Here is a 45,129-nt window from a genome sequence, read left to right on the forward strand (position 1 = left end):
ATGGCGCCCGCCTGAAGGACGCGCTGCAGCGCCTGGTGCCAGCCCCGCAAGCCAACGTCGCCGCGTTGCAGCTCTATCGGAAGTCGGTGGCCCAACGCCAGAAGGACCTGCTGGACACCTCCCTGCGTGGCCTGGAGACCTATGCCCTGACGGCCCGCTCGGCCACCAGCGAGGAAGCCGTGCTGCGCCAGCGCGAGGGCGATGCCATCCTCAAGTTCGTCGAGCGTGCACGGATGGCCCAGCCACGCGGCCAGGTCGTCCTGGCCAATGCGGCCAATGCCGGCGAGACGTTGCTCGAAGATGGCGACGTGATCAGCGTGCCCGAGACCAGCAACGTCGTACTGGTTGGCGGCGAGGTCATGGTGCCCAACGCGCTGGTCTTCGCCGAGGGCGAGGAGATCCTCAGCTACATCCGCCGCGCGGGTGGCTACACCCAGGGCGCGGACGAAGCCCGCGTGATCATCATCCGCCAGGATGGCACCGTCGTCGAGGCCCTCCCGTCGGCCAGCACCGTGCTGCGTGCCGGCGATGAACTGATGGTGCTGCCAAAGATCGAAACCAAGAACATCGAGGTCACGCGCGGCATCACGCAGATCATTTACCAGATCGCCGTTGCCGCGAAGGTCGTGTTCGGGCTATGACCGGCATGCGCCTGCTGCTCGCGGGTGACGCCGGCATTGCCTGGCCGGCGCTGGGCCGCTGGGTCGCATCCGCCTTCGTGCTGCCCGGCGGCCTGGCGGAACCGGGCAGCGCGATCATGGCCGACGCCGCCCTGCGGGCCCACCCGGCCGATCGGCTGTTGTACTTTGCCGGCGGGCCTGAGCACGCGCTGCGCGATGCCTCGCTCGGGGACCCGGCACAGGCGCTGACCGAATGGGCAGTGCGCGCTCGTGCTGTGCTGCGTGTCGTGCATGCCCACCCTGGGCGCTGCCTGCTGGTGGACATCGACGATGTCATGGGCCGCGCCGATGACCTGCTCGCCGGGGTGAGCGACTGGCTGGAGATCAATCCGCAGCCGGTGGAACCGCCGCCCACGGCAGCGCACGAGGTCGACGGGGAGGATGTGCTGTGGCGCATGGCGGCATCCGCCTGCGTGGCAGCACGGGCAGACATCGAGACCTTGGCGCAGGAATGGCTGGCGAGCTGCATTCCGGTGGGTCCGGCTCGGGCACCGACCAGCCCGATGGGCGCCGATGCAGCGCTGGTCAGGCTTCGCCAGCTGCACAATGACCTCGCCGAACACCATAGGGCGCGGCAGCAATTGCACGCCGAGCGCGATGCCCTGGCCCGGCAGCACGCAGAGCAAGCCCTCTGGGCGCAGTCGCTTGAGCACGACCTGCAGCGGCAGGAAGAAGCCGTGGCCTCACTCGACGGCGAGTTGGCCCGCCAGCGTGAGCAGCAGAGTGTGCGCGAGGCCGAAAACGAACGATTGCTGGCCGACCTCGTGCTGCATCGTGCGCAAATCGACCAATTGCTGGAACACAACGACGCGCTTGCCAAAGATGCGGCATCGGCACACGCGGTGGCTGAAGCGGCGAAGGCTGAGCACCTGGAAACCAAGGCTGCGGCAGCCGCTGCGGCAGCCCACGCAGCCGCAGAAGCTGAACGCATCGCCGCCGACGCCGCCCGAGCGGCGGCCGCGGCCACAGAAGCCAAGCTGGCGGCCGAGGGCGCCCTTGAAGACGCCGGCCATCGCCTGGCCACGGTCACGGACGAGTTGGATCAGGTTCGCCAGCGGCGCCAGGCCCTGGAGGGCGACCTGCAGTCGGTGCGCACAGCGCTGGCTGAAGCCCGCCTCGAACTCGGCGCGGTGCAGGCAGAGCGCGAAGAGCTCACGGCCCAACTGATCCAGGCTCACAGTGACGCCGCGGCGGCCCAGGCGCTGGCCAGCGAACCCGCCGCCTTGGGCAACACATGGCCGACCGGTAACGCTGGCTCAGCGCGCGCACCGGTCGTGGCGGGCGGCGTGTCGCTGGTCCGACTGCGCGACGAAGCGCCGCACCGCGAGGCTCACTTCCAGTTCACCGGCGTGCTCACGCCCAAGGGCCATCTACCGGAACTTGATGTGCGGCTGGTTGATCACCACGGCCGGCCTGGCATCGTCATCTTCGGCAATGCGGCGCAGCCGCCGTTCTCCGGCTGGCGCCAGACCGGCGATGAAGCGGGGCAGGGCTACATGCTGGTGGTGCCCAGCGACGGCGAAGGGCCACGCACACTGTCGCCGCTGCCGGCAGCCGACTGGGCTTTCCTCCGCAGCCTGGCTGACCTGCTGCTGCTGGCCAGCGAGGAACCCGAGTTCGGTCTTCGTCCGGCCTGGCGGCAGGTGGCGCAACGGCTATGCCTGCAGCTTGACAGCCTGCCACCGCGTCTGCGCTACGACAACCTGCGGGTGGTGACGAATGCAGACGGCAGCTGTGTCGTGCATCTGGAAGCGGTGACCTGGGGCTCGCGCCAACTGTCGGATGTGGACCTGCGCTGGCGCCCGGAGGGCGCAACAGGCCCCGACGCCGCCGGTTGCGCCTTGGCGTGGTTGCTGCCCGAGGACCCCGACGTCGTACCGCCACTGACACTTTGGCCTGAAGCGCCAGATGGCCGCTTGCAGGCGGCGTGGCCGCTGGCTGTCGGTGCCGGCTTCGGCGCGGCGGCCCGGCGCCGTTGGTGGGCTGCACAGCCGGAGGCCGACCGCCGGCTGCTGCTGGCCGTGTTGGACGCCCTGCCCGCCGCGGCAGCGTTCACCGATACGGCCCGCCAGGCGCGATGGCAGGCGGCGGCAATGGCCCTGCATGCCGAAGCCAGGAAGACGCTTCGCGCCCTGCGGCTGCGGTCAGCCCTGCGGCGCCGTTGAGGCCCGAATGCCGGAACGATCATGAACCCCTTGTTCGACACCCTGAAATCCTGGCTCGGGGGCCGCGCGGCCCGGGTGCTCCACGTCGGCGCCGGCAGCGGCGCCGTGCTGGACGCCTACCAGAGCCTGGGTTGCGCCCACGTCGTGCTGGCAGAGGGCGATCCCGACCTGGCGGCGGCCCTGTCCGTTCGGGCCGCCGCGATCCCGGGCGTCGAGGTCGACACGGCTGTGTTGGCCCCCGACGCGGGCGCACTGCTCTGGAATCGTTACAACCTTCGGGTCTTCAACGGCCCGCTCGACGCCAGCCCACTGGTCGCGCTGTACCCCCGCCTGCAGGCCCTGAGCACGCTGCCTGTCCAGGCCACCGGCTTCCCGGACTGGGTTCAAGCCCACCTGGCCATTGGCACGGATTCGCCCCAGGTGCTGGTGCTGGACGTGCCGGGACAGGAGCAGGCCCTGTTGGCCGCCCTGTCCGCCGAGGTGATGTGGCACTTTGACGCCGTGCTCGTCCGCGGATGCGGACGTCCGCCGACACCCGCCTGGAATCGGGCCGACGCGACGCATGCGCGCCTGTTGGGCCTGGGGTTCCGCCTCCAGACGGCGCCAGGCGATCAGGACCCCTTGTGGCCCGTTCACCTGTTCGCCCAGGATGTCGCGGAGCGCGAACGCGCAGCACAGCGTGACGAGATCGTCTCCCTGCGCGAGGCACTGGAACTGGCACGCCACCATGCTGAACAGCAGGCAGCCAGCCACGCCGCAGCCAGCCAGGAGCAGACCGCGGCAATGACTCGGGCCACCGAGGTGCAGCAAGTCCTGCAGCAGCAGCTGGAAGTGGCCTTGCGCGAACGCGACGAACAGACCCACTGGCACCAGGAAAACGCCCGGTGGGCGCAGGGCCTGAAAGCCGAGAACGAGGCGCTGAACGCCCAGTTGGCGGCCTTGCAGGAAGAACTCGTCGTGGTGCGTCGGCAGGCCGATGACCAGGCCGCCGTCCATGCCGCGGCCAGCCAGGAACACGCCGCTGCGCTGGACCAATCCACCGAGGCGCTGGCCCGAGCCACCGAGGTACAGCTGGCCCTGCAGCAGCAGTTGGAGGCAGCCCGGCGCGAACGTGACGAACAGGCCCATTGGCACCAGGAGAACGCCCAGCGGGCGCAAGGCCTGAGCGACGAGAAGGAGGCGCTGAACGCCCAGTTGGCGGCCTTGCAGGAAGAACTCGTCGTGGTGCGTCGGCAGGCCGATGACCAGGCCGCCGTCCATGCCGCGGCCAGCCAGGAACACACTGCGGCGCTGGCCCAGGCCGCCGAGGCGCAGCAGGCCCTGCAGCTGCAGTTGGAGGCAGCCCGGCGCGAACGTGACGAACAGGCCCATTGGCACCAGGAGAACGCCCAGCGGGCGCAAGGCCTGAGCGCCGAGAAGGAGGCGCTGAGCGCCCAGTTGGCGGCCTTGCAGGAAGCGCTCGACGCAGCGCACCGGCAGGCCGATGACCAGGCCGCCGTCCATGCCGCGGCCAGCCAGGAACACACTGCGGCGCTGGCCCAGGCCGCCGAGGCGCAGCAGGCCCTGCAGCTGCAGTTGGAGGCAGCCCAGCGCGAACGTGACGAACAGGCCCATTGGCACCAGGAGAACGCCCGGTGGGCGCAAGGCCTGAAAACTGAGAAAGAGGCGCTGAACGCCCAGTTGGCAGCCTTGCAGGAAGCGCTCGACGCAGCGCACCGGCAGGCCGATGACCAGGCCGCCGTCCATGCCGCGGCCAGCCAGGAACACACTGCGGCGCTGGCCCAGGCCGCCGAGGCGCAGCAGGCCCTGCAGCTGCAGTTGGAGGCAGCCCAGCGCGAACGTGACGAACAGGCCCATTGGCACCAGGAGAACGCCCGGTGGGCGCAAGGCCTGAAAACTGAGAAAGAGGCGCTGAACGCCCAGTTGGCAGCCTTGCAGGAAGCGCTCGACGCAACGCGCCGGCAGGCCGACGATCAGGCTGCCGCGCACGCCGCGGCCAACCAGGAACACGGCTCGGCGCTGGCCCAGGCCCAGGACCAGGCCCAGGCGACGCAACGGGCCTTGCAACAGCAGCTGGACGTTGCGCTACGCGAACGCGACGATCAGGCCCACTGGCACCAGGAGAACGCGAAGTGGGCGCAGGGCCTGAAGGCCGAGAAGGAGGCGCTGGAGCGCAGTCTGTCGGAGGCCCGGGCAGCGCAGGAAGCTCTGGCCAGCCGCCTGGCCGAGCGCGATGCACGCCAACGGCTGCTGGACGCGGAGATCCTGCGCGCCGAGGCCCAGCTCGACCTGATCAAGGACGTGCTGATCCGTGAAAAGAACTTCTAAGTTGCGGCGCAACCGACGATTGGGCGCCCTTCGACCCCAGCCGTCGGCGCCAAAACCAGCGCCCACCGACGCGCTGGAATCGGCTGGTCGGCCGCTGGAGCCGCGCTCGTCGCCGCCAGAACCGGCACCCAAGCCCGTGTCTTCCGCGATGGCTCAGTGGCTGATGGGCGACTGGCCCGCCCTGATGCGCCTGCGTCTGGAGGATTTCGACAGCCACCCGGAACGCGCACGCATTGCCCTGCTGGTTGCTTGTGCCCACCAACAGGGCGATCACCACGAGGCGGCCCGCCGATTCGCCCGTCAGGCCCTGGCCTGGGGCTGCTCGCCGGCCCTGATGGCCCGCCTGTTGATCTCCGGCACGCACAACACACTGGGCCGCATTGCGGCATTGCGTGAAGACTCACCCGGCATCGAGGCCCACTTCCGCGCTGCACTCACGGTCACCGGGGACCCACAGGCCCCCACCGCGGCGCATGCCCGCGCTGTGCGCGAAATGGCGCGCCTGGGTCTGCTGCCGCAAGCGGCCGCCCTGGTGGACGAGGCCACGCAGCAGATCGGGGCCGCTGGTCACGGCCAGACCCGCCCAGTGGCGCTGGAAGCCCAGGTGACCATGCTGCGCAGCGAGATAGAACTGCTGCAGCATGAACTCAGCTTGGCCCAGCAACGCGGGAACGCTCTGGGCGGGGCGATGTCCGCGGCGCCAGGCTCGGGCGTCGACCGCCAGGCGTCCACCGCCCAGCTGGGGCAGGACCTGTGGGTGCTGGAACGCAGTGGGGGCAAGCGTGGCGGCTTCTTCGTCGAGTTCGGCGCCACCGACGGTGTGCGCCTGAGCAACACGTGGCTGCTCGAGCAGCGCCACGGCTGGCATGGCATCTGCATCGAGCCGAACCCGCGCAGCTTCGCGCGGCTTCAGGCCAACCGCCAGTGCATCACCAGCAACCTCTGCATCGGCCCACATACCGGCGACAAGGTGCGCTTCGTGCTGGCCGAGGAATACGGCGGCCTCGTCGACGACATGGCGGCCGACATGCATGGCGAAAAGCGCGCCGCCTATGCGGCAGACCCGGCCAACCTGGTGGAGTTCGAAACCGTATCGCTGCACGACGCGCTGACCCGCCTGGGCGCACCGAGAGACATCGACTACCTCAGCATCGACACCGAAGGCAGCGAGTACGCCATCCTGCAGGCCTTTCCGTTCCACCAGTGGCGAATCCGCCTGATCACCGTGGAACACAACTTCAGCCCGATGCGCGACAAGATCCGCAACCTCCTGGAGCCGTTGGGCTATCGCCGCACCGAAGCCCAGTGGGACGACTGGTACGAACTGCATGAACCTGCCTGACCCCGCCCGCGCGCCTCTGCCCGACCCCGGCCTGTCGCGCCTGTTCGATGAAGCTGTCCAGGCCGTGCGGCTGGACCAACCGGCGCTGGCCGTGCAACTGCTGCGCCGCATCGGCCGCAGCGGCAAATGCATGGCGGGCAGCCAGGCCGCAGCACTGCGTGCACAGCTGCTGCAGCGTCTTGGCGTGCCCGACGACATGACGCCGGCCCCGCCGCTGGCCCCCGAAGCCCTGGGGGCCATGATGCCTACCCGCCAGACCGGCGGCGCCGGCGTCAGCGTGGTCAGCTGCTGCATGAACCGCACCGAAAACCTGCTGAAGGCCCTGCCCACGTGGCTGGCACTGCCGCAGGTCACCGAAGTGGTGATCGTCGACTGGAATTCCACCGAGCCCGTGGCCCCCGCCATCACCGAAGCCGGCCTGGCCGGCCCGCGCGTGCGGGTGCTGCGGGTGGAGGACGAACCGCGCTGGATCCTGTCGCTGGCCTTCAACATCGGCTTCCGCGCTGCCCGCGGCGAACGCATCGTCAAGGCCGATGCCGACATCACGCTCAAGCCCGACTTTCTGGCACGCAACCCGCTGCCGAAGGGCTGCTTCATCGCCGGCGACTGGCGCGAGGCTGCGCCCGGGCAGGAGCACATCAACGGCTTCTTCTACCTTCGCCGCGCCGACCTGCTGGCCATCGGTGGCTTCAACGAGTACATCACCACCTACGGCTGGGACGACGACGACATCTATGCGCGCATGGCGGGATCCGGCCTGCGCCGCATCGGCGTGGACGGTGAGTCGATCTACCACATCCCGCACGACGACGCGCAGCGCATGGCCGGCGCCGGTACTGGCGGGGCCGATCACGCCTGGGCCGAACTGAAGCGCGACACGGCCTACCGCATCCGCGTCAACCGCTGGCTGGCCTTCGTGATGCCGCCCTGGAACGCCGACCGCCAGTTCGCGCCGTTCGACGTGCTGGAGGACAGCCCCACGCTGGTGCGCCTGCGCCGGCGTGCACACGCGATGCCGCACCTGGTGCATGAGGACATTCGCACCGACGCGGAGCACTACGCGGCACTGGAGCGCGTCTCCTGGGTCTGCGGTCCGCTGGCCTATCACATGCCCCGCATGCGATTCAACGCCCTGCTGCAACGCAAGCGGTTGGCCGAAATCGGCGCCTTCGACGCGGCGGTGGCGGCCGCTGGCGGCCCCCCGCTGGAGCGCGGCCGCCGTCATACGCTGCTGGTGGAACTGGCGCCGGACTTTCCGGTGGAACGGGCGCGCGACCTCGGCGCCGCCTTTGGCCACGGCGCCTGGCCCGAAGACCTGGCCATCTGCGTCAATGGCGGCAGCAAACCCGCACGTGAAGCCTTTGTCGACGCCACGGCCTGCCGTGCCGCTTCGGTGGAGTACTGGATCCCCTACGACGGTCTGCGACGGCTGGAACCGGCCCCGACCGCTGAACTCGTCGCGGCCACCTGCGGCAATGGCAGCGGTGCCTTCGTGCAATTGCGCAGTGACCACTTCGACACCGTGCACGCTGGCCCGCCTCCCGGCGCCCCGGCAGTGCAGGTGAGGCGTCGGCAATTGGTGATCGACACCCAGCACGGCCTGGGAAACCGGCTCCGCGCCTTGGGTTCCGCTGCAGCTGTGGCAGAGGCCACGGGCCGTGAACTGGTGGTGCTGTGGACACCCGACCACCATTGCGACTGCCGTCTGGCCGACCTCTTCGAGACCACGCTGCCCGTGGTGGAGCATGCCGATGACCTGCCCGGCGATGTGCGTGACGCGCTGCGCCGCTACAACTACATGGAGATCGAGCCCGGCGCCCAGAAGGACGAACCCGTCGACACCGACCGCGACGAGCACATCCTCGTCCGCTCTGCCTTCGTGCTGCGCCACCCGGCTTCGCACTGGGAAGCGGAGAACCGGCTGCTGCAAGCACTGCGGCCATCGGAAGCCGTGCGCGCACTGGTGGATTCGGTGGAACTGCCGCAGCACAGCATCGGTGCACACGTGCGCATGGAGGCGGGCGCCGGCCTCGACCAGAACTCATGGGACAGCGCCGAGAACTGGAGCGCCGAAAGCCATGCCGCCATCCACCACTGGCGCGCCAAGAGCCACTACTCGGCCTTCATCCGCCGCATCGACGCGCTGCTGGCCGAGGGCCGCCACCAGCACCTCTTCCTGGCCACCGACCTGCCGGAGAACTACCGTGTGTTCCAGCAGGTCTACGGGGAGCGGCTGCGCTTCCTGCCCCGTACGCTGTACGACCGATCGGCGGCGCAGATCCGCTACGCGCTGGCCGACGCCCTGCTGCTCAGCCGCTGCACCTGGCTGCTGGGCAGCACCTGGAGCTCGTTCAGCGAGCTGGCCATGCGCCTGGCCACCGGGTTCGAGAAGGTGGAGATGAGCGGGACGGATTTCTGACCATGCACGGCCCGGCCATCGCCCGCGCGGAATCGGTGATCGAGGGGCTGCGCCTCGCGCCGGAGGACTATGCGCCCGTCGAGCCCTCGAGCGACGTGCGCATCCAGGGCGATGCCTCCAACCTCGTGCTCGCACGGCCCGGTCTGAAGGCGAGGCTCTCGGTCAACTTCGGCAGCGCGCGAGGATGCCGCGTGCTGCTGGGCACAGACCTTCAGGGCAGCCTGCAGATCGGCTTCTCGGGCGACGAGTCGCTGGTCGTCATCGGCGAGCGCTGCGTGCTGCACGAACTGCAGATCCGGTCGAAACAGGCAGGCGACTTCATCGCCATCGGCAACGGCGTCACGACGACGGCCAAGAACACCTGGATCTCCGGCGCCGGCGCCGGCGCCGGCCGGCCCTGGCTGATCATCGGCGACGACTGCATGTTCGCCTACGACATCGTCATCCGCAATAGTGACGCCCACCCCATCTACGCGATCGACGGTCCGCTCCAGCTCAACGAACCGGCCTCCGGTGTCTGCCTGGAGCCGCACGTCTGGGTCGGCGAGGATGTCAAAATCCTCAAGGATCTGACGATCGGCGCCGGTTCCATCGTGGCCATGGGCAGCATCGTGACCCGTGACATTCCTCGCGCGAGCGTTGCGCGTGGCATTCCTGCCGTGGCCACCCCGGCGCATGACCGCTACTGGGCCCGCAACGACCTGCCCCGATCCCGCGAACGGGCGCTCCACTTCCACCGCCGCTACCCGCCTTCATCGAACTGACACCCATGAGAATCTCGCACAAGCACAAGTTCATCTGGATCTCCAAGCCCAAGACGGGGTCGACGTCGGTGCGCAAGCTGCTGGATCGGTTCAGCAACGTCGTGTCCACCGACGAGCGTCCGCTGCATCACCACGCGACGGCGGATGAACTGCGGGCTGCATTTGCCGAGCGCGGCTGGAACTTCGACGACTACCAGGTCTTCATCTGCGACCGCAACCCGTGGGAGCTGATCGGGTCGGTCTGGAAGTACTCGAAGTTCAACCAGCAGCGCCGCCCCTTCTGGCACCCGCGCTACGACGCCTCGCTGCCGTTGCTGAGCTTCGGAGAATTCATGCGCTCGCCGAACGTTTGGCGCTGGGTGCAGGAACACCACGCACTGGATCGGTTCGCAGGGGCCCAGCCGTGGCCGGCCAACCTCCACGTCTACGACATCGGCTCCCAGGCACAAAGGCTGGTCGACGACCTGTCCCGCCATATCGGCAAGCCGATTGGGGAACTGCCCGTCGCCAATGCGTCCCAGTACGACCCGGCTGACCTGAAAGCCTTCGCCGAGGCCTTCGCCGATCCGAAGATCGACGCAGAGGTCCGGAAGGCCTTCAAGACGTCGATCGAACGCTTCGGTTACACCAACCCCTTCACGCCCGCCTGACGCGGGCCGGAGCGCCCCATGCTTGCTGTCCGCCTTGCCGTCTTCGTGGCCTCGGCCCTGGGCGCCGCGCATGCGGGTGCCGCCACCTACGCCATCGGCGGTAGCGGCCCGGCGGGATCGAAGGCGTATGCCACGCTGGCCGAGTTCTCGGCCGCTGTCACCTGCCTCGAGGCCGGGGACCGCGTGCTGATCGGCGGGGGCGTGGTGCACCAGGGCACGCTGCGGCTGTCGCCCTGCCAGCCCGACGCCCAGGGTACGGTGACGATCCAGGGCACGGCTGACGCCAAAGGGCGCATCCTGCCGGCCGTCGGCAGCCAGGCGCTGGGCCTCGACTGGGCACCGGCGCCCGCTGGCGAAGCCCTGGCGGTGCGGCGTGAAGGCGTGGCGCTGTTCGTGCTCGGCCCGCTGAAGGCGCCGGTGCTGCAGGTGGACGTGGACGGCCTCGACGGGGTTCCCGCGGCGGCCCCCGACCAGGGCGGTGCGCGCGCACCCCGGACCCTGCTGCTGTCGACGGTGCGCACGCAGCGCGAGGGATGCAACGCCTGGATGTGCCTGGGGTCGGACGACCCGGCCTGGGCGCGTCAGGTGCAGGCGATGGCCGGCGTGGCGGCCGAGCGCTGGCCCGAGCTGGTGCTGCGGAACTCGCCCTGGTCGTTCACGCGCCACCGCATCGCCGCGGTGGACGGCGCCCGCGGCGAGGTGCGCATCGCCGCGGCCGAAGGCAGCACCGGGGTGGCCGAGGACCGCGACTTCGTCGAACCCGGCTTCGGCGCGATGTTCGTGCACGGTGCCGGCACGATGGACCGCCCGGGCGAGTGGGTCTTCGACGAGGCAACGCGGCGCCTGTTCCTGGCCATGCCGGCCGGCACCGCGGCGGCTGACCTGGCCGGCCGGGTCCGCGTGGCGCTGGACCTTCCGGGGCGCGCGACGCTGCCGGCGCTGGCCTTCGAGACCGAGGGCCGGCGCACGGCGCCCGGCCTGACCCTGGTGCTGCGCGACCTGGAAATCGCCCAGGCCGCCGGCCCGGCGCTGCGCGTGCACGGCATCGGCCGTGTGGAGATCACGCGCAACCGGCTGCGGGACGCGGCGGAACACGGCGTCCATGTCAGCCAGGCCGAGCGCGTGGCCATCGTCGACAACCAGATCGAGGACACCGGCAACAACGGCATCCTGGTCACCGAGGCGCTGCAGCTCGAGGTGCGCGGCAACCGGATCCGCAACGCCGGCCGCATCGGCGTGCAGCCGGCACTGACGATGCAGTTCAACGGCCTGCGCGCCACCGGCTTCGTGCGCGCCGACATCCGCGAGAACGACATCGCCCACGTCGGCTTCGCCGGCATCATGCTCGGTGAGCGCGGCGCTTTTGACCGCGGCAGTGGCCTCGCCCCGCAGCTGGTGGTGGCCGGCAACACCGTGGCCCACTTCTGCCAGATGCTGAACGACTGCGGCGCGATCTACATCAACGGCGGCGGCAAGGGGCGCGACAAGCCCGACCCCGTGGACCCGGGCATCGAGAAGCGCGTCGTCAACAACCGCATCGCCGACCCCGAGCCGAACCTGCAGGGCCTGCCGGCCGGCCTGCCGCCGCGCGGCGAGCCCAAGAACCGCACCGGCGCCTGGGTACGCATGGTCGGCGCCGTGTACCTGGACCACGGGGCCAGTGGGTACGATGTGCGCGGCAACACCGTGGCCGGCGAGTACACGCCCTTCGGCTGGGCGATCTTCAACGGCGGCATCGAGAACGCCTGCACCCGCCAGGCCGTGACCCAGTGCAAGGCCGGCGCCAAGGCCTACCGCTGCTACACCGACGCACTGGCCCAGTGCAACCAGGTGCCTCCCAACCCGCCGCGACGGCCGCCTGCGACGAAGTGACCGCGCCCCTGCCCGCCCCCACCGACCTCACCGTCCTCGTCCTCGCCAGCACCTGGAACGCCGCCGCCCACGCGCGCACGCTGCATTCGGTGCAGCGCCTGCGCGACGGCACCGGTGCGCGCGTGCAGGCGCTGCTGCTGGAACTGCTGGAGCACGACCCCGCCGGCCTCGTCGACGGGCCGCTGCCGGCGCTGCCGGTGGCCTGGCAGGCCGCGCTGGCCTCCGCCGACCACGACTACGTCTGCGACCACGGGTGCACCGCGCGCGCGCTGCGCCGCGCCGTGCGCTCCTGCGCCGGGCACTGGGTCTGCCTGCTGCATGAAGGCGACGAGATCGGCTGGCGCGCCGACGCCACCACCGTGCTGGCGCGGCGCGATCTCGACGCACTGATCACGCTGCCCGCGGTGGGCGAACACGCGCTGGCCGCGCACCGCGCGCTGGCCACGCTGCCGCCGGCAGCGCGCGCCGTGGGCACGCTGGTGGCGCTGGCCGGTGCCTACTGCGGCGGCCTGGTCGTGCGCCGCGACTGGCTGGACGACGTGCTCGGCCACGTCGGCTACGACGCCGAGCCCGGCTATTCCGGCTACCTGGCCGAGGTGCTGACGCTGGCGGCGTTGCGCGGGCCGGCGCGCCTGGCCTTCACCGAGGCGCTGGCGGTCTTCCCCACCGAGCCGCATGGGCAGCGCCACCGCGACCGTGTGGGCCGCTACGTCTGGCCGGTGCTGCCGCTGCGCCGGCGCGACCTGCCGCAGGACACCGACCGCCGGCTGGAGCCGCGCAGCGAGGCCCTGTTCGACGCCCTGCTGGACCACCTGCGTGCGCTGGCGCTGAACGAGCCGGCGGCGCAGCGCCCGCGCACGCCCAGCGCGCAGGCCGAGCGCCTGCGCCGCGACAGCGGTCGCCCCACCGGCGCCATGCTGGCGCTGCTGGACTGGGCGGTGGCGCAGTGGTGCCGCCAGTGGGAACGCCCGCTGCCCGCCGCGCTGCAGGCGCAGGACCCGCTGCTGCCCTGGCGCCCGGCGCCGTTGCCGCCGCCGGCGGCGCTGCCCGCGCCGCAGGTGTCGCTGATCACCTCGGCCTTCCGCGGCGAGGCGGTGGCCTTCTCCTTCCTGGACAACCTGCTGCGCCTGGACGGCTTCGAGGCGCGCGCCGAGGCCATCGTCGTCTGCCCGCAGCCCAACCTGGCGCAGGATCTGGTCCTCGGCCACTTCGCGCTGGTCACGCCGCAGGTCCGGCTGGAGGCGCTGGACGCCGACCCCGGCATCTACGGCTGCTGGAACCACGCCATCGGCCTGGCGCGCGGCCGCTATCTCAGCAACGCCAACCTCGACGACCGGCGCGACCGCCGCCAGCTCGCCCGTCTGGTGGACTGGCTGGAGGCCACCGGCGCCGACCTGGCCTCGGCCGCGGTGGCCATCACGCACGACGCGGCCGAGCTCACCACCTTCGCCGGCGACGTGCCGGCGCTGGCCGCGGCGCACGCGCTGGAGTGCTGGTTTGCCGGCGGCAGCGCCGGGCCGCGCGCGCTGGAGGACTTCTTCCTGCGCGACGCCGGCGGCGCCGTCACACAGTGCATGAACTTCCCGCACTGCATGCCGGTGTGGCGGCGCGACCTGCACGCGCGCTTCGCGCCCTTCGACGAGGCGGCGCACGGCACCTATGCCGACTTCGCGCTGTGGCTGCGCGCGGTGGCCGGCGGCGCGCGCGTGCTGCACGACCCGCAGCCGCTGGGCCTGTACCACGTGGACCCGGCGTCGCACAACCGCCGCCACGCCGACGCGCGCACCTGGGACGCCATCGTGCGGCCCTTCCTGCCGCCGGGCACCGTGGTGCATGCCCCGGTGCACGTGGCGCCGCGGCGGGCCGCGCGCACCGACGCGGGCACCGGCACGGGCGGCGCGCCCGGCAACGCCGCGCCCCGCTTCGACTTCGGCGCGCAGCTCGCCCAGCACTACGGCACCCACCGCAGCGGCTGGACCTACGTGCTGCAGGCGTTCGAGCCGTTCCACGCGGCTGACGCCGAGGTCGAGTGCCACACCTTCCTGGAGAAGCGCTTCGTCTGGGGCTCCGACCCCGGCGACGGCGGCTGCGGGCCGGTACGCCCGTTCACCCGGCCCTGGGTCGGCTTCCTGCACGTGCCGCCGGGCGTGCCCGGCTGGTTCCAGGCCGAACAGAGCCCGGCCCGCGTGCTGTCGCTGGACAGCTGGCGGCGCAGCCAGCGCGAGTGTCGGGGCTTGTTCGTGCTCAGCGACTACCACCGGCGCTGGCTCGAACAGACGCTGCGGCCGGCCTTCCCGATCAGCGTGCTGCTGCACCCGACAGAGTTCGTCGACGAGGCCTTCTCGATGGACCGCTACCTGGCCAACCCCGACAAGCGGCTGGTGCAGGTGGGCTGGTGGCTGCGCAAGCTGGCCGCGGTGAACCACCTGCAGGTGCCGGGCCTGAAGCCGACCCTGCTGGGCCGCGACTGGACGAAGAACATGATGCGCTACGCCGAGCGCCGCGTGCATGGCCTGACCACCGTGCCGCCGGTGGATCAGATCGGCTTTCTGGAGAACGACGAATACGACCGCCTGTTGGCGGAGAACCTCGTCTTCGTGGACTTCTACGACACCTCGGCCAACAACGCGGTGATCGAGTGCATTGCGCGCGCAACCCCCATCGTGGTCTGCCGGCACCCTGCCGTGGAGGAGTACGTGGGGGCCGACTATCCGCTGTACTTCGACCACCCTGCCGACATCCCGCGGCTGCTGGCCGACCACGGGCGCATTGCCGCGGCCCACGCCTGCCTGAAGGCCGCGGCCCTGCGTGACCGCCTGACCTTGCAGGCCTTTGCACGTGATTTCGCGGCCTCGGAGGTGGTGCGCCATGCCTGCACTTGAGCCGAGCCGCGTCCAGGCCCTGATGCGGCGCCTGTACCATTGTGATGAATCCATCGCCGCGCCCGCGGGTGCGACACCTGGCGGGCGCGACAGTCACGCTGCCGCGCCCGCCGATCCGCCGGACGGTTATGCCGCGTACCGCGCTGCAAGCCATCCGCCCACCGATCTGCACAGCGCCCCCCACCGCGAACGATGAGCACGTTGACCGCCCCCACCGCCGGCGACCCGGAACTGGCCGAATTCATCGACCGCATTGCCATCCCGCAGGCGTTCCTGCGCGACTTCTACGTCTTCGTCGCGCTGTTCACCGACCTGCTGGACCGCGCCGAGATCCCGTATTTCCTGCACTCCGGCACCGCGCTGGGCGCCGTGCGACATGCCGGCTTCATCCCCTGGGACGACGACTTCGACATCATGGTCGAGGGCTATTACGAGCAGGCCCTGGTCTCCCTGCTGCCCACGCTGAAGGCCCACGGCATCCTGCAGAACGACAAGCACCGGGGCAACGGCCACTACCAGTTCTACCTGCGGCACCCGAAGGTGCCCACGTCGGCCACCCGCTACTACTGCTTCGACATCTTCATCTCGCGCCGCGAACAGATGGACGGGCGCAGCGCACTGCACTACGCGCACCCCGACTTCCGCCGCTGGTTCGCAGACCGCCATTGCTTCGTCGACGACGTCTACCCCACGCATCGCGTGCCCTTCGGCCCGTTGCGGCTGCAGGCCATGCGCGACCCGACGGACTATTTCCGGCGCTCGCACTTCCGCACCGACGAGGCGACGCTGCGCATCCACATGGTGGACCAGGCCTGGCTCGATGAACGCATCCGCCACTTCCAGCAGCGCGGCCTGTACCCGATCCGGGACCGCGCGATCCTGGAGCATCGGCTGGCACTTGACATCGCCTACGACGGCCCGGACGCCTTCCGGCTCGCCGCACCGCTGGCCTGACCTGCCCATGACCACCGTCATCACCTACGGCACCTTCGACCTCTTCCACATCGGCCACCTGCGGCTGCTGCAGCGCCTGCGCGGCCTGGGTGACCGGCTGGTCGTGGGTGTGTCCACCGACGAGTTCAACGCGATCAAGGGCAAGAAGACGGTCGTGCCCTACGCGCACCGCGCCGACATCGTCGCCGCCATCCGCGAGGTCGACGCCGTCTTCCCGGAGCAGCGATGGGAGCAGAAGCGCGACGACATCGTTCGCGAACGCGCCGACATCTTTGCCATGGGCGACGACTGGGTCGGGCGCTTCGACGACCTGTCGGACCTGTGCAAGGTGGTCTATCTGCCGCGCACACGCGACGTGTCCACCACCGAGATCCGGCAAATGGTCAATGCGCTGCACCTGGACCGCGTGGCCGAACTGCAACGTGCAGTGCAGCACCTGCAGGACCTGGTGGCGCGCCTGTGACGGCCAGCGCGCCGCGCGTGCTCGTCTCCGGGAACTGCCTGACGGCGGGCCTGGCAGCCGCCCTGCTGCGCATGGGTGCAGCCAGCGAGACGCACGCTCTGCCGTTGACCGGCGAGACGCCCGACGCGCTGCGGGCCAAGCTCGACACGCTGGCGGCCAGCACCGACCTGTGGCTGCTCTCGCCCAACAACAAGGTCGGCCGCGCGGCGGCGCAGGCACACGGCAAGCGCGTGCAGTTGCTGCCGCTGATCCAGTTCGGTGCCTTCCAGCCCGACATCTGTTACGCCTGGCACCGCGGAACGCGCACGCTCACCTCACCGCACTACAACTCCGCCATCGTCGTCTGGGGCTGGCGCAACGGCCTGGACGCCGGCGCCACCGCGGCGCTGTTCCGCGCCGAGACCTTTGCCGCGCTGGGCTATTTCGACGCCTGGGCGCCTGGCCTCAAGGACCTTCAGCGCGCCTTCGCCGACGCCGGCCTGGCGCACCGGCTGGCCGACTGGTTCCTGGCAGTCAAGCGTGAAGGCTGCTTCATGCATTCCATCAACCACCCGCGCTTGGACGCCGTGGTGCACCTGGCGCGCGTGCTGGCCGAGGAGGCCGGGCTGCCGCTTCGGCGCGAGGTGCAGTCTGGCGAGATCCACGACGGGCTCAATGGCACGATCTGGCCGGTCTACCCTGAAATCGCCGAGCGCCTCGGCATCCATGGCGGCAGCTACGCCTGGAAGTACCTGACGCAGAACCGCTTCATCGACGGTGTCGAGGACTTCGTCGCCCAGGCCTTCGCCGGCTACTTGCGCCAGGGCCTCGGCCGTGAAGACCTGGAGATCACCTACCAGGATGCCTCGCCGATCGATCGAGCGCTGCGGCGCATCACCGCAATGGCCTGCCCATGAGCAACCCCTACGCGCAAGCCAAGGACCGTCAGTTCTGGTCACGCGCCATGAGCTGGCCCGCGGCCGGCCAGGTCGACCCGGTGTCGCATGCGATGCGCATCGGCCTCGACGAGCCGGTGGCCACGCTGGGAAGCTGCTTCGCGCAGCACATCGCGCGCCATCTGGCAAACAGCGGTGGGCACTACCTGGTCACGGAAGCGGCTCCGCCTTCGATGCCCGAGGCACAGGCGCGGGCGCGGCAGTACGGCGTCTTCAGCGCCCGCTTCGGCAACGTCTACACGGTACGCTAGGCAGTTCAGCTGTTCGACCGTGCCTTCGGCCGCTTCACGCCACAGGACGCGGCCTGGCAACGCACCGACGGCCGCTGGGTCGACCCTTTCCGTCCGCAGGTGGAGCCCGACGGTTTCGACACCCCGGCCGCCGTGACCGCGGCGCGCGACGAACACCTGGCCCACGTGCGCGCCATGTTCACGCAGGCCTGCTGGCTGGTGTTCACGCTCGGGCTCACCGAGGCCTGGCACAGCCTTGAGGACGGGGCCGTCTACCCCCTTGCACCAGGTGTTGCAGCGGGCGCCTTCGACCCACGGCGGCACGCCTTCATCAACTTCGGCGTCGACGAGGTTCGCGCCGACCTCGACGCCTTCATTTCCCGGCTGCGCAGCGTGAACCCGGCCTGCGGCGTGGTGCTCACCGTCTCGCCGGTGCCGCTGATCGCCACCTTCGAGGACCGCCAGGTCTGGACCGCCACCACCTACAGCAAGGCTGTGCTGCGCGTCGCCGCCGACGAGGCAGCGCAGCGCCACGAGCGGGTGCTGTACTTTCCCTCCTACGAGGTCATCACCTCGCCGGCAGCTCAGGGCCGCTACTGGGCCGACGACCTGCGACAGGTCACCGAGGCGGGCGTCGCGCACGTGATGCGGCTGTTCACGGCGCACGTGCTCGGGGGTGCCGGCGCGTCGACTTCGGCACTGCCCGCGATGGCCACGGCGCAGACCCGCGACGTGGTCTGCGACGAGGAGACGATCGCGCACTCGCTGCGCGCGCTCGACCCGCGCTAAGGCTCCATGGACCGCTACGAGAAGACCATCCTCTTTCACCTGCGTCACGGCCTGCAGGACTTCGCCGGCAAGGTGATCATCGACGTCGCGGGCCTGCCCACGCGGCTGAACACGCTGCTGCTGCAGGAAGGCGCCGCCGCGGTGCACGGCGTGAACCTGACGCCGCTGGAGGCCCAGTACAAGGGGCCGGTACCCCAGGGCTACCACCACCACGTGGCCGACGCACGCGCACTGCCCGACTCGCTGCCGCTGGCCGACGCCGTGATCGCCTGCAGCGCACTGGAGCACCTGCCCGACCTCACCGTCTGTCTGAAGGAGGCACTGCGCAAGCTCAGGCCCGGCGGGCTGATCGTGATGCATGGCGGTCCCTTGTGGCCCTGCCGGCTCGGCCATCACATCTGGCTGATCCTGGACGGCAAGCGCTACTGCTTCGGTGGCCCCGGCGATCCGTTGCCACCTTGGGGTCACCTGACCCACACCGAGGCGGAGATGCGCGATCACCTGACTGCGCAGGCTCTCCCTGGCACCCATGTCGACGCGATCCTGGATCAGGTCTACCACGGCCAGGGCAAGAACCGGCGGTCCTACACCCAGATCCGCCAGGACTTCGAGGCCGTGGGCCAGTTCTTCGTCGGCATGACCACCTATCGCTGGGGCACACCCGACCGCCGCCTGTTCGCCCGGGCGCGCGATCGCGGCCATGACTTCAGCGACGAGGACTTCATGACCTGGGAACTGGTGGCCATCCTCAAGCGGTTCTGAGCATCGCCCGGCCGGCGGGGCACCGGCAAGATCGATTGGTCCAAACCACTTTGTGACAAACTCGTGACCGACACAGGTGCCAGCCTGGTCGGGCCCAAAGCACCGGCGGTTCGTGGCATCTGGCTAAACCAGAGCCCCATGCCGCCAGCTTCTGAAGCCGATTCCACGCCCACCGTCCGCCCCCTTGCCGGCAAGGTCAACGCGCCGCAGCCCGGCTATGGCATCCACGGCAATCTGCACCCCGACCACACCGGCACGCTGCTGACGCTGCGGCTGAACGGCGAGCCCGTGGCCTCCACCGGCGCCGGGCGGCCCGGCTACTGGGACAACCGCCACGCCGGCAGCGGCTTCCTGTTCAAGGTGCAGGCGCTGTTCGATCACCTGGGCGACGGCGACATGCTCACCGTGACCGCCGGCGACACCCCTGTGCCCTGGGCCGACGGCAACCAGGTTCACGTGGTGGCCAACGGCCGCGCCAGCCGGGCCGGCGAACTGCTCGCCCGCATCGGCGAGGGCATGGCCTTCCAGAAGAACGGCCAACTCGGCCTGCGGCTGGACCGCAACGAGACCTTCTTCGCGCAGATCGACGCGCTGTTCGAGCGCATCCGGCGCGTGGTGCAGGGCGCCATCGGCGCCGAGGTCTTCGTGACCTATGGCGCGCTGCTGGGCTGCATCCGTGAAGGCGACTTCATCGCCAGCGACGACGACATCGACCTCGCCTACCTCTCGCGCCAGCGCACGCCCGAGGCGGTGCGCGCCGAGTTCGAGCGCGTGGCACGCGCGCTCATCGACGACGGCCTGCACGTGAAGGTGGGCCAGTACGCCAACCTCATAAAGATCTCGGCCGACAAGGGCAGCCTGCCCATCGACCTCTTCTACGCCTGGGTGGACGGCGAGGGCCAGTTGGACATCTCCTACGGCTTCCATGGCCCGGCGATGGCGGTGGGCGACGACGGACTGGCGCTGGTGCCTGGGCGCATCGGGCGCTACACGCTGCCGATCCCGGCGCGCCACGACGAGATGCTGCTGCAGCTCTACGGGCCGGCCTGGCGCGTGCCCGACCAGGGCTTCTCGCACTTCGACAAGACGCGCCGCCTGTCCACCGCGCACGCGCTGGACGAGGCCGCGGTGCTGCGCCTGTACTGGGAGAGCTTCTACGCCCACCAGGGGCAGATGCGGCCGTCGACCTTCGCCGAGTTCGTGCTGCCGCGCCTGCAGCCACCGCCGGCGGGGCTGGCGGGCCGCGTGCTGGGGCGCCGGCCGGCGCCGGTGCGCGTCATCGAGTTCGGCTGCGGCAACGGCCGCGACACGCTGCACTTCGCCCGCCACGGGCACCCGGTGCTGGGCGTGGACGCGGCCCACGCAGCGGTGGACGCCGCCAGCCGCCACGCCCACGCCGCCGGGCTGGACGCGGCGCGCTTCCAGGTGCTGGACCTGCGCGACGCCGCGGCACTGGACGCCCTGCTGGCCGCCGAGGCCGCGGCCGCCGGCGATGCCGAGGTGCTGGTCTACTGCCGCTTCTTCCTGCACGCGATCCCGGAGGACCTGCAGCAGGGCCTGCTGGACGCCCTGTGCCGGCAGCTCACGCGCGGCTTCCGCTTCGCCGCCGAGTTCCGCACCGACCGCGACCAGGCGCTGAAGAAGAGCTTCGGCACCACCCACTACCGCCGCTTCATCGACGCCGACGCGCTGGTGGCGGCGCTGGAAACCGGCCGCGGTGCCCGGCGCGAGCACTTCGAGACCGGGTTCGGCCTGTCGGTCTACGCCGGCGAGGACCCGCACCTGTGCCGGATGCTGCTGCGCTTTCCCGCGCGGCCGGCCGCGTCACGCGGCTGACACGGAACGGCGGCACGCTGCGCGGCATGCCGCCGCTGACCATCGACGCCCTGGCCGAGCAGTACACCGACGAGATCCAGCTCGCCCCGCCGCAGATCGAGATGATCGCCAACACGGTGCGCGGCCGCGCGCCGGGCTGCCGGCTGCTGGTGTTCGGCCTCGGCCGCGACGCCGGCATGTGGCAGCGGCTCAATGCCGACGGCTGCACGCTGTTCGTCGAGGACAACGAACACTGGGCCCGCCATGCGCTGCAGCGCCATCCCGACCTGCAGGTGCTGCGCGTGTCCTACGCGGGCCGAACGGTGGCCAGCAGCCTGCCGCTGGACGCTGCGGTCCGCGAAAGCCTGGCGGCCTTCCCGCTGCCGCCGGAGCTGGAGCGCACCGACTGGGACGTGATCGTCGTCGACGCACCCTTCGGCTTCGACGCCGGCTGCCCCGGGCGCAGCTTGCCGCTGCACTGGACACGCCAGCTGATGGGGCCGCACACCCATGTCTTCGTCGACGACTACGAGCGCCCCCTGGAGCGCACCTACACCGATGCGCTGATCGCGCCGCGCTGCGCGCACAGCCTGGTGGTACGGCGGCCGGGCCACGAGATGTTCTGGGGTCTGGGCCTGAACAGCGGCTTTGCCGGCTGGAGCGTGGTGGACGCCGGCGGACGTGCGCAGCGCCTGCGCTGGCTGCTCAACACCACCCGGCTGCGCCTGCTGTGGTTCCACGACTCGGTGGAGGTGATCCCGCAGCTGGCCGCCTGCGGCCTGCTGGACGGGCGCACGCACGTGCTGTTCAGCTTCAGCTGGCACCGCGACGAGGCCGCGCTGCGCCACCTGCGGCGGCTGCTCTCCGGCGACGGCGTGGTGCAGCGCGCCGCGCAGCTGCACTTCCTGCTCAACAGCGCCGAGGAACTGGCAGCCTTCCGCACCCTGGTGCCGGGCTTCGACGCCATGCACTTCAACAACGCCTCGCTGATCGACCCGCGGCGCTTCGTGCCGGCCACAGGTGCGCGGCGCTTCCAGGCCGTGCTCAACGCCAAGCCGCTGGCCTTCAAGCGCCACGAACTCAGCGTGCAGGTGCCCGAGCGCCTGTTCGTCAGCTACGACGTGCAGGAGCGCGACGAGGGGGCCACCCGTCGCGTGGACCTGGACGCCCTGGGGGCGCGCGAGATCCGCCGCAACCTGAGCGCCGAGGGCGTGGCCGCGGCGCTGGGCGAGGCCGACGTCGGCCTGATGCTGTCGGCCGCCGAGGGCGCCTGCTACGCGTCACTGGAATACCTGCTGTGCGGCCTGCCGGTGGTCAGCACGCGCTCGCTGGGCGGACGCGACGACTTCTACGACCCCGCACACAGCCGCGTCGTCGACGACGACCCGGCCGGCGTGCGCGACGCGGTGGCCGACCTGCGCGCGCGCCTGGCCCGAGGGGACATCACGCGCGAGGCGGTGCGCACCCGCGCGCTGGCGCGCCGGCGCGCCTTCCTGGATGCCCTGGCGGCTCGGCTGCAGAACGTGGTCGACGCCGCCGGGCTGCCGCTGCAAGCAGCGCGCTTGCTCGACGAGGCCATCGCCGAAGGCAGCAAACTGCAGCAGCACCGGAACTTCTGGGTGGCGCAGCTGCGCCCGCCCGGACACGTCACGCCGCCGCCAGCCACTGACGCATGACGGTGGCGCCATAGTCGGCGTTCATGTGCCAGGCGTCGGCGGGGTCGGCCAGGGCCGACGGTGTGAATCCGGTCTGCAGCCAGTCCGGGTCGGGCAGGCTCAGCCAGCGCACCGATGGCGACCGCCGTGCCACGCGCTCCCGCAGGCATTGGTGCTGGACCGACCACGCCCAGGCGACCGCCGCGCCGGCCTCGGCGCCATAGCGGTGACGCAGCCAGCCGCCGTCCAGGTCGACCGCACGCGCCGACGGCAGCGGCACCGGCTGCACCGTCAGGCGTTCGCCCAGCACGGCCGCCAGGTCGAGCAACGCCCTCACCCCGTGCTGCGGGTGCAGGGCACGCTCCAGGGCCAGCCGCCAGACCGCCTGCGACACCCAGGCTGGCCCATGGTCCGCTGCCGGATCGGCCCACGCTGCCAGTGACAGCGCGACGAACGGGTGACGCACGAAGGCCGCACGGGCGGCCGGCGGACCCGCAGCGCTGAACAGGACCTGTTGGTAACCCGACAGATCCAGTCCATCGAACGGATCCGCGGGCCGGTGCAGGCACATCGACGGCTTCGCGGCCGGGTCCGCTGGCCACACCCGGGCGCCCTCGACACGCAAGGCCGGCCCGTATCCGCCAGGGATGGCGAACCAGTCGATCTCCAGGCCATCCGGTGCGCCGGCTGCCTTCAGCGCAGCGACGTGCGAATTGCCGATGACCAGGCGTCTGATCACCGGGTCTTCGGCCTGAAGGCGTCCAGCAGAGCCTCGTCGCACTGCGCCTCCGCGTCCGCCGTGTCAGGGGCGGTGGCAGGCGCCAGGGTCGGAGCCGCGCGCGCTGGCGTCGGCGGCACATCACCCAGGCCCGCAAAGAAGTGGCGCATCACGTTCTCGACACCTTCGGCGGTCACGGTGCGCAGGTTGGTGTCGAAGAAGCGTGCCCGGGCGGGATGGCTGGCGATGACCTCGTAGGCCGGGAAGTAGTCGATGTCCGGGTGCGTGTCGGCCAACTCGGCGGCCACGGCACGCAGCGTGGCCTTGGCCGCCGTGCTGGCCACCAGCACGTGCTGCCCCGAACACGTGGCCGTTAGCGGGACCGGCGACACGCTCAGCAGCAGGCGCAACGCCGGGTTGTGGCGTTTGAGCAGTTCCAGCGTGGCGAGCAGGTCCCCGGCGATCTCGGCATGCCGCCACTGCCGCCAGACGTGCCGTTCCGGGTCGAAGCTGCCGGCCACCACGCCGGGCGCCAGCGGCAGCACCACGCCGTCGCGCTGGTCCTGCCACCCCTCGACGAGGCCCAGCGTGAAGACGAGCCAGTGCGCATCACGCAGGGCGCGGGCCAGGGCCTTCTGCGTCGCGTGGCGCAGCACCAGGGCTTCGCGCTCCGAGGCAAAGCCGGCCGGCTCGATGCCGGGCCTGAACGGGTCGTAGACCCGGTCGTCGCGCCACCACAGCGTCGGCGGCGATGCACGCTCGTCCAGCGCCCACTCGACCCACTGCCGCAGCTGCGCTGCGGTGTAGACATTGCCCACGCGGGCCGAGAACAGGCCATAGCCGTGGGCCTCGGCCTGGGCTTCGTCGAGGCCCCTGGGTGCCGGCTCGGCGTCCAGCCAGTGCCAGCCCTGGCCACGCAGTGCCCGGCCGATGCGCTGCGCGAAGCACGAACCCAGGGTGGCCACGGGATCGCTCGGCCGCAGCGGCCACCTGGCGCGCCAGAGCCCGCGCAAGCCGGGCAGACCGGGTTCGGCGACGGCCGTGCGCCAGAAGGCCTCGGCAGGCAGGCTGGAATAGGGATGGGGCATCCGTGCGTGGCGCCGCGAGATGCCGGGCGCACGGTGGATTCTAGGTGCGGGCCGCTAAAATCTCGGGTTTGACCGTCGTCTGGCACCCCATGAAAAGAGCCCTCATCACCGGCATCACTGGCCAAGATGGCAGTTACCTCGCCGAGTTCCTGCTCGACAAGGGCTACGAGGTGCATGGCATCAAGCGCCGTGCGTCGCTGTTCAACACCCAGCGGGTGGACCACATCTACGAAGATCCGCACGTCGAGCACCAGCGCTTCGTGCTGCACTACGGCGACCTCACCGACAGCTCCAACCTCACGCGCATCCTGCAGCAGGTGCAGCCCGACGAGGTCTACAACCTCGGTGCACAGAGCCACGTGGCCGTGAGCTTCGAAGCGCCCGAGTACACGGCGGATGTGGATGCGATCGGCACGCTGCGGCTGCTGGAGGCCATCCGTTTCCTGGGCCTGACCGGGAAGACCCGGTTCTACCAGGCCAGCACCAGCGAGCTCTATGGCCTGGTGCAGGAGATCCCGCAGAAGGAGACTACGCCGTTCTACCCGCGCAGCCCCTACGCCGTGGCCAAGATGTACGCCTACTGGATCACCGTGAACTACCGGGAGGCCTATGGCATGTACGCGTGCAACGGCATCCTGTTCAACCACGAGAGCCCGCGCCGTGGTGAGACCTTCGTGACCCGCAAGGCCACGCGCGGCCTGGCCAACATCGCACAGGGCCTGGAGAAATGCCTGTTCATGGGCAACCTCGATGCGCTGCGCGACTGGGGCCATGCCAAGGACTACGTGCGCATGCAGTGGATGATGCTGCAGCAGGACCAGCCCGAGGACTTCGTCATCGCCACCGGCGTGCAGTACTCGGTGCGGCAGTTCATCCAGTGGTCAGCAGCGGAACTGGGCATCAAGCTGCGCTTCGAGGGCCGGGGCGTGGACGAGAAGGGCATCGTCGAGTCCGTCCGTGGCGACAAGGCTCCGGCGGTCCGGGTCGGTGACTGCATCGTCGCGGTCGACCCGCGCTACTTCCGCCCGGCCGAGGTGGAGACGCTTCTGGGCGACCCCACCAAGGCCAAGCAGAAGCTCGGCTGGACACCGGAGATCACCGTTCAGCAGATGTGTGCCGAAATGGTGGCCGAGGATCTCAAGGCAGCACAGCGCACGGCACTGCTTCGTGCCCACGGGCACGCCATGCCGGTCTCGCGCGAGCCGGGCGGGAACTGAACCCCGATGCAACTCAAGAACTTCATCCATGTGCGCAGCCGGGGCTTCGTCTTCGGCTACGTGCCCAAGGTCGCCTGCACGAACTGGAAGTCCATCTTCCGCCTGCTGGAAGGACAGCCCGACCCGCTGAACCCGCGTCTGGCCCACGACCGCCAGGCTGGCGGCCTGACCTACCTCGACACCCTGGCGCCGGCCCAGGCGCAGGCGCTCCTGGACGATGCCGACGTGCCGAAGTACGGCTTCGTCCGCAACCCCTACAGCCGTGCCCTGTCGGGGTACCTGAACAAGGTCGAGCGCTTCAACCACCCCGAGGGGCAGGCCAGCGAGGTGCACTTCCGCCAGGTCCACGCCGGCATCCGCCAGTGGCACGCCAGACGCGGCCGCGAGATCGACGCCGTCGGCTTCGGTGAATTCCTGGCCTTCGTGGAGGGTGCGCCGCAGCACCCCTGGGCGCAGGACGAGCACTGGCTGCCGCAGCACCAGCTGATCGCGCCCGACCGAGTGCACTTCGACTTCATCGGTCGCTTCGAGCGCCTGCAGGCCGACGCCGCCGAACTGCTGCAGCGCATGCGTTGCGACGCCCCGTTCCCCACCCGTGAGGCGATCCGCTTTCCGGGCAGCGGCACGGACGAGAAGGTGGCACAGCACTACACGCCGGAATGTGCCGCGGCGGTGCGCCGCATCTATGCACGTGACTTCGAGCTGCTGGGGTACGACCCCGAGGATGCCCCCGCATGAAGCCCGAACGCATCTTCGTCGCCGGCCACCGCGGCATGGTGGGCTCGGCCATCGTGCGCCGCCTGCAGGCCGAAGGCGGCTGCGAGATCCTGACACGTGCGCACCACGAGCTGGACCTGACGGATCAGGCCGCGGTGCACCGGTTCTTCCAGGTCGAAAGACCGGACCGGGTGATCCTGGCCGCCGCCCGCGTCGGCGGCATCCACGCGAACAACACCTACCCGGCCGAGTTCATCTATCAGAACCTGATGATCGAGGCCAACGTGGTGCACGCGGCACACACCACGGACGTGCAGCATCTGCTGTTCCTGGGTTCCAGTTGCATCTATCCCCGGCTCGCACCGCAGCCGATGCGCGAGGACGCGCTGCTCACCGGCACGCTCGAGGCCACCAACGAACCCTACGCCATCGCCAAGATCGCCGGCATCAAGCTCTGCGAGAGCTACAACCGCCAGTACGGACGCGACTACCGCAGCGTCATGCCGACCAACCTTTACGGGCCCGGCGACAACTACCACCCGGAGAACTCGCACGTCATCCCGGCCCTGCTGCGGCGGTTCCATGAGGCGGTACAGGCCGACGCACCCGAGGTGGTGATCTGGGGCAGCGGGACACCGATGCGCGAGTTCCTGCACGTGGACGACATGGCCGAGGCCAGCGTGTTCGTGATGCGACTGGACGACGCGACCTACCAGGCGCACACGCAACCCATGCTCAGCCACATCAACGTGGGCACCGGTGTCGACTGCACGATCCGCGAGCTGGCCGAAACCATCGCCCGCGTCAGCGGCTTCAAGGGGCGCCTGACCTGGGACACGAGCAAGCCCGATGGCACGCCGCGCAAGCTGATGGACGTCTCGCGTCTGGCGTCGCTGGGCTGGCGCGCCCGCATCGGCCTGGACGAAGGCCTGCACGACGCCTACGCCGCCTTCCGCCGCTCGTTGGCGGCCTGATCGATGCTTGTGCTTTCCGCGGGCATGCCGCGCTCCGGCAGCACCTGGCTCTACAACGCCCTGCGGCTGATGCTGGCGCGGCGGTTCCCGGGCCCGGGCGAACTGGCCTGCGGCTGGGTGGGCGACATCGGCCGGCTGCCGGCCACTGCCGCCTGCCGGCTGGTGAAGATCCACGAGTGGGACGACGCCCTGGTGACGCAGGCCGAGTTCGTCACCTGGTCCTACCGTGATCTGCGCGATGCCATGGCCAGCCAGCACCGGAAGTTCGGCGGTGCGCTGAGCCTGCAGTTCGCCGACTACCTGGTCCGCCAGGATGCCCGCTGGATGACCCGCGCCGACCACGTCATGCGCTACGAGGCCATGCTGGCCGACCCGCGGCGGGAACTCGTCCGTCTCGCGAATGCGTTGAAGCTGCCCGACATCGACCCGGCGGCCGTTCAGCGCGAACTCGAGGGTCTGTCCTTCGAAAGCGAAGGCCCGCGCAACGAGGCCTATCACGAGCTGACCCTGCTGCACCGGGGCCACGTGACCGACGGCCGGGCCGGGTCGTGGCGCAACGGGATGCCGGAAGACCTGGCCAGGCAGATCGTCTCTGCCCATGCCGGCTGGTTCAGCGCGCGCGGGTACGACACCGGAAACCTGGATGACGCCTGACACGGCCACGATGCCTGCCCTCAGCGTGGTCATGCCGACCCGCAACCAGGCAGCCTTCATCGACAGCGCGGTATCCAGCGTCATGTCACAGGCGGACGTGGCGCTGGAGCTGGTGGTTGCAGACGGCGCCAGCACCGACGGCACGCAGGCGCTTCTGGCCGCCCTGGCGACCCGATACCCTGGACGGCTGCACTGGGTCTCGGAGCCCGATGGCGGACCTGCCGATGCCGTCAACCGGGCGATGGCGCGCTGCCGTGCCCCCGTGATCGGCTGGCTGAACTCGGACGACCTCTACACGCCGGGTGCAGCCGCGCGTGCCCTGGCCGCACTGTCGGCGCACCCGGACTGGGTGGCGGTGTATGGCGAGGGCGAGCATGTGGATCTGCAGGGGCGTTCGCTGGGGACCTACCCCACGCGCCCGCCCGACACGCCGCTGACGGCCTGGGCCGACGGCTGCCCGATCTGCCAGCCCACGATGTTCCTGCGTCGCGAAGCGATCGCGGCGCTCGGGCCGCTGGACACGGGTCTGCGCACCGCCTTCGACTACGAATACTGGTTGCGGCTCTGGAAGGCGTTCCCGGGGCGCATCGGCCAGGTCCCTGAAGTGCAGGCGCTCTCGCGGCTGCACGACGATGGGATCACGCTGCGCATGCGGCGCCAGGTGGCGCTGGAGGGGGTACAGGTGGTCGCCAGACACGTGTGCCCGGCACCGGCGCACTGGCTGGTCACCCACGTCTGCGAGGCGCTGGCGCGGCACCCCTTCCCTGCCGACCTCGGCGAGCCCACGGCGTCCATGCAGGCCCTGTTCGACGAGGCCGCGCCGTGGCTGGCCCCAGGGGCGCCGCGCACGCCCTCGCAGCTGCGTGCTGCGCACCGCGGCCTGCAGATGGCCGGGGCCGACCATGCCATCGACGTGTTTCCTGACGGCTGGTGCGCACCGCGAACGGCGCTGCGCCTTCGTCAGCCTGCCGCCCCGTGGCGCTGGCTGCGTCTGTGGGCTCGCCATGCGGCACCGCACCGCGGGCCCCTGCGGCTGCGCGTCGACGGTCTGGACGACAGCGCCGGGTCCGGCGGCACGTGGACCGGCGGCACCTCGACACCCGGCACCTTCAGCGTGCTGCTGCCGTTGCCGCAGCTGCCGGGCGCGGAGCTCACCCTGCGCATCACGGCCGAGCCGGGTTTCGTGCCGGCCCACAGCGGCATGAATCCACAGGACACGCGGCTGGTGGCCTGGCGCGTGGATGCGGTGGAACTGCTGGCCCCGTGACCGACCGCGCGCGTCCCCGAACGGTGCACCGTGCCGCGCGCGAGGCATCGTCGACCCGACCCCACGGCGCCGCGTCCCGGCACCGCCGCACCGCAGGCGCGGAGCCCGCAGCGGCGACAATGAAGCCCGCCTGCCCGTGAACCCGTGTCACGCCCCCGGACGCCAACGCGCTTGACCCCGACCCATACCGCTTCCCACGCGCCTGCCGAGGCCATGCTGTCGCCCGGCCAGGCGATCGCCGCCGCGCATGGTGCAGCGCACGAGGTGCTGCTGGAGACCGACGACGTCATCATCGAACTGACCACGCTGCCCGTGCGCCCTGCCGCCGTGGTGGTCACCTTCGACCCGATCCTGCTGACGCAGCGTTCCAAGCCGTTTGCCGTGGACTTCCTGCTGAAGTGCCACGCCGACGTGGTGTCCGTGCGCAAGAAGGCGGAGAACTTCTACCAGCCGTTGTCCTGCGCCACCTTCGACGCCGTCGTGGGGCCGGTGTTGGCCCGCTACCAGCGCCGCCTGGCGTATGGCTCGAGCCTGGGCGCCTACGCGGTGCTGTACTTCTGCCGCGACGGCTACGACCATGTGATCAGCAGCTCGCCCCGGGTCTCCGCGCACCCGCGCTTCGGCACCACGCATTGGCAGCGCCTGGTGAAGTTCCGGCACGAGGCCTTCGACCCTGCACGGCCGGCCACCAGCCCGGCCACGGTGTTCTACGACCCGCTGGACACGCAGGATCAGCACTTCGTGCAGCATGAGATCCGACGCGGCTGGCCGTCGGCAACCTACGTGACGTTGCGCCACGCGGGTCACCCTGCCAACCAGTTCCTCTCGGAGATCGGGTTCATCACGCCTTTCGTGCGTGCGCTCGTGCGCGATGAGCCGCCTCCGGTGCTCGACCTGAGGCGCAAGGCGCAGTCGGGCATGTACCTCCTGACCCTGGCCAATGCCTGCCTGGCACGCGGCAAGCCGAACTGGGCCGAAGCGCTGGCGGGTCGTGCGCTGGAACGCGCGCCCTACCTCGACCTGGCGCGGCGCACGCTCGCGGAGGTGGAGATCGTGCAAGGCCGATTCAAGAGCGCCGAGCAGCGCCTGATCGACTACATGCGGCGACAGCCGGGCGACGGCGCGGGCCCGCACCTGATGAAGCGCCTGAACGCACAGCGCAAGCAGGCCGCCCGCGCACGCGAACAGGCGCAGCACACGCTGGCCAAGGCAGCCGAACAGGCCGCCGCGCAGGCGGACACACCTGTCGCCCTGTCGGCATCACGCCCGCGGCTGTGGGTCCAGGGTCTGTCGCACTGGCTGCGGAACTCCGACCATGCCCTGGCCGTTCGCGGCCTGAGGCTGGCCCGCCAATGGCGTCGCCTGCGGGCCGCCAAGTCCAGCCTCAGCCGGGACGACGTCGTCTGGGCCTATCAGCAGTTCCTGGGCAGGGAACCCGAGTCCGAAGAGGCGATCGCCGGCCATCTGCACCTGCCGTCGCAGCGGGCGCTGGTGCAGGTGTTCCTGGAGTCGCCCGAGTACCTGCAACGACAGCAGCGACAGGGTGCCACAGGCGCAGGTCGCGCCTTGCAGGTCGGTGCCCATGGGGCGGACGGGCCGTCGGTGGCGGTGATCGGCAACTGCCAGGCACCCGGGCTGGCCGCCGTGATGGCCGCCAGCTGCGCCGTGCGGCAGGTGATGCCGCTGACCGGCCTGAACCGCGAGCCCGATGCCTTCCGGAAGCAGCTGAAGAGCTTGGCCGCCAAGGCCGACATCTGGTTCATCAACCCGGGCAACACGCTGGCTCGCGAGGCGTTTGCCGAGACGGCACGGCCCGGCGCCAGACTGGTCACGGTGCCGGCGCTGATGTTCAACGCGTTCCACCCCGATGTCTGCTACGCCCAGCACCGTGGGACGCAGCAGCTCACGCAACAGCATTACAACTCCGCGATCGCCGCGTGGGCCTACTCGCGCGGGCTGAGTGTCGAACGCGCGGCGGCACTGTTCTGCCCCGAGGCCTACGAGGGCCTGGGCTACATGGACGCGTGGCCACGCGCCATGGACCACCTGCGTCGAAGTTTCGAGGCCAGCGACCTGAAGGCCGACTACGCGAGCTTCGCCCTGCACATTCAGCGGCAGGGCTGTTTCATGCACACGCCGAACCACCCTGGCCTGGCGGCCATGACGGCGCTGGCTCGGCTCGCGGCCAGGCGGGCCGGCATCACCTTGCTCGACGCGCCGGTGCCCGGCGAACTCGCCGACGGCCTGTCCAGCACCATCTGGCCGGTCTACCCGGAGATCGCCCAGGCGCTGGCGCTCGACGGCGGCAGTTACACCTGGAAGTTCGTGACCCGCAACCTGTACGTGCAAGGCGTGCGTGCCTTCGTGCAGCAGGCGTTCCGCAGCTACGAGCGGCAGGGCATCGCACCGGCCGATCTGGAGCTGCGTTCGCTGAACATGGCGCAGCTGGCCGACGTGCTGGGGCCGCTGGCCGGCCGCACCAACCGCCCTGCATCCGCCCCATGAGCCATCCCTACGCCGACGGCGAGAGCCATCAGTTCTGGAACCGGGCCATGAGTGCCGTGGCGCCTGGTCACGTGGATCCGGTGACCGCCCGCCTTCACATCGGTCCGCAGGAGCGCGTGGCGACGCTGGGAAGCTGCTTTGCCCAGCACATCGCGCGCCACCTGCAGCGCAGCGGCTGCACCTATCACGTGACCGAGCCGGCGCCACCCGGCCTGGCGCCCGAGGCCGCACAGGCGCGGCAGTACGGCCTCTTCTCGGCCCGCTATGGCAACGTCTACACGGTGCGCCAGGCGCTGCAGCTGTTCGATCGCGCGTTCGGGCGATTCCAGCCGCGGGCCCAGGCCTGGGCCCGCGGGTCGCGCTTCGTCGACCCGTTCCGCCCGCAGGTCGAACCCGAGGGCTTTGCCAGCGAGGCCGAGGTGCAGCAGGCGCGTGAGGCCCACCTGGCCTGCGTGCGCACGCTGTTCGAGACCAGCGAATGGCTGGTCTTCACGCTGGGTCTCACCGAAGCATGGCGCGACCGCGAAGACGGCGCCGTGTTTCCGCTGGCGCCGGGCGTGGCCGGTGGGCGCTACGACCCTGCGCAGACCGAATTCGTCAACTTCGATGTCGATGCCGTGCGCAGCGACCTCGCCACCCTGGTCGAGCGGGTCCAAGACGTGAACCCCGGCTGCCGCTGGGTGCTCACGGTGTCACCGGTGCCACTGGCGGCCACGTTCGAGCCGCGCCACGTCTGGGTGTCCACCGCAGCCAGCAAGGCCGTGCTGCGGGTGGCCGCAGACGAAGCCGAACGTCGTTTCGGGCACGTGCACTACTTTCCGTCCTACGAGGTGATCACCTCGCCGGCCGCGGGCAACCGCTACTACGCCGACGACCTGCGCCAGGTCACCGACATCGGCGTGCAGCACGTGATGCGTCTGTTCAGCCGGCATTGCCTGCAGCCGGCCGGTGACGACACCGCGCCCGGCATGGCCCCGGCTGCGCTGCACCTGCCGGATGCCCCCGACGTCGTGTGCGACGAGGAGGCCATCACCGCGGCCATGAACGCGTTGGGGCCCCGAGGCGCCCGATGACAGCGCAGGTGACCCTCTGTCCCAGGCGCGCGGCCGGGCGCCGCGTGGCCGGCTTCCTGTTGCTGGTGTGTCTGGGTGCCTGTGGGGGCGGCACCGGCGATCCCAGCCGACCAGAGGGACCGTTGCCGGTGAACACGGTGGTGGCACCGGGCACCTGGGTCGTGCTGGGCTCCTCCAGTGCGGTCGGCGTCGGCGCTACCCCCGGCCAAGGCTGGGTGGCGCGCCTGGCGCGAACGCAGTCGGTGCATGCCGTGCAGGTGCAGAACCTCGCACGCGGGGGCAGCACCACTTACGCGGCCTTGCCCGCGGCCACCACACCGCCCCTGGACAGGCCGGCACCGGACCCGGGGCGCGGCCTGGACAGCGCCCTGGCACTCCAGCCCAGCCTGTTGATCCTTTCCTTCCCAAGCAACGACACCGCGGCCGGCTACGCTGCCGGGGAGACCGTCGGCAACCTCCTGACGGTCCGCCAGGCCGCGGCCGCTGCGGGCGTACCGACCCTGGTGCTCGGCACACAGCCGCGCAACGATCTCGCACCGTCGCAGCGCGAGGTTCTCGCCGCCATCGACGGCGCGCTGTCCGGCGAACTGGGACCGTGCTTCGTCCCGCTTCAACCCACCTTGGCGGGCCCGACGGGCGGCATCCACCCGGACTACGCGGCCGGTGATGGCATTCACCTGAACGACGCTGGCCACGCGCTGATCGCGCATCAGGTGCAGGCGGCACTGGACGGCGGGCTTTGTGTGCGGCCACCTGGCGGCTGAGCATCGCAGCAGCCGGGGCCATCCCCTGGGAAGGGGGGCTTCCGGCGTTTTCATCCGCCCGCACGATGCTGCCGATTGACGCCAACCCGCCACCGCGTACATGCTCTCGCTCGCGCGCCGATGGACGGCCGCCGGCTGCGGTCGTTGCCGCGCCGCCATCAAGGAGCATTCCATGAAGATCAGCCGCATGGCGGCACCGTTCCTCCTCGCTGCAACGTCGTTGGCACCGGCATGGGCCGCCGTCGAGGGGTACACGGTGGTCGACCCGTTCGGAGACACGGTGATCGACGGCAACGTCTGGGCCGACCAGGATCGCATCCGCGGCCTGACCGGCACCGCGCTGCGGCTGATGCAGCGCGACGTCGGTGCCGACACGTCCAACAGCGACGGCACCGCCTTGAGCTGGAGTGCGGCGCTGGCGCGACCGACGCCGGTGACGCAACTCCGTGGCATCGTGCGCGTCGGCGCGCTCGACCTGACCAACTGCGCGGCGAACACCGGCTACAACGCCCGCGTGCGGGCGCGGCTGCTGGGCACGTTCTTCAACACCGGCGTGCGCACCACCGGCAGCAACCTGGGCGACGTGCTGGCCCAGGTGTGGCTGGCCCGCTCTGCCAGCACCGGTGATGCCCCCGGCGTGCTGCGCGTCGAGGGCTGGGTGGGGGTCTGCCAGGACAGCACCTGCCAGGGTGCGCGACAGATCGGCACCACCGTGGCACTGGGCACGGCCAATGTCGGCGACAGCGTGACCCTGGCCGTGGAGTGGGACCGTGCGGCCAAGACCTTCCACTTCATCCGCGACAACGGGGCTGCCTCCGGTGCCGTGGCCTACACGGTCAACGACAGCACCGAACCGTCGGTCTCCTTCAAGACCGTCGGCACGCGGACCGAGGTGCCCAACTGCACCGCCGCGCGCGCGTCGGCGTCGATCGACGCCACCTTCGACACCATCAGCGTCAACGTCAAGGCCAGGCCATGAGCAAGCGTCGACTCACCTCCATTGCGCTGGCGCTCGTTGCCGGCAGCACCATGCTCCCTGCGGCGGCGGCCGAGAGCTACACGCTCTGGGACAACTTCAACAACGCCACGGCCATGAACCCCGACCGCTGGAGCGGCCTGGAGCGCACGCGCATCGTCAAGGACGGCGTGGCCCGCTTCACGCAGCGGGACATCGGCACCCAGATCAGCGACGACTCTTCGTCCGCCGCCAGCTGGGGCATGAACATCCGCGATGCGACGGACGCCATCCGCCAGATGCGCGCCGTGGTCACGATGACCGATTACGTCGTGGAGGGCTGCCCCGAGAACACCCAGCGGGCGTCGGTCGCCCAGGCGCGCATCATCGGCGAGTTCTTCAACGCCGGCGCCGGCGTGCCGACCAGCCGGATCGACGACGTCGGCGCGGTCGTACGCCTCGTGCGCCAGAGCAACTCCAGCGACGGTGCCGGCGTGATCCGGGTCGAGGGTGTGGTCTACCGGTGCCTGTCGAGCGACTGCAACTCGGTCACGGGCCTGGGCAGCGTCGATCTCGGCGCCAGTGCGCTCAACACGGCCGAAACGCTGCGCGTCGAATGGGAGCCCGAGCTGAATCGGTTCAACTTCCAGCGCGGCAGCAACGCCAAGCAGAGCGTCACGTACGAGGTCGGCGACAGCCAGCCGCCGTTCCAGTTGTTCCGACAGATCGGCACGCGCACGGAAGTGGCCAGCTGCTTCTCGAGCGCACGGCGTTCGGTCAGCGTTTCGGCCAAGTTCGACAACTTCGCCGTCAACAACTCCGCCGCGCCCTGACACGCGGCGGGCCCGCGACCCGGCGCCTCAGCGACGGGTCGCGGGTGGCAGGCTGTCCAGGAAGCGTTGCCACTGCGGCAGCACCTGCTCGGGCCGATAGGCCTGCGACACGCGTTCGCCGGCCCCCACCAGAGCATGGCGCAGCGCGGGCGCCACCGGGTCGATCACCTCGGTGACGGCGCGCGCCAGGTCCGCGGGCGAGTAGGTCTCGAAGTAGGCCGCAGCATCGCCGAAGATCTCCCGATGCACAGGGATGTCGGAGGCCACGACGGCGCCGCCACAGCGCATCGCCTCCACTCCCGAGAAATCGAAGCCCTCGCCCAGGCTGGGGCAGACCGTGGCCGCGGCATGGTGGTACAGCAGGCGAAGTTCACCCGCAGGCACCTCCTCGAGCATCTGCACGTCACCGCTGGCCAGCCAGGGCCTGAACCGGTTGACGATGCCGGCGTGGTCCCAGCCCAGGCTGCCCACGATGAGCAGCTTGAGTTCCGGAAAGCGCTCCAGGCGGAGCTGCTCCCAGGCCGCCAGCAAGGTCGCATGGTTCTTGCGCGGCTCCAGCGTCGAGACCATCAGCAGGTACTGGTGGCCGGGGCCGATCCAGCGCATGGCATCGGCCTCGGTGCCCTTGACCTGCTGGTTGCGCCGCGTGCGCACGATCTCGAACAGCCGACCGGCCGAGGTCTGCTCTGGAAAGTAGTGGTGCGACACCATGTTGTGGACGGTCACGCACCGTGGCTCCACCTGCGGGAACACCGTCAGCAGGTCGCGCCGTGTGGCCTCGGAGACGCAGGCGAACCAGGCCCCGTCCTTCACGTTGCGCGCCAGCGCGTGGTAGTGGGACGCCTGGTGGAACGACTTGTCGGTGATGGTGTGGGGCATCAGCAGCGGGATCGCATCGTGGTAGCGCACCACCATGTGCGTCCCGGCCGTCACGCGGCCCGGATAGGGGGTCTCGGCGATCATGACGTCGAAGCCGCGGGTGTCGATGCGCGGATACAGCGGGCCTCCCACCCTGCGCGTGGACAGGCCGATGGCATGCGCGAGGTTCCAGGGCACGCGCGCGACACGCATGTGGGCACTGGCCACGGTGGGCAGGTCCTCCACGGGCAGCGTGCGAGCGAACAGGTCACGCCACACGAAGTCGCGGAACGGTTCGCCGTCGAACCAGCCCAGTGGTTCGCGCAGCCCGATCGCCGCACGCGAGACGAATCGCACGGGGGCCAGCGTGGCGCGCAGGGCGTCGGCCAGGCGCTCGCCGATGCGCGGGCGTTCGCTCGGCCGCAGCGACACCACCACCCGGGACAGGCGATGGATGCGCTGGTCGATGCTCAGGCGCCGATAGGCCGGGGTGTCCGGATGCGGCAAGCCACGCGCGATGACACGGTTGCTGCTCTGCAGGAGTCCTTCGACCTGCAACCCCGGCAGGGTGGTGAGGCCACGGAAGAGCAGTCGCGCCTCCTGCGGGATGCCGGCATGGCCATCCAGGGCAGGGCGCATTTCCAGGAGGATCTTCAAGGTTCGGGGGCTTCCGCAGGTGCGCGGCCCGCCAGCAGGCGGCGGTACAGCGCGATGGTCTGATCCGCCATTGTCTCAGCGCTGAAGTGGCGGGCCCAGCGCTCCCGGCCGGCCTGCCCGCAGCGCACGCGCAACGCCGGGTCGGCCAGCAGCCGATTGAGCGCCGCGCCCAACGCTGGCACGTCGCCGGGCGGCACCTGCAGGCCACTGACCTCGTGCCGGTGCAGCCAACCGATGCCCGAGCCCGGGATGTCGCTGGCCACCACCGGCACACCGCGTGCCATGGCCTCCAGCACCGCCACACCATAGGCCTCGGCGCGCACGGTGGAGGCCATGCAGAACAGCTCGGCCAACCGAAAGTACGCCTCGACGCTGTCGGCCGAGAGCGGCCCGACGAACTGCACCCGGTCGGCCACGCCGGCCTGCTCGGCCAGGGCGCGGTAGCGCCCCAGATCGGGCCCACCGCCGCCGATGACGATGTCTACGTCGGGCGGCAGCATGGGCACCACCTTCACCAGCAGGTCCCAGCCCTTGTAGTAGGTCATGCGGCCCAGCGCAAACACGATGCGCCGTCCGGCATGGCGCTGGCGGATGCGTTCCAGGCGGCGCGCCGTCGGCTCCCCGGGCACTGGCGCGCCGATGGGAATGACCACGACCTTCTCGCGCACCAGGCGCAGCCAGGGCGAACTGGCCGCATAAGGCGGGCTGGTGGCAATCACGGCGTCGGCCCGCCGGAGCAACCACCGCTGCAGCGGCTCATAGGCGTGCCGTGCCACACGCTGGCGCACCACGTCACTGTGCCAGTGCAGCACCACGCGGCCGCGCGGCCGCGCCACCCACACGGCCAACGCGGCGAGCGGATCCGGCATGTGCACATGAACGATGTCGTAGCCGTCACGGCGTCGGCGCAGTTCGCTGACGAGCCCCGGCGCCATGGACGTCGACATCAGCATCCCGAACGAACCGGCGCGGGTAACGCGTACGCCCAGCGAGTCGACTTCCTCTGCATTCGGTCGGCGCTTGTGGGCGCATAGGACCTCGACCTGCAGACCGGCACGGACGAAGCCGGCGCTGAGGTCACGGGCCACCGCCTCGATGCCGCCGTGGTCCGGTGGGTAGAACTTGGAGACCTGGAGGACCTTCACCGGCCCGTGCCCTTCCCGACTTGCCAGCGCGCCTCCAGCACCTGCCGCAGCTGCGCGCCGGCGGCGGCCCAGGTCAGGGTGGCCGCGCGCGCCAGGCCGCGGGCCCGCAGGTCCGCACGCAATGCCGCATCGTCGACCAGGCGCTGCAGTCCGGCAGCGATGCCCGCGATGTCCCGCGGATCGACGTACAACGCAGCGTCGCCGCAGACCTCAGGGAGCGACGCCGCGTGAGCGGCCAGCACCGGGCAGCCCTCGAGCATGGCCTCCAGCGGCGGCAGCCCGAATCCCTCGTAGACCGACGGGAAGGCCAATGCATCAGCGTGCCGGTACAACGCTACCAGTAGCGCGTCGTCGACCGAAGTCAGGACCAGCGTCCGGTCGCCCACGGGCGAAGTGCCGGCGTCGGCGAAGACGCGCGGGTGGCTGCCGCCGGCCAGCACCAGCACATGCGCCGGCGCATGCACCCTTGCCCAGGCGGCCTGCAGCACGGCAAGGTTCTTCGTCGGATTGGCGCTGCCCACGGCCACGACGAAGCGGCGGCCCTGCAGGTCGGGCGGCAGATCGGCCGGCATGACGGCGCCGATGTGGTCGGCACCACCCGGCACGATGTCGAAACGCGATGCCGGCACCTGCAGCGCGGCAGACAGGCGGTCGCGGGAAAAGCCGGAGATCGTCATCAACGGGTCGGCGCGCCGGGCCAGCCGCCGGAACAGCCACCGGTACCAGCGCCGAAAAGGCGCGGAGTATGCCTCGGGATGGTCGAACACCGCCGCGTCATGCAGCACGCTGCCCAGTCGTGCGGCCCACGCCGGCGCCGAACCGGACAGGCACAACAAGCGCCCCTGCCGCGCCGCCCAGGGCAGCGCCACCTGCTCCCAGCCATGCAGCCCGCCGGGCCCGGCCCAGGACAGCGTGCGCACCCGCACCGCGCGCAGCGTGGGCACCTGTGCGCCGGGCGGCACCAGCAGCGTCCAGGTGCGGCCGTCCGGGTGCCCCGCCAGGCTGGCGTCCAGGGCCACGAGGAGGTGGCGCGCATAGCGCTGCACGCCCGTCGTGCGCTGCGCGCAGAACTTGCCGTTGACGAACACCGGCCGCAGTGGCGGCGCCGGCTCCCGCGCCGTCAATGCTCGCGGAAGCTTCGCCGCAGACCGGACAGCAGCGGATCCAGCAGGAAATCCAGTGCCGTGCGGTCGGAGGTCGTGACGAAGACTTCGGTGGCCATGCCGGGGTGCAACGTTACACCCGCGGACTGCACCTCCGTGGCCGGCACCTCGACCTGGATCAGGAAATACGGCGGCCCGCCCTGCGGGTCGTGCAGCGCATCGGCCGAGACCTGCACCAGCGTGCCGTCGAGCAGCGGCACCTCGCGCTGACGCGCGCCCAGGAGCCGCACCTCGGCCTTCAGCCCGGGGCGCAGTTCCGACACGGCGTCCGGCCCCACCCGCGCCTCCACCACCAGCGGCACGTCCACCGGCACGATGTCCACCAGCGGCTCGCGTGGCCCCACGGCGGAGCCCACGGTGTTGACACGCAGGCTCACCAGCCGCCCGGCCACCGGCGCGGTGACCACCTGACGGCCCGCGGTGTCGCTGCCAGCCCGCAGGCGCTCCTCCAGGTCGACCACCCGGGCCCCGGCTTCGGCCAGTTCCTCGCTGGCCTGCTGCACGTAGGCGGCACGCAGGCTCTCCATGCGGCCGGCCAGTTCGGCACGCCGCTGCCGCGCCTGCGCCGACTCGGCCCGCGCACCCTCGATGCGCGCCTCGTAGTCGGCCACGCCGCGCTGCAGCGTCATCACGCGGCTGCGGTTGACGAAGTTCTCGCGCGCCAGCGCCTCGTTGGAGGCGATCTCCTCGCGCAGCAGGGCCAGGGCCTGCGTGGAGGCCGCGTCGTTGCGGCGATGGGCCGCGATCTCGGTGTCGATGTCGGCGATCTGGGCCGCAGCCGCCTGCAGCTGGCGGTCCAGCGACTGGCGGCGCGCCAGGAAGTTGGCCCGTTCGCGGGCCAGCGCCTCGCGCCCACGCACGTCATCGGCACCCGGCGGCAGCGTGCCGGCCCAGGCCGATGCCAGTGACCGCTCCGCGGTGAGCCGATCCACGCGCAGGCGCTCGGTCAGCAGCTGCGCCTGCAGCAGGTCGACGCTGGAGGCCACGCGCTCGTCCTCCAGCATGATCAGCGTCTGCCCGCGCGCCACGGCCTGGCCCTCGCGCACCAGCACCTGGGCCACGATGCCGCCATCGCGGTGGCTCACCGTCTGGCGGTTGGCCTCGACCTTGACGCTGCCGCCACCGACGATGGCCCCGGAGATCGGTGCGGCGACGAACCACAGCAGCGCCACCGCGGCCCAGCCGGCCAGGGCCAGCAGACCGGCGCGGCGCCAGCGTGCCAGCAGAACCGCCAGATAAGGCGCGGCTTCGGGCCCGGGCGACGCGGCAGCGGCGGGAAACTGGGTCACGCTCATGCGGCACCTCCGGCAATCGCCGTCGGCCTCGGCATCACGCTGTCGACCGAACCCTCATGCTCGACGGCGCCGTCACGCAGCACGAGCACACGGTCGGCCGCCGCGAGCACGGCCCGTCGTTGCGACACCACCACCACGGCCATGCCCGCGGCCTTGAGGCCCCGCAAGGCCTCCACCAGCGCGCGCTCGCCCTCGGCATCCAGGCTGGCGTCGGGTTCGTCGAGCACGACCAGTGGTGGGTCGCCGTACAGGGCCCGCGCCAGGCCCACACGCTGGCGTTGGCCCCCCGACAGGCGCACCCCCTGCGGGCCGTCGAGCGGTGTGTCGTACCCGGCCGGCAGGCGCAGCAGCAACTCGTGCACGCGGGCACGCTCGGCCGCGCGCAGCACCGCCGTGGCGTCCGGCACGCCCAGGCGCGCGATGTTCTCGGCGACCGTGCCGGCAAACAGCGCCACGTCCTGCGGCAGGTAGCCCACGCACGCACCGAGCCGGTCCGCGTCGTAGGCCGAGAGCTCGGCGCCGTCCAGGCGCACCGTGCCGGCGGTGGGCGGCACCGCGCCCACCAGCAGACGCACCAGGGTCGACTTGCCGGCGCCGCTGGGGCCCAGCACGGCCAGCACCTCGCCAGGATCGACGCCGAAGCTCACGCCGCGCAGCACGGGCCGCGTGGCGCCCGGAGGCACATACTGCAACCCCTCCACCTGCAGCACACCGCGCGGGCGGGGCAGTTCGGTCTTCGCGGCGGCCTCGTCGCCGCCAGCCAGCAGCGTGCGCAATCGCCGGTAGGCCGCGCGCGCCTCGACCACCGTGCGCCAGTTGCCCACCAGCAGTTCCAGCGGGGCCAGCGCCCGCGCCAGGATGATCGTGGTGGCCAGCATCACGCCCGGCGTGGCACGCTCGCCGATCACCAGCCAGGCACCGACACCGAGCATCACCACCTGGACCGACTGGCGTGCCACCCGGGACAGCGCCGTGACCGCGGCGCTGACGGCCGACAACGACAGTGCGCGCGCCTGTCCCAGGTCGCTGGCCGCCAGCCAGCGCGCCACCACCGCCGGCACCATGCCCAGGGCCACGACCGGCTCGGCCTGGCGCACCGCTGCGTCGATCTGTCGCGCCGCGGCACGATTGGCCTCGCCCAGCGCCTCGATGGGCGCCCGCGTGAGGCGTTCGTTCACCCACGCCAGCAGCACCAGCGCCGCCACGCACGCGGTGGCCAGGCCACCGAGCACGGGGTGGAAGAGGAAGATCAGCGCAAGGTAGAACACCGTCCAGGGCGCGTCCAGCAGCGCCAGCACGCCGGCGCCGGAAACGAAGGCGCGCACGCGGGCCAGGTCCTGCAGGCCTTCGCGCGCCGCTGGATCCTCCGGCCCGGCGCGCAGCGCGCGCGCAATCAGCGTCGGCCCCAGCTCACGTTCACAGAGCAGGCCCATGGCCGACAGCGTGCGCGCCCTGTAGTGCTCCAGCACCCCCATCAGCGCCAGCGTGAAGAGCGCGATGGCCGCCATCACCAGCAGCGTTTCCACGCTGCGGGTGGTCAGCACCCGGTCGAAGACCTGGAGCATGAACAGCGATGGCGCCAGCAGGGCCAGGTTGGCCACCATGCTGAAGACCAGGGCGGTGCGCAGCGGCGTGCGCAGCAGGTGCAGGAGGCGCTGTGTCGTCATCCTTCGTGTGTCCGGCGGGTGGTCAGGGCCCGAAGATCAGGTCGGTGGTGGTGGTGGCGCCGGTGCCGCTGAGCGTGGCCAGCAGCGTGAGCTCGGCGGTCTCCACCGCCGCATCGGCATCGCCCGCGGTGAACAGGTACAGCGCGCTGTCCACGCCGTTGTCCACCATGAACAACCGCGTGGCCCCCACGCTGTAGCCGCTGCTGGCGCTGCCGATGGCCGCCGCCGCCTTGGCCGCCGTGATGCCGCCGGTGATGTCCCCGGTGACGACGACGAACTCGGCATTGACCGCGAAGCCCCCCGGCCCGGCAATGGTGGTGGCGTTGTCCACCGACGTGTCGCCGTTGCGGATCGCGATGGCCGCCTGGCTGACCACGAGCTTGTCCACGCCACTGGTGAAGTCGCTGATGGTGTCGCTGCCCACCAGGCTGTCCAGCACCACCCGGTCGGCGCCGCCGCCGGTGGTGATAGCGTCGTTGCCGGCGCCGCCGGTGAGCGTGTTGGCGGCACCATTGCCGGTGAGCTGGTTGTTGCCCGCGTTGCCGGTGCCGATCTGTGCGCTGCCGATCAGGGTCAGGTTCTCGACGTTGGCCCCGAGCACGAAGTCGACACTGGACTGCACGCTGTCGGTACCTTCACCTGCCAGCTCCACGGCAGTGTCGAAGGCGTTGTTGACCAGGTACAAATCGTTGCCCGCGCCGCCGGCCATGGCGTCGCCGCCGCCGCCGCCGTTGAGGGTGTCGTTGCCGCTGCCGCCGTTGAGCGTGTCGTCGCCGGCGCCGCCCTTGAGGTTGTCGTTGCCGCCTTCGCCGTTGAGCACGTCGTTGCCGGCGGTGCCCACCATGACCTGGCCGAACTCGTTGCCGGTGGCCGTGGTGGCCGAGCCCTTGAGCTCGAAGCGCTCGACCTCCACGCCGGCGGCCAGGGTGTAGTCGACGCTGGTGCGCACGATGTCGAAGCCGCCGCCCACTGACTCGACGATGAGGTCGGAGGCGTGGTCGACGATGTAGGTGTCGCCACCGGTGCCGCCGATCATCGTGTCGATGCCGGTGCCGCCGTCGAGCTGATCGTCGCCGCCGCCGCCGACCAGGGTGTCGGCGCCGGCCAGCCCGAAGAGCTTGTCGGCGCCACCCAGGCCGGTGAGGGTGTTGGCCGCGTTGTTGCCCTGCAGGTTGTTGTTGAGCAGGTTGCCGGTGCCGTTGGCGGCGCTGCCGGCGAGCACCAGGGCTTCGACCTCGTCGCCCAGGGTGTAGTCGATGTTGCTGGTGACGGTGTCGTAGCCGCCACCGGCCACTTCGATCACCTGGTCGCCGGCCTGCGCGACGGAGTAGCTGTCGTTGCCGCCGCCGCCGATCATGGTGTCGTCGCCACCGCCGCCGCGCAGGCTGTCGCTGCCGCCGCCGCCGTTGAGGGTGTCGTTGCCGGCGCCGCCGTCGAGGACGTCGTCACCGCCCAGGCCCAGGATGACGTCGTCGCCGCCCAGGCCGTTGAGCGTGTTGGCGCCGCTGGTGCCGGTCAGGGCGTTGTTCTCTCCGTTTCCGGTGCCGTCCAGGTCGGCGGTGCCGGTGAGCGTGAGGTTCTCGACGTTGTCGCCGAGCGTGAAGCTCACGCTGGCGCTGACGCTGTCGATGCCGGCACCGGCGGCTTCGGTCACGGTGTCGCCGGCGTCGTCGACGACGTAGCTGTCGTCGCCGGCGCCACCGGCCATAGTGTCGGCACCGGCCTTGCCGTCGATCAGGTTGTTGCCGGCGTTGCCGGTGATCTGGTTGGCCTGGCCGTTGCCGGTGCCGCTGATGTTGGCGCTGCCGGTGAGGATCAGGTGCTCCAGGCCGCTGCCCAGCGTGTAGCTGATGTTGGCGCGCACGGTGTCGGTGCCTTCGCCCGGGTTCTCCACCACCACGTCGCCGGCGTTGTTGACGTAGTACAGGTCGTCGCCGGTGCCACCGGTCATGCTGTCGGCACCACCGCCGCCGTCCAGGGTGTCGTTGCCGGCGAAGCCGGTCAAGGTGTTGTCCAGCGCGTTGCCGGTGAGCACGTTGTCCAGGTCGTTGCCCGTGCCCGTCGTCGCCGGCGACTCGAGCGTCAGGTTCTCCAGGTGCGCGCCCAGCACATAGTCGATGCTGGCGATCACCGTGTCGGTGCCGCCGTCCTCGTTCTCGATGATCACATCCGTCGCTTCGTCGACCGTGTAGGTGTCGTCGCTGTCACCGTAGGCGAAGACCTGCACGCCGGGGGCGTCATCGTCGGCGATGGTGACGGTGCCGAAACTCGTGCCGATACTGGCGTTGGTGGCACCGCTCAGGTTGATGCGGAAGGTTTCGCTGGATTCCGACGTACCGTTGTTGATCAGTTCGACGCGGATGTACTTGACGGTCTCACCGGGCAGGAAGCTCAGGCTTCCGCTGACACCTTGATAGTCGCTGCCGTTGGCGGCCGTCACGTTGGCCGTGGTGTAACTCACCGAGACCGTTGAGGCGCTTGCCGCGCTGAGCGAAACCGCCACGTCCACGAACCCTGCTCGCTCGACCACCGTCTTGTCGATGACGGAAACGACTGGAGACGCTGCCAACGCGCCATCACTGAGCGCGATGCTCGCCGCACCGGATGCGTCTGAAATCTGTGCACCAACGGCGTTGCTCAGGTTCAGGTAGAACCTCTCGGCCCCTTCGGCCGTGCCGTCGTCGATCAGGTCCACCGTCACCAGCTTGACCGACTCACCAGGCGCAAAACTCAGCGTGCCGCTGGTCGCCACGTAGTCGCTGCCCGCCACCGCGCTGCCGTTGGCCGTGGCGTAGTCCACCGTCACCGTGCTGGTGCTGTTCTGCCCCACCGCCTCACCCAGCGTGACCATGAAGGTCGCCGTGCCCGCCTTCT

Annotated in this window: 35 protein-coding genes (1 of these 35 only partly in view); 27 read left to right on the forward strand and 8 right to left on the reverse strand. The window is 70.7% G+C overall.

The annotated features are described in order from the left end of the window. The 17 genes from ENE75_RS20520 to ENE75_RS20600 form a co-directional block, all read left to right on the forward strand. Positions 1-641 carry the final stretch of a polysaccharide biosynthesis/export family protein gene (locus tag ENE75_RS20520; protein ID WP_128200207.1) on the forward strand. Its footprint begins 1,051 nt before the window's first position, so only the last 641 of its 1,692 coding nucleotides appear in the window; its start codon lies off the left edge, out of view; the stop codon is at positions 639-641. 5 nt (positions 642-646) lie between these two features. Continuing rightward, on the forward strand, positions 647-2,845 hold the full coding sequence (locus ENE75_RS20525) for a coiled-coil domain-containing protein (RefSeq protein ID WP_128200208.1): 2,199 nt from the start codon (positions 647-649) through the stop codon (positions 2,843-2,845). Between the two features lie 21 nt (positions 2,846-2,866). Further along, a complete protein-coding gene (locus tag ENE75_RS20530; protein ID WP_128200209.1) occupies positions 2,867-5,173 on the forward strand; it encodes a coiled-coil domain-containing protein in 2,307 nt (768 codons plus the stop codon). A 148-nt stretch (positions 5,174-5,321) separates the two neighbouring features. Continuing rightward, positions 5,322-6,515 (forward strand): FkbM family methyltransferase, encoded by a 1,194-nt coding sequence (locus ENE75_RS20535; RefSeq protein WP_158289030.1) that lies wholly within the window; start codon positions 5,322-5,324, stop codon positions 6,513-6,515. Then, entirely contained in the window at positions 6,502-8,934 is a 2,433-nt protein-coding gene (locus ENE75_RS20540; protein ID WP_128200211.1) for a glycosyltransferase, read from the forward strand. The genes ENE75_RS20535 and ENE75_RS20540 overlap by 14 nt, the downstream gene beginning before the upstream one ends. Positions 8,935-8,936: 2 nt before the next feature. Next, a complete protein-coding gene (locus ENE75_RS20545) occupies positions 8,937-9,698 on the forward strand; it encodes an acyltransferase (RefSeq protein WP_128200212.1) in 762 nt (253 codons plus the stop codon). A 5-nt stretch (positions 9,699-9,703) separates the two neighbouring features. Beyond that, positions 9,704-10,348: a hypothetical protein gene (locus tag ENE75_RS20550; RefSeq protein ID WP_128200213.1), complete on the forward strand. Its 645-nt coding sequence runs from the start codon at positions 9,704-9,706 to the stop codon at positions 10,346-10,348. An 18-nt stretch (positions 10,349-10,366) separates the two neighbouring features. After that, positions 10,367-12,220 (forward strand): right-handed parallel beta-helix repeat-containing protein, encoded by a 1,854-nt coding sequence (locus ENE75_RS20555; RefSeq protein WP_128200214.1) that lies wholly within the window; start codon positions 10,367-10,369, stop codon positions 12,218-12,220. Beyond that, on the forward strand, positions 12,217-15,102 hold the full coding sequence (locus ENE75_RS20560; RefSeq protein WP_128200215.1) for a glycosyltransferase family 2 protein: 2,886 nt from the start codon (positions 12,217-12,219) through the stop codon (positions 15,100-15,102). The genes ENE75_RS20555 and ENE75_RS20560 overlap by 4 nt, the downstream gene beginning before the upstream one ends. 192 nt (positions 15,103-15,294) lie before the next feature. Then, the gene (locus ENE75_RS20565) at positions 15,295-16,056 is read left to right on the forward strand and encodes a LicD family protein (RefSeq protein WP_128200216.1); all 762 of its coding nucleotides are present in this window, start codon (positions 15,295-15,297) and stop codon (positions 16,054-16,056) included. Between the two features lie 7 nt (positions 16,057-16,063). Next, positions 16,064-16,519, forward strand: coding sequence for an adenylyltransferase/cytidyltransferase family protein (locus ENE75_RS20570; RefSeq protein WP_128200217.1), 456 nt, complete (start codon positions 16,064-16,066; stop codon positions 16,517-16,519). Next, the gene (locus ENE75_RS20575) at positions 16,516-17,415 is read left to right on the forward strand and encodes a WcbI family polysaccharide biosynthesis putative acetyltransferase (RefSeq protein ID WP_128200218.1); all 900 of its coding nucleotides are present in this window, start codon (positions 16,516-16,518) and stop codon (positions 17,413-17,415) included. The genes ENE75_RS20570 and ENE75_RS20575 overlap by 4 nt, the downstream gene beginning before the upstream one ends. After that, positions 17,412-17,705 carry a GSCFA domain-containing protein gene (locus ENE75_RS20580; RefSeq protein WP_128200219.1) on the forward strand — a complete coding sequence of 98 codons (294 nt, stop codon included), beginning with the start codon at positions 17,412-17,414 and terminating at the stop codon, positions 17,703-17,705. Before ENE75_RS20575 ends, ENE75_RS20580 begins: the two co-directional genes overlap by 4 nt. Positions 17,706-17,714: 9 nt before the next feature. Then, positions 17,715-18,473 (forward strand): GSCFA domain-containing protein, encoded by a 759-nt coding sequence (locus ENE75_RS20585; RefSeq protein ID WP_128200220.1) that lies wholly within the window; start codon positions 17,715-17,717, stop codon positions 18,471-18,473. A gap of 6 nt (positions 18,474-18,479) precedes the next feature. Continuing rightward, positions 18,480-19,235: a class I SAM-dependent methyltransferase gene (locus tag ENE75_RS20590; protein ID WP_128200221.1), complete on the forward strand. Its 756-nt coding sequence runs from the start codon at positions 18,480-18,482 to the stop codon at positions 19,233-19,235. Between the two features lie 138 nt (positions 19,236-19,373). After that, positions 19,374-21,071 carry a methyltransferase domain-containing protein gene (locus tag ENE75_RS20595; RefSeq protein ID WP_128200222.1) on the forward strand — a complete coding sequence of 566 codons (1,698 nt, stop codon included), beginning with the start codon at positions 19,374-19,376 and terminating at the stop codon, positions 21,069-21,071. After that, positions 21,020-22,726, forward strand: a complete 1,707-nt coding sequence (locus ENE75_RS20600; RefSeq protein ID WP_158289031.1) for a hypothetical protein — start codon at positions 21,020-21,022, stop codon at positions 22,724-22,726. Before ENE75_RS20595 ends, ENE75_RS20600 begins: the two co-directional genes overlap by 52 nt. Here ENE75_RS20600 and ENE75_RS20605 read toward each other — a convergent pair. Then, positions 22,698-23,444, reverse strand: a complete 747-nt coding sequence (locus ENE75_RS20605; RefSeq protein WP_128200224.1) for a hypothetical protein — start codon at positions 23,442-23,444, stop codon at positions 22,698-22,700. The genes ENE75_RS20600 and ENE75_RS20605 overlap by 29 nt on opposite strands. Next, complete coding sequence (locus ENE75_RS20610; RefSeq protein ID WP_128200225.1) at positions 23,441-24,511, reverse strand: GSCFA domain-containing protein; 1,071 nt, start codon at positions 24,509-24,511, stop codon at positions 23,441-23,443. The genes ENE75_RS20605 and ENE75_RS20610 overlap by 4 nt, the downstream gene beginning before the upstream one ends. Positions 24,512-24,600: 89 nt before the next feature. Here ENE75_RS20610 and gmd point away from each other — a divergent pair, with 89 nt between their 5' ends. The 10 genes from gmd (at position 24,601) to ENE75_RS20660 (ending at position 35,470) form a co-directional block, all read left to right on the forward strand. Further along, positions 24,601-25,728 carry a GDP-mannose 4,6-dehydratase gene (gene gmd, locus ENE75_RS20615; protein ID WP_128200226.1) on the forward strand — a complete coding sequence of 376 codons (1,128 nt, stop codon included), beginning with the start codon at positions 24,601-24,603 and terminating at the stop codon, positions 25,726-25,728. A gap of 6 nt (positions 25,729-25,734) precedes the next feature. Next, positions 25,735-26,466: a sulfotransferase family protein gene (locus tag ENE75_RS20620; protein ID WP_128200227.1), complete on the forward strand. Its 732-nt coding sequence runs from the start codon at positions 25,735-25,737 to the stop codon at positions 26,464-26,466. Beyond that, entirely contained in the window at positions 26,463-27,419 is a 957-nt protein-coding gene (fcl, locus tag ENE75_RS20625) for a GDP-L-fucose synthase (protein WP_128200228.1), read from the forward strand. The genes ENE75_RS20620 and fcl overlap by 4 nt, the downstream gene beginning before the upstream one ends. A gap of 3 nt (positions 27,420-27,422) precedes the next feature. Next, on the forward strand, positions 27,423-28,073 hold the full coding sequence (locus ENE75_RS20630) for a sulfotransferase family protein (RefSeq protein ID WP_128200229.1): 651 nt from the start codon (positions 27,423-27,425) through the stop codon (positions 28,071-28,073). Between the two features lie 10 nt (positions 28,074-28,083). After that, positions 28,084-29,340, forward strand: a complete 1,257-nt coding sequence (locus ENE75_RS20635) for a glycosyltransferase family 2 protein (protein ID WP_158289032.1) — start codon at positions 28,084-28,086, stop codon at positions 29,338-29,340. Between the two features lie 171 nt (positions 29,341-29,511). Then, positions 29,512-31,845 (forward strand): WcbI family polysaccharide biosynthesis putative acetyltransferase, encoded by a 2,334-nt coding sequence (locus ENE75_RS20640; RefSeq protein ID WP_128200231.1) that lies wholly within the window; start codon positions 29,512-29,514, stop codon positions 31,843-31,845. After that, positions 31,842-32,918, forward strand: coding sequence for a GSCFA domain-containing protein (locus ENE75_RS20645; protein WP_128200232.1), 1,077 nt, complete (start codon positions 31,842-31,844; stop codon positions 32,916-32,918). The genes ENE75_RS20640 and ENE75_RS20645 overlap by 4 nt, the downstream gene beginning before the upstream one ends. Before the next feature lie 128 nt (positions 32,919-33,046). Beyond that, the gene (locus ENE75_RS20650) at positions 33,047-33,682 is read left to right on the forward strand and encodes an SGNH/GDSL hydrolase family protein (RefSeq protein ID WP_158289033.1); all 636 of its coding nucleotides are present in this window, start codon (positions 33,047-33,049) and stop codon (positions 33,680-33,682) included. Positions 33,683-33,854: 172 nt separating this feature from the next. Next, on the forward strand, positions 33,855-34,661 hold the full coding sequence (locus ENE75_RS20655) for a hypothetical protein (RefSeq protein WP_128200234.1): 807 nt from the start codon (positions 33,855-33,857) through the stop codon (positions 34,659-34,661). Then, a complete protein-coding gene (locus tag ENE75_RS20660; protein ID WP_128200235.1) occupies positions 34,658-35,470 on the forward strand; it encodes a hypothetical protein in 813 nt (270 codons plus the stop codon). Before ENE75_RS20655 ends, ENE75_RS20660 begins: the two co-directional genes overlap by 4 nt. A 27-nt stretch (positions 35,471-35,497) precedes the next feature. On the opposite strand, the gene ENE75_RS20665 is transcribed toward ENE75_RS20660, so the two are convergent. The 6 genes from ENE75_RS20665 to ENE75_RS20690 all read right to left on the reverse strand — a co-directional run. Next, positions 35,498-36,985 carry a glycosyltransferase family 4 protein gene (locus tag ENE75_RS20665; RefSeq protein ID WP_199232374.1) on the reverse strand — a complete coding sequence of 496 codons (1,488 nt, stop codon included), beginning with the start codon at positions 36,983-36,985 and terminating at the stop codon, positions 35,498-35,500. Then, the gene (locus ENE75_RS20670) at positions 36,982-38,130 is read right to left on the reverse strand and encodes a glycosyltransferase (protein ID WP_128200237.1); all 1,149 of its coding nucleotides are present in this window, start codon (positions 38,128-38,130) and stop codon (positions 36,982-36,984) included. The genes ENE75_RS20665 and ENE75_RS20670 overlap by 4 nt, the downstream gene beginning before the upstream one ends. After that, positions 38,127-39,254 carry a glycosyltransferase family 4 protein gene (locus ENE75_RS20675; RefSeq protein ID WP_128200238.1) on the reverse strand — a complete coding sequence of 376 codons (1,128 nt, stop codon included), beginning with the start codon at positions 39,252-39,254 and terminating at the stop codon, positions 38,127-38,129. The genes ENE75_RS20670 and ENE75_RS20675 overlap by 4 nt, the downstream gene beginning before the upstream one ends. Continuing rightward, entirely contained in the window at positions 39,251-40,588 is a 1,338-nt protein-coding gene (locus tag ENE75_RS20680) for an HlyD family type I secretion periplasmic adaptor subunit (RefSeq protein WP_128200239.1), read from the reverse strand. Before ENE75_RS20680 ends, ENE75_RS20675 begins: the two co-directional genes overlap by 4 nt. After that, a complete protein-coding gene (locus ENE75_RS20685; RefSeq protein ID WP_128200240.1) occupies positions 40,585-42,255 on the reverse strand; it encodes a type I secretion system permease/ATPase in 1,671 nt (556 codons plus the stop codon). Before ENE75_RS20685 ends, ENE75_RS20680 begins: the two co-directional genes overlap by 4 nt. A gap of 22 nt (positions 42,256-42,277) precedes the next feature. Next, positions 42,278-45,129: calcium-binding protein (locus ENE75_RS20690; RefSeq protein ID WP_310733645.1), on the reverse strand; the 2,852-nt coding region annotated here is incomplete at its 5' end.

Origin of the sequence: Rubrivivax albus, assembly GCF_004016515.1 — a bacterium.
GTDB lineage: Bacteria > Pseudomonadota > Gammaproteobacteria > Burkholderiales > Burkholderiaceae_C > Rubrivivax > Rubrivivax albus.

Bases quoted from the DNA above. Each gene is read 5' to 3' on its own strand.
- ENE75_RS20540 (WP_128200211.1), top strand. From the start codon at position 6,502: ATGAACCTGCCTGACCCCGCCCGCGCGCCTCTGCCCGACCCCGGCCTG.
- ENE75_RS20630 (WP_128200229.1), top strand. From the start codon at position 27,423: ATGCTTGTGCTTTCCGCGGGCATGCCGCGCTCCGGCAGCACCTGGCTC.
- ENE75_RS20555 (WP_128200214.1), top strand. From the start codon at position 10,367: ATGCTTGCTGTCCGCCTTGCCGTCTTCGTGGCCTCGGCCCTGGGCGCC.
- ENE75_RS20660 (WP_128200235.1), top strand. From the start codon at position 34,658: ATGAGCAAGCGTCGACTCACCTCCATTGCGCTGGCGCTCGTTGCCGGC.
- gmd (WP_128200226.1), top strand. From the start codon at position 24,601: ATGAAAAGAGCCCTCATCACCGGCATCACTGGCCAAGATGGCAGTTAC.
- ENE75_RS20680 (WP_128200239.1), bottom strand. From the start codon at position 40,588: ATGAGCGTGACCCAGTTTCCCGCCGCTGCCGCGTCGCCCGGGCCCGAA.
- ENE75_RS20595 (WP_128200222.1), top strand. From the start codon at position 19,374: ATGCCGCCAGCTTCTGAAGCCGATTCCACGCCCACCGTCCGCCCCCTT.
- ENE75_RS20535 (WP_158289030.1), top strand. From the start codon at position 5,322: ATGGCTCAGTGGCTGATGGGCGACTGGCCCGCCCTGATGCGCCTGCGT.
- ENE75_RS20590 (WP_128200221.1), top strand. From the start codon at position 18,480: ATGGACCGCTACGAGAAGACCATCCTCTTTCACCTGCGTCACGGCCTG.
- ENE75_RS20685 (WP_128200240.1), bottom strand. From the start codon at position 42,255: ATGACGACACAGCGCCTCCTGCACCTGCTGCGCACGCCGCTGCGCACC.
- ENE75_RS20530 (WP_128200209.1), top strand. From the start codon at position 2,867: ATGAACCCCTTGTTCGACACCCTGAAATCCTGGCTCGGGGGCCGCGCG.
- ENE75_RS20550 (WP_128200213.1), top strand. From the start codon at position 9,704: ATGAGAATCTCGCACAAGCACAAGTTCATCTGGATCTCCAAGCCCAAG.
- ENE75_RS20655 (WP_128200234.1), top strand. From the start codon at position 33,855: ATGAAGATCAGCCGCATGGCGGCACCGTTCCTCCTCGCTGCAACGTCG.
- ENE75_RS20570 (WP_128200217.1), top strand. From the start codon at position 16,064: ATGACCACCGTCATCACCTACGGCACCTTCGACCTCTTCCACATCGGC.
- ENE75_RS20545 (WP_128200212.1), top strand. From the start codon at position 8,937: ATGCACGGCCCGGCCATCGCCCGCGCGGAATCGGTGATCGAGGGGCTG.
- ENE75_RS20565 (WP_128200216.1), top strand. From the start codon at position 15,295: ATGAGCACGTTGACCGCCCCCACCGCCGGCGACCCGGAACTGGCCGAA.
- ENE75_RS20580 (WP_128200219.1), top strand. From the start codon at position 17,412: ATGAGCAACCCCTACGCGCAAGCCAAGGACCGTCAGTTCTGGTCACGC.
- ENE75_RS20610 (WP_128200225.1), bottom strand. From the start codon at position 24,511: ATGCCCCATCCCTATTCCAGCCTGCCTGCCGAGGCCTTCTGGCGCACG.
- ENE75_RS20525 (WP_128200208.1), top strand. From the start codon at position 647: ATGCGCCTGCTGCTCGCGGGTGACGCCGGCATTGCCTGGCCGGCGCTG.
- fcl (WP_128200228.1), top strand. From the start codon at position 26,463: ATGAAGCCCGAACGCATCTTCGTCGCCGGCCACCGCGGCATGGTGGGC.
- ENE75_RS20620 (WP_128200227.1), top strand. From the start codon at position 25,735: ATGCAACTCAAGAACTTCATCCATGTGCGCAGCCGGGGCTTCGTCTTC.
- ENE75_RS20645 (WP_128200232.1), top strand. From the start codon at position 31,842: ATGAGCCATCCCTACGCCGACGGCGAGAGCCATCAGTTCTGGAACCGG.
- ENE75_RS20635 (WP_158289032.1), top strand. From the start codon at position 28,084: ATGCCTGCCCTCAGCGTGGTCATGCCGACCCGCAACCAGGCAGCCTTC.